The sequence below is a fragment of the Oleispirillum naphthae genome, assembly GCA_027864655.1.
GTDB classification, from domain to species: domain Bacteria; phylum Pseudomonadota; class Alphaproteobacteria; order Rhodospirillales; family Rhodospirillaceae; genus Oleispirillum; species Oleispirillum naphthae.
The window spans coordinates 165,949-221,959 of sequence record JAQAZG010000001.1 but is presented as its reverse complement, the minus strand read 5'-3'; the positions used below and the strand labels follow the sequence as shown (position 1 = coordinate 221,959).

At 67.8% G+C, this 56,011-nt stretch carries 55 protein-coding genes and 1 tRNA gene (2 of these 56 running past the window's edge); 41 read left to right on the top strand and 15 right to left on the bottom strand.

Annotated features, from left to right (window positions below; translation table 11 throughout):
• The 4 genes from secG to eno all read left to right on the top strand — a co-directional run.
• Positions 1–249, top strand: partial view of a preprotein translocase subunit SecG gene (secG, locus tag O7R11_RS01055; protein WP_337995617.1) — the 3' portion only. Its footprint begins 156 nt before the window's first position; only the last 249 of its 405 coding nucleotides appear in the window; its start codon lies beyond the left edge, outside the window; the stop codon is at positions 247–249.
• A 179-nt stretch (positions 250–428) separates the two neighbouring features.
• Entirely contained in the window at positions 429–2,060 is a 1,632-nt protein-coding gene (locus O7R11_RS01050; RefSeq protein WP_337995616.1) for a CTP synthase, read from the top strand.
• A gap of 18 nt (positions 2,061–2,078) precedes the next feature.
• Entirely contained in the window at positions 2,079–2,918 is an 840-nt protein-coding gene (kdsA, locus tag O7R11_RS01045; RefSeq protein ID WP_337995615.1) for a 3-deoxy-8-phosphooctulonate synthase, read from the top strand.
• 281 nt (positions 2,919–3,199) lie between these two features.
• Positions 3,200–4,474, top strand: coding sequence for a phosphopyruvate hydratase (gene eno / locus O7R11_RS01040; RefSeq protein WP_337995614.1), 1,275 nt, complete (start codon positions 3,200–3,202; stop codon positions 4,472–4,474).
• Between the two features lie 367 nt (positions 4,475–4,841).
• Here the strand turns inward: eno and O7R11_RS14940 are convergent, their stop codons facing one another.
• Positions 4,842–5,135, bottom strand: a complete 294-nt coding sequence (locus O7R11_RS14940) for a hypothetical protein (RefSeq protein WP_420792963.1) — start codon at positions 5,133–5,135, stop codon at positions 4,842–4,844.
• 363 nt (positions 5,136–5,498) lie between these two features.
• Here O7R11_RS14940 and O7R11_RS01030 point away from each other — a divergent pair, with 363 nt between their 5' ends.
• From O7R11_RS01030 to O7R11_RS00990, 9 genes are all read left to right on the top strand, one after another.
• Positions 5,499–5,621: a hypothetical protein gene (locus O7R11_RS01030; RefSeq protein ID WP_337995612.1), complete on the top strand. Its 123-nt coding sequence runs from the start codon at positions 5,499–5,501 to the stop codon at positions 5,619–5,621.
• A 209-nt stretch (positions 5,622–5,830) separates the two neighbouring features.
• A complete protein-coding gene (locus tag O7R11_RS01025) occupies positions 5,831–6,148 on the top strand; it encodes an FtsB family cell division protein (RefSeq protein ID WP_337995611.1) in 318 nt (105 codons plus the stop codon).
• Between the two features lie 266 nt (positions 6,149–6,414).
• Positions 6,415–7,431, top strand: coding sequence for a pyruvate dehydrogenase (acetyl-transferring) E1 component subunit alpha (gene pdhA / locus O7R11_RS01020; protein ID WP_337995610.1), 1,017 nt, complete (start codon positions 6,415–6,417; stop codon positions 7,429–7,431).
• Between the two features lie 2 nt (positions 7,432–7,433).
• Complete coding sequence (locus tag O7R11_RS01015) at positions 7,434–8,888, top strand: pyruvate dehydrogenase complex E1 component subunit beta (protein ID WP_337995609.1); 1,455 nt, start codon at positions 7,434–7,436, stop codon at positions 8,886–8,888.
• A gap of 21 nt (positions 8,889–8,909) precedes the next feature.
• The gene (locus tag O7R11_RS01010; RefSeq protein WP_337995608.1) at positions 8,910–10,265 is read left to right on the top strand and encodes a pyruvate dehydrogenase complex dihydrolipoamide acetyltransferase; all 1,356 of its coding nucleotides are present in this window, start codon (positions 8,910–8,912) and stop codon (positions 10,263–10,265) included.
• Positions 10,266–10,309: 44 nt separating this feature from the next.
• Complete coding sequence (gene lpdA, locus O7R11_RS01005) at positions 10,310–11,710, top strand: dihydrolipoyl dehydrogenase (protein ID WP_337995607.1); 1,401 nt, start codon at positions 10,310–10,312, stop codon at positions 11,708–11,710.
• 6 nt (positions 11,711–11,716) lie between these two features.
• The gene (gene lipA, locus O7R11_RS01000; RefSeq protein ID WP_420792962.1) at positions 11,717–12,673 is read left to right on the top strand and encodes a lipoyl synthase; all 957 of its coding nucleotides are present in this window, start codon (positions 11,717–11,719) and stop codon (positions 12,671–12,673) included.
• Between the two features lie 16 nt (positions 12,674–12,689).
• Positions 12,690–13,124, top strand: a complete 435-nt coding sequence (locus tag O7R11_RS00995; protein ID WP_337995605.1) for a type II toxin-antitoxin system RatA family toxin — start codon at positions 12,690–12,692, stop codon at positions 13,122–13,124.
• 20 nt (positions 13,125–13,144) lie between these two features.
• Positions 13,145–13,627 (top strand): YchJ family protein, encoded by a 483-nt coding sequence (locus tag O7R11_RS00990; protein WP_337995604.1) that lies wholly within the window; start codon positions 13,145–13,147, stop codon positions 13,625–13,627.
• 178 nt (positions 13,628–13,805) lie between these two features.
• Here the strand turns inward: O7R11_RS00990 and O7R11_RS00985 are convergent, their stop codons facing one another.
• Complete coding sequence (locus O7R11_RS00985; RefSeq protein ID WP_337995603.1) at positions 13,806–14,297, bottom strand: CinA family protein; 492 nt, start codon at positions 14,295–14,297, stop codon at positions 13,806–13,808.
• A gap of 16 nt (positions 14,298–14,313) precedes the next feature.
• Positions 14,314–14,802, bottom strand: a complete 489-nt coding sequence (locus O7R11_RS00980) for a phosphatidylglycerophosphatase A family protein (RefSeq protein ID WP_337995602.1) — start codon at positions 14,800–14,802, stop codon at positions 14,314–14,316.
• A gap of 415 nt (positions 14,803–15,217) precedes the next feature.
• Here O7R11_RS00980 and O7R11_RS00975 point away from each other — a divergent pair, with 415 nt between their 5' ends.
• Both O7R11_RS00975 and O7R11_RS00970 read left to right on the top strand, forming a co-directional pair.
• Entirely contained in the window at positions 15,218–16,546 is a 1,329-nt protein-coding gene (locus O7R11_RS00975) for a peptidoglycan DD-metalloendopeptidase family protein (RefSeq protein ID WP_337995601.1), read from the top strand.
• A 22-nt stretch (positions 16,547–16,568) separates the two neighbouring features.
• Positions 16,569–17,042, top strand: coding sequence for a bactofilin family protein (locus O7R11_RS00970; RefSeq protein WP_337995600.1), 474 nt, complete (start codon positions 16,569–16,571; stop codon positions 17,040–17,042).
• Between the two features lie 56 nt (positions 17,043–17,098).
• Here O7R11_RS00970 and O7R11_RS00965 read toward each other — a convergent pair whose 3' ends face one another.
• The gene (locus tag O7R11_RS00965; RefSeq protein ID WP_337995599.1) at positions 17,099–19,123 is read right to left on the bottom strand and encodes a lytic transglycosylase domain-containing protein; all 2,025 of its coding nucleotides are present in this window, start codon (positions 19,121–19,123) and stop codon (positions 17,099–17,101) included.
• Between the two features lie 203 nt (positions 19,124–19,326).
• On the opposite strand from O7R11_RS00965, the gene dapA reads away from it, so the two are divergent.
• Complete coding sequence (gene dapA / locus O7R11_RS00960; RefSeq protein WP_337995840.1) at positions 19,327–20,199, top strand: 4-hydroxy-tetrahydrodipicolinate synthase; 873 nt, start codon at positions 19,327–19,329, stop codon at positions 20,197–20,199.
• 15 nt (positions 20,200–20,214) lie between these two features.
• Entirely contained in the window at positions 20,215–20,706 is a 492-nt protein-coding gene (smpB, locus tag O7R11_RS00955) for an SsrA-binding protein SmpB (protein ID WP_337995598.1), read from the top strand.
• A gap of 188 nt (positions 20,707–20,894) precedes the next feature.
• Here the strand turns inward: smpB and O7R11_RS00950 are convergent, their stop codons facing one another.
• Both O7R11_RS00950 and O7R11_RS00945 read right to left on the bottom strand, forming a co-directional pair.
• On the bottom strand, positions 20,895–21,539 hold the full coding sequence (locus O7R11_RS00950) for a uracil-DNA glycosylase (RefSeq protein WP_337995597.1): 645 nt from the start codon (positions 21,537–21,539) through the stop codon (positions 20,895–20,897).
• Positions 21,529–22,164 (bottom strand): LabA-like NYN domain-containing protein, encoded by a 636-nt coding sequence (locus tag O7R11_RS00945; protein WP_337995596.1) that lies wholly within the window; start codon positions 22,162–22,164, stop codon positions 21,529–21,531. The genes O7R11_RS00950 and O7R11_RS00945 overlap by 11 nt, the downstream gene beginning before the upstream one ends.
• A gap of 247 nt (positions 22,165–22,411) precedes the next feature.
• Between O7R11_RS00945 and folK the strand changes: the two genes are divergently transcribed.
• The 12 genes from folK to O7R11_RS00885 all read left to right on the top strand — a co-directional run bounded on the left by folK (position 22,412) and on the right by O7R11_RS00885 (position 36,069).
• Positions 22,412–22,897: a 2-amino-4-hydroxy-6-hydroxymethyldihydropteridine diphosphokinase gene (folK, locus tag O7R11_RS00940; RefSeq protein ID WP_337995595.1), complete on the top strand. Its 486-nt coding sequence runs from the start codon at positions 22,412–22,414 to the stop codon at positions 22,895–22,897.
• A 93-nt stretch (positions 22,898–22,990) separates the two neighbouring features.
• Complete coding sequence (rpoZ, locus tag O7R11_RS00935; RefSeq protein ID WP_337995594.1) at positions 22,991–23,380, top strand: DNA-directed RNA polymerase subunit omega; 390 nt, start codon at positions 22,991–22,993, stop codon at positions 23,378–23,380.
• A 146-nt stretch (positions 23,381–23,526) separates the two neighbouring features.
• A complete protein-coding gene (locus O7R11_RS00930) occupies positions 23,527–25,662 on the top strand; it encodes a RelA/SpoT family protein (RefSeq protein WP_337995839.1) in 2,136 nt (711 codons plus the stop codon).
• 16 nt (positions 25,663–25,678) lie between these two features.
• Positions 25,679–26,422: a pyridoxine 5'-phosphate synthase gene (locus O7R11_RS00925; protein ID WP_337995593.1), complete on the top strand. Its 744-nt coding sequence runs from the start codon at positions 25,679–25,681 to the stop codon at positions 26,420–26,422.
• The gene (acpS, locus tag O7R11_RS00920; protein WP_337995592.1) at positions 26,419–26,847 is read left to right on the top strand and encodes a holo-ACP synthase; all 429 of its coding nucleotides are present in this window, start codon (positions 26,419–26,421) and stop codon (positions 26,845–26,847) included. The genes O7R11_RS00925 and acpS overlap by 4 nt, the downstream gene beginning before the upstream one ends.
• Before the next feature lie 63 nt (positions 26,848–26,910).
• The gene (lepB, locus tag O7R11_RS00915; RefSeq protein ID WP_337995591.1) at positions 26,911–27,684 is read left to right on the top strand and encodes a signal peptidase I; all 774 of its coding nucleotides are present in this window, start codon (positions 26,911–26,913) and stop codon (positions 27,682–27,684) included.
• Positions 27,685–27,712: 28 nt separating this feature from the next.
• Positions 27,713–28,432, top strand: coding sequence for a ribonuclease III (gene rnc, locus O7R11_RS00910; RefSeq protein ID WP_337995590.1), 720 nt, complete (start codon positions 27,713–27,715; stop codon positions 28,430–28,432).
• Positions 28,429–29,340, top strand: coding sequence for a GTPase Era (era, locus tag O7R11_RS00905; protein WP_337995589.1), 912 nt, complete (start codon positions 28,429–28,431; stop codon positions 29,338–29,340). Before rnc ends, era begins: the two co-directional genes overlap by 4 nt.
• A gap of 45 nt (positions 29,341–29,385) precedes the next feature.
• Positions 29,386–30,111, top strand: a complete 726-nt coding sequence (recO, locus tag O7R11_RS00900; RefSeq protein WP_337995588.1) for a DNA repair protein RecO — start codon at positions 29,386–29,388, stop codon at positions 30,109–30,111.
• Between the two features lie 21 nt (positions 30,112–30,132).
• Positions 30,133–32,388 (top strand): DNA topoisomerase IV subunit A, encoded by a 2,256-nt coding sequence (gene parC, locus O7R11_RS00895; RefSeq protein ID WP_337995587.1) that lies wholly within the window; start codon positions 30,133–30,135, stop codon positions 32,386–32,388.
• A gap of 7 nt (positions 32,389–32,395) precedes the next feature.
• Entirely contained in the window at positions 32,396–33,010 is a 615-nt protein-coding gene (locus O7R11_RS00890) for a trimeric intracellular cation channel family protein (RefSeq protein ID WP_337995586.1), read from the top strand.
• A 5-nt stretch (positions 33,011–33,015) separates the two neighbouring features.
• A complete protein-coding gene (locus O7R11_RS00885) occupies positions 33,016–36,069 on the top strand; it encodes a UvrD-helicase domain-containing protein (protein ID WP_337995585.1) in 3,054 nt (1,017 codons plus the stop codon).
• Positions 36,070–36,075: 6 nt separating this feature from the next.
• Here the strand turns inward: O7R11_RS00885 and O7R11_RS00880 are convergent.
• Positions 36,076–36,163 (bottom strand) — tRNA-Ser (locus O7R11_RS00880).
• A 255-nt stretch (positions 36,164–36,418) separates the two neighbouring features.
• Between O7R11_RS00880 and O7R11_RS00875 the strand changes: the two genes are divergently transcribed.
• The 9 genes from O7R11_RS00875 (at position 36,419) to O7R11_RS00835 (ending at position 45,770) form a co-directional block, all read left to right on the top strand.
• On the top strand, positions 36,419–37,387 hold the full coding sequence (locus tag O7R11_RS00875; protein WP_337995584.1) for a glucokinase: 969 nt from the start codon (positions 36,419–36,421) through the stop codon (positions 37,385–37,387).
• 119 nt (positions 37,388–37,506) lie between these two features.
• Positions 37,507–38,634: a lytic murein transglycosylase gene (locus tag O7R11_RS00870; RefSeq protein ID WP_337995583.1), complete on the top strand. Its 1,128-nt coding sequence runs from the start codon at positions 37,507–37,509 to the stop codon at positions 38,632–38,634.
• Positions 38,635–38,658: 24 nt separating this feature from the next.
• A complete protein-coding gene (locus O7R11_RS00865) occupies positions 38,659–39,621 on the top strand; it encodes a septal ring lytic transglycosylase RlpA family protein (RefSeq protein WP_337995582.1) in 963 nt (320 codons plus the stop codon).
• A 61-nt stretch (positions 39,622–39,682) separates the two neighbouring features.
• The gene (locus O7R11_RS00860) at positions 39,683–40,855 is read left to right on the top strand and encodes a D-alanyl-D-alanine carboxypeptidase family protein (RefSeq protein ID WP_337995581.1); all 1,173 of its coding nucleotides are present in this window, start codon (positions 39,683–39,685) and stop codon (positions 40,853–40,855) included.
• Between the two features lies 1 nt (position 40,856).
• A complete protein-coding gene (gene tmk / locus O7R11_RS00855) occupies positions 40,857–41,504 on the top strand; it encodes a dTMP kinase (protein WP_337995580.1) in 648 nt (215 codons plus the stop codon).
• On the top strand, positions 41,501–42,574 hold the full coding sequence (locus O7R11_RS00850) for a DNA polymerase III subunit delta' (RefSeq protein WP_337995579.1): 1,074 nt from the start codon (positions 41,501–41,503) through the stop codon (positions 42,572–42,574). The genes tmk and O7R11_RS00850 overlap by 4 nt, the downstream gene beginning before the upstream one ends.
• Before the next feature lie 51 nt (positions 42,575–42,625).
• Positions 42,626–44,176 (top strand): methionine--tRNA ligase, encoded by a 1,551-nt coding sequence (gene metG / locus O7R11_RS00845; protein ID WP_337995578.1) that lies wholly within the window; start codon positions 42,626–42,628, stop codon positions 44,174–44,176.
• Positions 44,176–44,985 (top strand): TatD family hydrolase, encoded by an 810-nt coding sequence (locus O7R11_RS00840; RefSeq protein ID WP_337995838.1) that lies wholly within the window; start codon positions 44,176–44,178, stop codon positions 44,983–44,985. The genes metG and O7R11_RS00840 overlap by 1 nt, the downstream gene beginning before the upstream one ends.
• Positions 44,982–45,770, top strand: coding sequence for an MBL fold metallo-hydrolase (locus O7R11_RS00835; protein WP_337995577.1), 789 nt, complete (start codon positions 44,982–44,984; stop codon positions 45,768–45,770). Before O7R11_RS00840 ends, O7R11_RS00835 begins: the two co-directional genes overlap by 4 nt.
• A gap of 6 nt (positions 45,771–45,776) precedes the next feature.
• On the opposite strand, the gene O7R11_RS00830 is transcribed toward O7R11_RS00835, so the two are convergent.
• Entirely contained in the window at positions 45,777–46,577 is an 801-nt protein-coding gene (locus O7R11_RS00830) for a cysteine hydrolase family protein (RefSeq protein ID WP_337995576.1), read from the bottom strand.
• 357 nt (positions 46,578–46,934) lie between these two features.
• Here O7R11_RS00830 and O7R11_RS00825 point away from each other — a divergent pair, with 357 nt between their 5' ends.
• Genes O7R11_RS00825 through O7R11_RS00815 form a run of 3 tightly spaced genes read left to right on the top strand, consistent with a single transcriptional unit; the run spans position 46,935 to position 48,975 of the window.
• Entirely contained in the window at positions 46,935–47,495 is a 561-nt protein-coding gene (locus O7R11_RS00825) for a DedA family protein (RefSeq protein WP_337995575.1), read from the top strand.
• 35 nt (positions 47,496–47,530) lie between these two features.
• A complete protein-coding gene (mazG, locus tag O7R11_RS00820; protein ID WP_337995574.1) occupies positions 47,531–48,352 on the top strand; it encodes a nucleoside triphosphate pyrophosphohydrolase in 822 nt (273 codons plus the stop codon).
• Positions 48,349–48,975, top strand: a complete 627-nt coding sequence (locus O7R11_RS00815) for a hypothetical protein (RefSeq protein ID WP_337995573.1) — start codon at positions 48,349–48,351, stop codon at positions 48,973–48,975. Before mazG ends, O7R11_RS00815 begins: the two co-directional genes overlap by 4 nt.
• Before the next feature lie 53 nt (positions 48,976–49,028).
• Here O7R11_RS00815 and O7R11_RS00810 read toward each other — a convergent pair whose 3' ends face one another.
• From O7R11_RS00810 to O7R11_RS00780, 7 genes are all read right to left on the bottom strand, one after another.
• Positions 49,029–49,817 carry an inositol monophosphatase family protein gene (locus O7R11_RS00810; protein ID WP_337995572.1) on the bottom strand — a complete coding sequence of 263 codons (789 nt, stop codon included), beginning with the start codon at positions 49,815–49,817 and terminating at the stop codon, positions 49,029–49,031.
• Complete coding sequence (gene hflX, locus O7R11_RS00805; protein ID WP_337995571.1) at positions 49,807–51,141, bottom strand: GTPase HflX; 1,335 nt, start codon at positions 51,139–51,141, stop codon at positions 49,807–49,809. The genes O7R11_RS00810 and hflX overlap by 11 nt, the downstream gene beginning before the upstream one ends.
• A gap of 21 nt (positions 51,142–51,162) precedes the next feature.
• Entirely contained in the window at positions 51,163–51,414 is a 252-nt protein-coding gene (gene hfq / locus O7R11_RS00800; protein ID WP_337995570.1) for an RNA chaperone Hfq, read from the bottom strand.
• Positions 51,415–51,477: 63 nt separating this feature from the next.
• Positions 51,478–52,170 (bottom strand): HAD family hydrolase, encoded by a 693-nt coding sequence (locus O7R11_RS00795; RefSeq protein ID WP_337995569.1) that lies wholly within the window; start codon positions 52,168–52,170, stop codon positions 51,478–51,480.
• Positions 52,171–52,177: 7 nt separating this feature from the next.
• Entirely contained in the window at positions 52,178–53,554 is a 1,377-nt protein-coding gene (trkA, locus tag O7R11_RS00790) for a Trk system potassium transporter TrkA (protein ID WP_337995568.1), read from the bottom strand.
• Between the two features lie 20 nt (positions 53,555–53,574).
• A complete protein-coding gene (gene ntrX / locus O7R11_RS00785; RefSeq protein WP_337995567.1) occupies positions 53,575–54,969 on the bottom strand; it encodes a nitrogen assimilation response regulator NtrX in 1,395 nt (464 codons plus the stop codon).
• Positions 54,970–54,994: 25 nt separating this feature from the next.
• Positions 54,995–56,011, bottom strand: the 3' portion of a protein-coding gene (locus tag O7R11_RS00780; RefSeq protein ID WP_337995566.1) for a sensor histidine kinase NtrY-like. Its footprint extends 1,230 nt past the window's final position; only the last 1,017 of its 2,247 coding nucleotides appear in the window; its start codon lies off the right edge, out of view; it ends in the stop codon at positions 54,995–54,997.

Here is a 56,011-nt window from a genome sequence, read left to right as displayed (position 1 = left end):
ACCAAGGCCACGGTGGTGCTTGCCGTCTGCTTCATGGTGACGTCGATTCTGCTGGCGGTGATGGCCACGCTGCGCAGCCGCGGCGAGGAGGACCTGCTGAAGGCGCTGATGGCGCCGCAGCCCGCCCAGCCCACGGCCACCGCACCGGCCAAGTCGCCCGCCGCGCCTGCCGCGCCGAGCGCGGACAGTTCGCCGCCGGTGCCCGGCGGCGAGGCGCCGAAGCAGGAGTCGGCTCCGGCCAAGCCGTAAGGCGGCGAAGCGGCTGATCTTCAAAGCGCGCGCCTCCGCCGGGTGCGGAGGCGCGGGTTTCTCGACGAACGTTTTCAGTGGTATCATCCCGCCGGGTATGTCGAGATCGGGCGAGCGTTACGTATGCGTGCAGGCCGCCTTCGCGTCCGGGCGGAATTCAGAAAAAGGGTAGGGTGGCAATGGCCCGCTTCATCTTCATCACAGGCGGTGTGGTCTCCTCTTTGGGGAAGGGCCTGGCCTCCGCAGCGCTCGGCGCACTGTTGCAGGCGCGCGGTTACAAGGTCAGGTTGCGCAAGCTGGACCCCTACATCAACGTCGATCCGGGGACGATGAGTCCCTACCAGCACGGCGAGGTGTTCGTCACCGACGACGGCGCGGAGACCGACCTCGACCTCGGGCATTACGAGCGCTTCACCGGCGTCTCGGCGCGGCGGTCCGACAACATCACCACCGGGCGCATCTATTCCAACGTCATCGCCAAGGAGCGCCGCGGCGACTACCTCGGCGGCACGGTGCAGGTGATCCCGCACGTCACCGACGCGATCAAGGCGTTCATCACCGACGACATCACCAACGAGGACTTCATCCTCTGCGAGATCGGCGGCACCGTGGGCGACATCGAGGGCCTGCCGTTCCTCGAGGCGATCCGCCAGTTGCACAACGAACTGGGGGAGGAGCGGGCGATGTTTATTCACCTCACCCTGCTCCCCTACATTCCCACCGCGGGCGAACTCAAGACCAAGCCGACCCAGCACTCGGTGAAGGAGCTTTTGAGCGTCGGCATCCAGCCCGACGTGCTGCTCTGCCGCTCCGACCGGCCGATCCCCGACGGCGAGCGCCGCAAGATCGCGCTCTTCTGCAACGTGCGGCAGGAGGCGGTGATCTCCGCCCTCGACAGCGAGACGATCTACCGCGTGCCGATCAGCTACCACGAGCAGGGCATGGACGTGCAGGTGTGCCGCCATTTCGGCCTGCCGTGCGACAAGGAGCCGGACCTCTCGGTGTGGCAGAACATCGTGCGCCGCGTGTTGCAGCCCGAGGGCGAGGTGAAGATCGCGGTGGTCGGCAAGTACGTGAAGCTGCTCGACGCCTACAAGTCGCTCTCCGAGGCGCTCACCCACGGCGGCATCGCCAACAACGTGCGGGTGAAGCTGGAGTGGCTGGATTCCGAGATCTTCGAGTCCGAGGATGCGGTGCACCACCTCGCCGACGTGCACGGCATCCTGGTGCCCGGCGGTTTCGGCGAGCGCGGGACCGAGGGCAAGATCCGCGCCGCGCAGTTCGCCCGCGAACACCGGATTCCCTATTTCGGCATCTGCTTCGGCATGCAGATGGCGGTGGTGGAAGGGGCGCGCCACCTCGCGGGGATCGCGGGGGCCAACTCCACGGAGTTCGGCCCGGCGGCGGACCCGGTGATCGGCCTGATGACCGAGTGGGTGAAGGACGGCGAAGTGCAGGAGCGCTCCGCCGACGGCGACCTCGGCGGCACCATGCGGCTCGGCGCGTACGAATGCCTGCTCAAGCCCGGCAGCCGCGTGGCCGAGATCTACGGCGGCGAGGAGCGCATCTGGGAGCGCCACCGCCACCGCTACGAGATGAACGACCGCTACACCGCGCAGCTGGAGCGGGTGGGGTTGACCGTTTCCGGCCGCTCGCCGGACGGCGTGCTGCCGGAGATCGTGGAGATTTCCGACCATCCGTGGTTCATCGGCGTGCAGTTCCATCCGGAGCTGAAGTCCAAGCCGTTCGACCCGCACCCGCTGTTCACCTCGTTCATCGCGGCGGCGATCGCGCAGTCGCGCCTGGTGTGATGGAAACAAAGGTGGCGTATGACCTACACGGTTGAGATCGGCGACCTCAAGCTGGCCAACGACCGGCCCCTCGCGCTGATCGCGGGGCCCTGCCAGATGGAAAGCCGCGAGCACGCGCTCGCCTGCGCCAAGGAGCTTGCGGCGATGGCCGCGGCGGCGGGCGTGCCGTTCATCTTCAAGACCTCGTTCGACAAGGCCAACCGCACCAGTGCGGCGGGGCAGCGTGGCGTCGGCCTGGAGGCGGCGCTGCCGGTGTTCCGCGAGGTGCGCGAGACCGTGGGCTGCCCGGTGCTCACCGACGTGCACGAGCCCTGGCAGTGCGACAAGCTCAAGGACGCGGTGGACGTTCTGCAGATTCCGGCGTTTCTCTGCCGCCAGACCGACCTGCTGGTCGCCGCGGCGATGACCGGCTGCGTCGTCAACGTCAAGAAGGGGCAGTTCCTCGCCCCCTGGGACATGGCCAACGCGGTGGGCAAGGTGGAAAGCGCGGGCAACCGCCGCATCATGCTCACCGAGCGCGGCGCCTCCTTCGGCTACAACACCCTGGTCACCGATTTCCGCGCTCTGCCGATCATGGCGAAGACCGGCTATCCGGTGGTGTTCGACGCCACCCACTCGGTGCAGCAGCCGGGCGGGCAGGGCTCCTCCTCCGGCGGTCAGCGCGAGTTCGCGCCGGTGCTGGCGCGCGCCGCGGTGTCTCTCGGCATCGCCGCAGTGTTCATCGAGGCGCATCCGGACCCGGACCGCGCGCCCTCCGACGGCGCCAACATGATCGCGCTCAAAGACATGCCCGCTCTCATCGCCACCTTGAAGGCGTTCGACGAACTGGCGAAGGCTCACCCCATCCGCATTGGCTAAGGGCCTGTTGAGGGGTATCGGGCAGTCGTGGTTGCGCGGCAAGCCGCGCGAGGTTAGGAGCGAGGACGCAGGACATGCAGCGCATATTCAAGGACGAGCGACGCGGCATCGCGTGGTTTGCCGCGCAATCCCTTCGGGACGGGTCGCTTTTTCCAGCCGGCGGCGTCGCGCGCGGCTTGTGTGGGCCCGCCACACTGCGCCACACGCTCCTGACCGGCTGGAAAAATCGATCCCGCCACGGCTACCCGATACCCCTCAACAGACCCTAAAGCGAGGACATCATGACGTCGATTCTCGACATTACCGCACGCGAAATTCTCGATTCCCGCGGCAATCCCACGGTGGAAGTGGACGTTCTCCTGGAGACCGGCACCCTGGGGCGGGCGGCTGTGCCCTCGGGCGCCTCGACCGGCGTGCACGAGGCGGTGGAACTGCGCGACGGCGACGCCGCGCGCTTCGGCGGCAAGGGCGTGCAGAAGGCCGTGGAGGCGGTGAACAGCGAAATCTTCGACGCCCTGATCGGCATGGACGTGGAAGAGCAGATGCTGATCGACCGCACGATGATCGATCTCGACGGCACCGAGAACAAGGGCCGCCTGGGCGCCAACGCCATCCTCGGGGTGTCTCTCGCCTGCGCCCGCGCCGCGGCGGAGGAAGTCGGCCTGCCGCTCTACAACTACATCGGCGGCGTCTTCGCCCACACCCTGCCGGTGCCGATGATGAACATCGTCAACGGCGGCGCGCATGCCGACAACCCGATCGACATCCAGGAATTCATGATCATGCCGGTGTCCGCGCCCTCCATCGCCGAGGCGGTGCGCGCCGGGTCCGAGGTGTTCCACAGCCTCAAGAAGATCCTCTCCGAGGCCGGGCTCTCCACCGCGGTGGGCGACGAGGGCGGCTTCGCGCCGAACCTCAAGTCCGCCGACGAGGCGCTCTCCTACATCATGAAGGCGATCGAGAAGGCGGGCTACCTGCCGGGCGAGGACATCGTTCTCGCGCTCGACGCCGCGGCGAGCGAGTTCTACAAGGACGGCAAGTACGTGCTGGCGGGCGAAGGCAAGACCCTGGACGCCGACGGCATGATCGCCTACTACGCCGACCTCGCCGACCGCTACCCGATCTTCTCGCTGGAAGACGGCTGCGCCGAGGACGACTGGGAAGGCTGGGAGCGCCTCACCGCGGCGCTCGGCGACCAGTTGCAACTGGTCGGCGACGACATCTTCGTCACCAATTGCGACCGCCTGTCCATGGGCTTCGACCGCGGCATCGCCAACTCCATCCTGGTCAAGGTCAACCAGATCGGCACCCTCTCCGAGACCCTGAAGACCATGGAAATGGCGCACCGCGCGGGCTACACCTGCGTCATCTCGCACCGCTCGGGCGAGACCGAGGACTCCACCATCGCCGACATCGCGGTGGCCACCAACTGCGGTCAGATCAAGACCGGCTCGCTGTCGCGCTCCGACCGCATGGCGAAGTACAACCAGCTCATCCGCATCGAGGAAGAACTGGGCGACACCGCGATGTTCGCGGGCGCCGCGATCTTCGGCTGAGCCGCAAGGACGCCAAGAAAAAGGCCGGGGCGGGGGACCGCTTCGGCCTTTTTCTTGTGGCGAAGGGTGGCTCGTTAGGGCCATGGAACCGGATGAAACCGGCGGCGAGTTCCGCCTGCGCGCTTGCAACGATTGAATCAGCACCGACCGCATGCCGTCAGGTTTTTTTTAGAGGCGTCCGGCGGTTGACGACTATGGACCTCCCCGCTCCGGCGGAGCCGGAATCCCGGTACAACGCATGTTGCGGGACATCCACACACCCCCTCCATCCAGACAGGAATCTTGCGCCACGAAACGGCAACACCAAAACCCGACAACAAAACCGAGAACGAGGGCGATAGCACCGAGAATGAAGACAGTGGTCCGTTTAATCCGATGCATCCCAATACCTCGGGGGAAGTCCCTTGGGACGATAAGGAGCGCACGAGCGCGGACAGGATTGTTCCGGATGCTTTTTTGCCGCTTCGCGTCCATGGCGATTAGCGACTCTATCATCATCGCAATCTTGCCTGGAGTCATGTTTTATATGCTCGTCCGTCAATTCCCGAGCCTCACTTATGCCGATTGCCGTCCATTCCCCAAGTTTTCCACGCTTCGTTGCCTCACAGTTGGCCTTGCAATGGAAGTATTTATCGCTGTTCTTGAAGTTTCCTTCCCTCATGTCGTTGTAGTTTCGCCAAAAATCTCCGATAGCACCACCTTTGCGCCGTTCTTCTGAGTTGCTTTCTTCCGGTTTGGTCCCGCCGTCGCCTCCTCCAGGGGCGGATCGAGTATAAGCCCTAACGGATGTTTCCCCGTCGTCGCGCGTATGGGCCTTGACGTGCACGTCTTCTCCGCTGCCGCTCGTTCCCGCGTTCCGCGGGTCGAAGGGGCGCACGTCCTCGGGCCGGATCGCCGGGGCGGCGGAGGCGCGGCCGGTGGCATCGCGCCCGGTGCCGGGATAGGCGCGCTCGATCTCCTCCGCCACATGGGCGCGGTAGAGGTCGCCCTCGGGGCTCGGGTCTCTATACAGAGGGTGTGTTCTGTGAATGACCGCAACATCCGGTCTACGCTGTCTCCCGAGGGCATGATGGGGAAACTGACGCTCAAGGACGATGCGGCAGAATTTGACGATTTTCGTATTCTCCTGCGCATGGAGTTCTCCTGATCCTGGCTGGGTGAGCAGGCAAGAACACATGAAATTCGTAATAATGCAAGATAAAATATCGAATATCGTTATTATGAGGTATAAATGAAGCGGAGATGGAAAAGTGCGACTCGTTGGAATCTCTGGTGCGAATCGGGATTGACCGCGACTCTCGGCTGTGATTCACTCAAGTCCATGCGGTGGTTCGCAACGGTTCAGGTGCGGCGGTCATGAGCAAGCACGTCAGGCTTTTTTCACGGTTGCGCGTGGTGTTCGCGCCGCTGATGGCCGTGGCGTTGATCGCCTATTTCAGCTACCACCTGGTCAACGGCGACCGCGGTCTGCTCGCCTACCGCGACCTTTCCCTGGCGATCGCCCAGGGGGAGGCGATCAAGTCCGCCACCGGCGCGGAGCGCGAAGTGCTGGAGCGCCGGGTCAGCCTGCTGCGGCCGGAAAGCCTGGACCTCGACATGCTGGAGGAACGCTCCCGCATCATCCTCGATCTCGCGTTGCCGGGCGACATCATCCTCTTCAACAACACCCTTTGAGGTAGCTTGCGCCGTCAAGACGGGCGGGAGCGAGTCGCGCCCCAGGTTCCTGCATTTTCACGAAAAGAACATTAATCGAATTTCGGTTAACAATACTATTACACCGAAAAAACAAGATATTAAACGGTTCGAAGTGAACGCGCCCGCCCTTGAAAGGCGGGGCGCTCCGGGTTACCTCTAGGACGGTCGAACGGGTGGTCTGCCCGGCGTCGCCCCGGTCCGCGGGCGGCGCGACGGTTTCAAGGGACGAAGGAGGGAGAGACATCGTGAGCGCCTCACCGCGAAAAACGACGCGCAAGGCTTCGGCCGAACCTGCGGCGATCCCGCCGGAGGAGCTGCTGCGGCAATACCGGCTGATGCTTCTCATCCGGCGTTTCGAGGAAAAGGCCGGCCAGCTCTACGGCATGGGCCTGATCGGCGGCTTCTGTCACCTCTACATCGGCCAGGAGGCGGTGGTCACCGGCCTCACCGCGCTGTCCCGGCCCGGCGACGCGGTGGTCACCAGCTACCGCGACCACGGCCACATGCTGGCCTGCGGCATGGACCCCAAGGGCGTGATGGCGGAGCTCACCGGCCGCGCCACCGGCTATTCGCGCGGCAAGGGCGGCTCCATGCACATGTTCAGCCGCGAAAAGAACTTCTTCGGCGGCCACGGCATCGTCGGCGCGCAGGTGCCGATCGGCACCGGCCTCGCCTTCGCGCAGAAATACCGCGGCGAGGCGGCGGTGACCTTCTGCTACCTCGGCGACGGCGCGGTGAACCAGGGCCAGGTCTACGAAAGCTTCAACATGGCGGCGTTGTGGAAGCTGCCGGTGGTCTACGTCATCGAGAACAACAAGTACGGCATGGGCACCTCGGTGGAGCGCGCCTCCTCGAACGTCGAGCTTTTCCGCCGCGGCCAGGCCTACGGCATTCCGGGCCTGCAGATCGACGGCATGGACGTGGCGCACGTGCAGCAGCAGGCCGCGGACATCATCGCCGACGTGCGGGCGGGCACTGGCCCCTGCGTGCTGGAGATGCAGACCTACCGCTACCGCGGGCACTCGATGTCGGACCCGGCGAAGTACCGCAGCAAGGAAGAGGTGAGCCGCATGCGGCAGGAGCACGACCCGATCGACCATGCCAAGGGGCTTCTGCTTGCGGGCGGCATCGCCGACGAGGCGGCGCTCAAGGAGATCGACCGCGAGATCAAGGCGGTGATCGGCGAGGCCGCCGACTTCGCCCAGGCGAGCGCCGAACCCGACGCCGCCGAGCTGTTCACCGACGTGCTGCTGGAGGCCTGATCATGCCGATTTCCGTTCTGCTTCCGGCGCTGTCGCCGACGATGACCGAGGGCAAGATCGCGCGCTGGCTGGTCAAGGAGGGCGAAACCGTCTCCTCCGGCACGGTGCTCGCCGAGGTCGAGACCGACAAGGCGACCATGGAGATCGAGTGCGTCGAGGACGGCACGCTCGGCAAGATCCTGGTGCAGGCGGGCGACGCGGCGGTGCCGGTCAACACCCCGATCGCCCTGATCCTGGCGGAAGGCGAGGCCGCCTCCGCGCTCGACGCCGCGCCCGCGCCCGCCGTGGCCGCCGCGCCGCAACCGGCGGAGGCTCCGTCCCCCGCCGCGCCTCCCGCGCCGCAGGCTGCACCCGCGTTCAAGCCGGGGGTGGTGGTCGCCGCCGGGCCGCTGGACGGCAACAATCCGCTCTTCGTCACCGAAACCGCGTTTTCCACTGGCGATCCGGCGCTCGCGCCGGAGCCGCCCGCCGCCAAGACCGTGCACATGACGATGCGCGAGGCGCTGCGCGACGCGATGGCGGAGGAGATGCGACGCGACAAGGACGTCTTCCTGATGGGCGAGGAGGTGGCGCAGTACAACGGCGCCTACAAGGTCTCCCAGGGCCTGCTGGACGAGTTCGGCCCGCAGCGGGTGATCGACACCCCGATCACCGAGATGGGCTTCACCGGCCTCGGCGTCGGCGCGGCGCTGGCGGGGCTGAAGCCGATCGTCGAGTTCATGACCTTCAACTTCTCGATGCAGGCGATCGACCAGATCATCAACTCCGCCGCCAAGACGCTCTACATGTCCGGCGGGCAGATGGGCGCGCCGATCGTCTTCCGCGGCCCCAACGGCGCGGCCTCCCGCGTCGGCGCGCAGCATTCGCAGTGCTACGCCTCGTGGTACGCCCACTGCCCGGGCCTCAAGGTGGTGGCCCCCTATTCGGCGGGCGACGCCAAGGGGCTGCTCAAAGCGGCGATCCGCGACCCGAATCCGGTGATCTTCCTGGAGAACGAACTGCTCTACGGCCAGTCCTTCGACGTGCCGGACGTGCCGGACCATGTGGTGCCGATCGGCCGCGCCGCGATCCGCCGCGCCGGAACCGACGTGACGCTGACCGCGTTCTCGCGCATGGTGGGCGTGGCGCTGGCCGCCGCCGAGGAACTGGCGAAGCTGGGCATCGAGGCGGAGGTCATCGACCTGCGCAGCCTGCGCCCGCTCGACCTGCCGACCATCGTGCATTCGGTGAAGAAGACCAACCGCATCGTTTCCATCGAGGAAGGCTGGCCCTATGCGGGTATCGGTTCGGAGATCATCGCCCTGATCTCCGAATACGCCTTCGACTGGCTGGATGCGCCGCCCTTGCGGGTTACCGGCAAGGACGTGCCGCTGCCCTATGCGGTGAATCTGGAAAAGATGTCGCTGCCGGAAGTCGCCGACATCGTCGCCGCCGTCCAGGCGGTCTGCGCCCGCTAGAGGGGAAGGGGAAAGCAAACCATGCCGATCGAGATTCTGATGCCGGCCCTGTCCCCGACGATGACCGAGGGGACGCTGGCGAAATGGAACGTCAAGGAAGGCGACGCCGTCTCCTCCGGCGACGTGCTTGCGGAGATCGAAACCGATAAGGCGACGATGGAACTGGAAGCGGTGGACGAGGGAGTGATCGGCAAGATTCTCATCCCTGCGGGCACCGCAGGCGTCGCCGTCAACACGCCGATCGCGCTGCTGCTGGAGGAGGGGGAGGACGCTTCCGCCCTCGCCGCCGTCCCGGCGAAACCGGCCCCCGCGCCGCAGCCCGAAGCCGCGGCGAAGCCGCAGGCGGAGGCCAAGCCCGCCGCATCGCCGCTGCCCGATCTCGGCAGCCTCGGCCTCGGCGCTCTCGGCGGCGCGCCCGCCCCGCAGGCGGCAAAGCCCGCAGGCGAGCGGGTGTTCGCCTCGCCGCTCGCCCGCCGCATCGCGGCGGAGGCGAAGCTCGATCTCTCCCGCATCGCCGGGAGCGGCCCGCGCGGCCGCATCGTCAAGGCCGACGTCGAGGCGGCGAAGGCCCGCGGCGGAGAGGAGGAGATCGACGACGATCTCGCCGCCGCCATGGCGTTCGCCCTGGCCGTCAAGGCCCCGGAGCCCGCGGCGAAGCCGCAGGCCGCCGCCGCGCCCGCCGCGGACTACGGCACGCCGTTCACCGAGACGCCGCACTCCACCATCCGCAAGGTGATCGCGCGCCGCCTCAGCGAGTCCAAGCAGACGGTGCCGCACTTCTACATCACCATGGAGGTGATGCTCGACGAACTGCTCGCCCTGCGCAAAAAGATCAACGGCCAGGAAGGCGCGGCGAAGGTCTCGGTCAACGACTTCGTCATCCGCGCCTGCGCCGTGGCGCTCAAGCGCATGCCGGAGGCCAACGTCTCCTGGACCGGCGAGGCGATGCGCGCCTATTCCCGCTCCGACGTCTCGGTGGCGGTGGCCACGCCCACCGGCCTGATCACGCCGATCGTGCGCGGCGCGGAGAGCAAGTCCCTCGGCACGATTTCCGAGGAGATGCGCGGCCTTGCCGCGCGCGCCCGCGAGGGCAAGCTGATGCCCGAGGAATACCAGGGCGGCACCTTCAGCATCTCCAACCTCGGCATGTACGGGGTGCGCGAGTTCGCCGCGATCATCAACCCGCCGCAGTCGATGCTGCTGGCCGTCGGCGCGGGCGAACAGCGCCCGGTGGTGAAGGACGGGGCGCTCGCCGTGGGCACCGTGATGAGCCTGACGCTTTCGGCGGACCACCGCTGCATCGACGGCGCGCTCGGCGCGCAGTTCCTCGGCCTGGTTAAGAACCTGCTTGAAAATCCCCTATCCATACTTCTGTAAAACAGGGATTTTCTTCAATCGTTTCGCATAAGGAGTTTGGGCGCATGGCGGACAACAGCTTCGATCTCGTGGTGATCGGCGCCGGTCCCGGCGGCTATGTGGCGGCGATCCGCGCGGCGCAACTCGGGATGACCGTCGCGGTGGTGGAACGCGCCCACCTCGGCGGCATCTGCCTCAACTGGGGGTGCATCCCGACCAAGGCGCTGCTCCGCTCCGCCGACATCTACCGCGAGATGCGCCACGCCAAGGACTACGGCCTTTCCGCCGGGGATGTCGGCTTCGACCTCCCGGCCATCGTCAAGCGCTCGCGCGGCGTCGCGGCGCAACTCGCGGCCGGGGTGAAGCACCTGCTGAAGAAGAACAAGGTCACGGTGTTCGACGGCCACGGCCGCCTGGCCGGGCCGGGCAAGGTGCATGTGGAAAAGGACGGCAAGCCGGTGGCCGACCTTGCCGCCAAGCACATCGTCATCGCCACCGGCGCGCGCGCCCGCGACCTGCCGGGTCTGGAATCCGACGGCAAGCTGGTGTGGACCTACCGCCAGGCGATGACGCCGGACATCCTGCCGAAGTCGCTCCTGGTCGTCGGCTCGGGCGCCATCGGCATCGAATTCGCCAGCTTCTACAACACCCTCGGCGTCAAGACCACGGTCGTCGAGGTGATGGAGCGGGTGCTCCCGGTGGAGGATGCGGAAATCTCCGCCTTCGCCGCGAAGGCGTTCAAGGTGCAGGGCATGGACATCCGCGTCTCCACCAACGTCAAGGCGCTGAAGAAGGCCGCCAACGCCGTCGCCGTCACCTTGGAAAAAGGCGGCAAGACCGAGGAAATCACCGCCGACCGGGTGATCATGGCGGTCGGCGTGGTGCCGAACCTGGAAGACCTCGGCCTGGAGACCACCAAGGTCGAGATGGAGAAGGGCCGGATCAAGGTGGATGCCTACCTGCGCACCGCCGAACCGGGCGTCTACGCCATCGGCGACGTGGTGGCGCCGCCGTGGCTGGCGCACAAGGCGAGCCACGAGGCGGTGATCTGCGTCGAGAAGATCGCCGGTCTGCCGGATGTCCACCCGCTCGACACCCGCAACATTCCGGGCTGCACCTACTGCACGCCGCAGGTTGCGAGCGTCGGGCTTTCCGAAGCCAAGGCCAAGGAGGCGGGCTATGCGGTCAAGGTCGGGCGCTTCCCCTTCGTCGGCAACGGCAAGGCGATCGCCATGGGCGAATCCGAGGGGATGATCAAGACGGTGTTCGACGCCAAGACCGGAGAACTCCTCGGCGCGCACATGGTCGGCGCGGAAGTCACCGAGCTGATCCAGGGCTACGTCGTCGGCAAGACCCTGGAAACCACCGAGGCCGAACTGATGCATGCCGTGTTCCCGCACCCGACGCTTTCGGAAATGCTGCATGAGTCGGTGCTTGACGCCTACGGCCGGGCCATTCATTTCTAGGGCATGATGGACAACAAGCTCACCGCCGCGGCGCTGCGGCACCCCGAAAAGCGCAACCGTCCGGACAATCCCTCGCCGCGCAAGCCGAAGTGGATCCGCGTCAAGGCCCCCACTTCCGCCGCCTTCGGCGAGGTGAAGGCGATGGTGCGCGACAAGAAGATCTTCACCGTGTGCGAGGAAGCCGCCTGCCCGAACATCGGCGAATGCTGGCAGCGCCGCCACGCCGCGTTCATGATCCTCGGCGACACCTGCACCCGCGCCTGCGCCTTCTGCAACGTCAAGACCGGCCGCCCCGGCGCGGTGGACCCGGGCGAACCCGCCCACATCGCGGAAAGCGTGGTCGCCATGGGGGCGAAGCACATCGTCGTCACCTCGGTGGACCGCGACGACCTGGCCGACGGCGGCGCTGCGCAGTTCGTGGCGGTGATCGCGGCGGTGCGCGAGGCCTCGCCGCAAACCTCGATCGAGGTCCTCACCCCGGACTTCCGCGACAAGCCCGGCGCGCTGGAGGCGGTGGTCGCCGCCCGCCCCGACGTGTTCAACCACAATCTGGAAACCGTGCCGCGGCTCTACCCCTCGATCCGCCCCGGCGCGCGCTATTTCCAGTCGCTGTCCATCCTCGCCCAGGCGAAGCGGATCGACCCCACGATCTTCACCAAGTCGGGCCTGATGGTCGGCCTGGGGGAGACCCGCTCCGAGATCATGCAGGTGATGGACGACCTGCGCGTCGCCGATGTGGACTTCCTCACCATCGGCCAGTACCTGCAACCGACGCTGAAGCACGCCGCGGTCGCCGAGTTCGTCACGCCGGAGGCGTTCGAGGACTACAGGCAGGTCGCGCTGGGCAAGGGCTTTTTGGTGGTCGCGGCCTCGCCGATGACGCGCTCCTCCTATCACGCCGACCGCGACTTCGAAACCCTGCGCGCCGCGCGCCTGGAGAAATTGGGGCGGGCCACCGCCTGACCCCACGGAAAGGACGATGCGGACCTACGCGGAACAACGCTGGCTGAAGCAGACGCCGGAGCAGCTCTATGCCCTGGTCGCAGATATCGGGCGTTATCCCGAGTTTTTGCCGTGGTGCCTGTCCACCCGCATCCTCTCCCGCGAGTCCGGAACCGAGCTGCGCGCCGAGATGGAAATCGGCTTCAAGATGGTGCGGGAACGCTATGTCTCCCGCGTCACGCTGACGCCCCATTCCGCCATCGATGTGGAAAGCCTTGACGGATTGTTCCGGGAATTGCACACCCACTGGCAGTTCGACGCCGCGCCGCAGGGGGGAACCCTGGTGGGCTTCGAAATCCGCTTCGCCTTCCGCTCGCGCCTGTTCCAGACGATGATCGGCGCGGTGTTCAACGAGGCGGCCCGCCTGATGGTGCGCTCCTTCGAAAAACGCGCCACGGCGCTCTACGGCTGACCGGAAAAAAGGAAACCGAGATGACGGCTTGTCCCTGCGGATCGGGGAAATCCCTGGACGATTGCTGCGGCCCGCTGCTCGCCGGGGCGGCGGCGTCCACCGCCGAGGCCCTGATGCGCTCGCGCTACACCGCCTATGCGCTCGGCAACGTCGATTACATCGCCGCCACCCACGCGCCGGAGGCGGCGGAGGACTTCGACCGCGCAGGCGCGGAAGACATGGCGCGCAAGGTGCGCTGGAAGGGCCTGAGAATCGAGGCGACGGAAGCGGGCGGCGCGGACGACGAAACCGGCTCCGTCACCTTCGCCGCGCGCTATTCCATGGGCGCGGGCGAACAGTTCCATCGCGAGATCTCCACCTTCCGCAAGATCGACGGCCGCTGGTTCTACGTCGATGGCGAGGTCAACCCGCCGGTCGAACAGCGCCACGTCGAAAAAATCGGCCGCAACGACCCGTGCCCCTGCGGTTCCGGCAAGAAATACAAGAAGTGCTGCGGCGCGTAAAACCAGGCCGGGGGCGCCGCCCCTGGACCCCGCAAGGGGACTCGGTCCCCTTGACCTCCTGACTTTTTCGCCGCGCAGCGGCCATCGACCGTCATGCCGCGTGATGGCTCTATGGCGCTGCGCGCAAAACCAAAGTTATGGGGAGCGCGAGGGGACCGAGTCCCCTCGTGAAGTTTTTTTATTTCTCTTCCAGCATCCCGCAAAGCAACGTCAACGCGGTTTCCGCGGCGGCGGCGCGCACCTCTTCGCGGTTCCCGGGGAAGGTATGCACGGCGTGGCGGGTCGTGCGGTCACGGCGCGCGGCGGCGAAGTGGACGAGTCCGACGGGTTTTTCCGCGCTGCCGCCGTCCGGTCCGGCGATGCCGGTGACCGCCACGGCGGCGTCGGCGCGGCTGTGGGCGAGCGCGCCCTCGGCCATGGCGCGGGCGGTTTGTTCGCTGACCGCGCCGTGGGCGGCCAGCGTTGCGGCGGGCACGCCGAGGAGTTCGGTTTTCGCCTCGTTGGAATAGGTGACGAAGCCGCGTTCGAACACCGCGGAGGAACCGGGGGTTTCGGTCAGCGCCGCGGCGATCAGGCCGCCGGTGCAGGATTCCGCGGCAGCGACGCGCAGGCCCGCGGCAAGGCCGAGGCGCAGCACGTTGCGGGCGAGGTCGAGGCCGGGCAGGGGCATGAGGGGTCATTCTCCATCAGAAGAAGCGTATCACCGGCGGCAGGAACGGCCCGGCGAGAGCCACCACGGCGGCGGCGAAACCGCCCGCGATGATGTCGTCGGTCATGATGCCGAGGCCGCCCGAGAGGTTTTTGTCAGCCCAGCCGATCGGCCCCGGCTTCCAGATGTCGAAGAGGCGGAAGGCGGCGAAGGCCAGGGCGTAGGAGGCGAGGTCCGGCGCGGCGGGGAGCAGGGCGATCCACTGCCCGGCCACCTCGTCGATGACGATGCATCCCGGGTCCTTGCGGCCCAGCGCCTTTTCCGCCGCGGCGGCGGCGGGAATGCCGAGCAGCGAGACCGCGGCGGCGGCGAAGGCGAGTCCCGGCGTGCCCGCGGCGGCGGCGATGGGCAGGGCGCACAGGCACGCGGCAAGCGAGCCGAAGGTGCCCGGCGCGCCGGGAATCCGCCCGATTCCGAACCATGTGGCCAACGTCACAGACAGCCGCTTTTCGAATGTGTTTAGCATGCATCCTCCGAACGGGAGACTCGGCGGCGGCGGACACCATGGGGGATTGCGCAATCCCGGTGCCGTCAAGCCGCTCCGGGGACTCTCCGTTACCGAGGATTGTGCATACCATACCATGAGTTAGCCCGCGATAGAGAAGCGGACGCACAAGGGAGGTTGCATTCGGCCTTGTCATGCGCCATTGGGCAAGCTAGCTTTTTGGCGGTCGTTCCGGCGGCCAACCCGGTCATGATAACGCCGTAAGGCGGTGGCTCCGTAGGAGGGAGTTGCGGGACGCAGAGGGCGTGCGCACCCCGGTATTGCTTTTGTTGGGGGATATCCGGGTGTCCGTACGGGACTTCCGGGAGTGTGTGGGCCAGAAGTTGGGGGGGAATCCGTGTCGTTCGATCCATCGCACCCAAATGACTCGCGCTTTGTGGCGTGGCTTCGCCGCCGTTTCCCCGAACGGCTGATCTTCATTCGCACCAGCGGGGCGACTCGCACCATCACGCTCACCACCGGCCGTCAGGTCCTGGTGACCACGGTGCTGCTGGGCGTCTTGGGGTGGACCGCCTACGCTTCCGGCATGCAGGTGGCGCACGAGGCGATTCTCGCGCTGAAGCGCGATCAGGTGGAGGCGGCGCGCGCCGCCCACGACGAAATTCTCGCGGAAATCGTGAGCTACCGCGAAAAGATCGCGGCGATCACCGCCGAGATGCAGAAGGGCTATGCCCACCTCAAGGAAATCGCCACCCAGGACGCCGATCTGCAGAGGGAGGCGGCGGTGCTGGAGAAGCGCCTGGGCGCTTCCGGGCGGTCGGACGCGGCGAAGCAGCGCGACCAGAGCCAGCTCGACGGGCTTGCCGCGAAGCAGGAAAAGCTCAACGCCGAGCGCCAGGGGGTCGAGCACGATCGCGACCACCTGCGCACCCAGTTGGCCGAAATCGATGCGCGGATGCGCCGCGTGGCGGATAGCGGCAAGGTCGAGAGCGACACCCTGGAACTGCGCCAGGCGGTGTTGCAGCGCGACCTGGCGATCTCCCAGCGCGACAAGCTGATGTCCGAGAACAAGAACCTCGGCGACCGCCTGCTGAAGATTCAAGGCGCGCAGAGGCAGATTCTCGAGCAGGTTTCCTCCCTTGCCGACGGCGGCATCGCCCAGATCGAAAAAACCCTGAAAAAGACCGGCCTCAACGTCGAGCAGCTGCTCGGCAAGCAGGAAGCCAACCGCGGCGGGCCCTACATCCCCGCGGATCTGCCGGACCTCGGCCGCGAAGACCTCAACACCGCGATGAAGAGCCTGAGCGAGCAGATCGACCGCTGGGATGGCTTGTCGCGCTTGATGGAGGCTTTGCCGCTCGGTTATCCTATCAAGTCTCCGCGCATCACCAGCGGCTTCGGCTATCGCCGCGATCCCTTCACCGGCGATCTGGCGGAGCACTCGGGAATCGACTTCCGGGGTGAGAAGGGCGATGTCGCCCTGGCGACGGCGCCGGGCACCGTGGTTTTCGTCGGAGACCGAGGCAACTACGGCAATGTGGTCGATCTCGATCACGGCATGGGCTTCGTGACCCGCTATGCGCACCTGGAGAAACCCTTGGTGAAGCTCGGCGAGGAAGTCCAGGTGGGGGCGAAGGTAGGTTTGGTCGGGAATTCGGGGCGGAGCACCGGACGGCATCTCCACTACGAAGTGCGTTACAACGGGCAGCCGTACAACCCCAAGGAACTGATCAGGGTCAAACGTTATGTTCAGAAAAACCAGTAAGGAAACGGCGAGCGAGGCAAGCATGGCCGACAAGAAGGTTATTCCCCCCTCGATCATCAGCCGTGGCTTGACGATCACCGGCGACCTCGTCAGCGATGGCGAAATCCAGGTGGACGGCTGTGTGCAGGGCGATATCCGTTGCGCATCCCTGGTCGTCGGCCTGAGCGGCGAGATCATGGGCGAGGTGCGCACCGCCTCCATACGCCTGCACGGCCAACTCACCGGCCAGGTACATGCCGAGAGCGTGTTCCTTGCCTCCACGGCGCGGATGATCGGCGACGTGTACCACCAGAGCCTGGCGATCGAGCCCGGCGCCTTCCTGCAGGGCATGTGCCGCCGCAGCGACGAGGAGCAGGCCGCCGTGCCGCCCGCCATCGCCGCGCCGGTGGTGCGTCCGGCGGAGGAGAAGGCCGACGAATCGGTCTCTTCGGACGAGGTTTCCTCTCTGGCGATGTCGGGCAAGCCGGTGCGCGGCCTGATGGGCGTGGCGTCCTGATCGACCGCTGAGGCGGTAGGCGTTGCGGGCCGGCGGAAACGCCGGCCCGTTGCGTTTTACGGGGTGGACAGCTCGACCAGGCGGATGGAGTCGCCGCCGAGGCGGCGGTGATAGATTTCGGCATTCTCCAGAACCCGCTGCACGTAGTTGCGGGTTTCCTTGAAGGGGATCGACTCCATCCAGGTCAGGGTGTCGATCTCGCCGGAGCGCGGGTCGCCGATATTACGCAGCCACTGGTCCACACGGCGCTCCCCGGCGTTGTAGGCGGCCAGAGCCAGCGCCGGGTGCCCGTCGTAGCGGGCGAGCAGGCGGTCGAGATAGTGGCTGCCGATGGCGACGTTGGTGCTGGGGCGGCGCAGCAGGGTGGCGGGCGCATAGGGCTGCTGCATCATTTTCGCCTCGTGCTCCGCGGTTCGGGGCATCAGCTGCATCAGGCCGCGGGCCCCGGCGGAACTGATGGCGCGGGTGTCGAAGTTGCTCTCCTGGCGGATCACCCCGAGCACCAGGAAGGGGGCGGGGCTCTTCGGCAGGTCGATCCAATCCGGGATCGGGTAGCTCAGTTTGGTTTCCTGCACGTTGTGCTGGCGCAGCAGGCGCGACAGGCGCACCCCCTGGTGCAGCGACAGGGCGGAAACCTCGTTCACCGCGGCAAGACGCTCGTCGTCGTTGTGCGCCGCGTAATAGAAGGCGCGGGCGAAGGCGGCGAAGACGCGGTCCTCCCCGGTCTGGTCGAGATGACGCAGGATCGCAGAGAACTCGTGGCGGTGCGCCCAGGCGAGCGCCTCCTTGCCCGGCGCGCGCTCCGGCAGGGGAACGGGAGATTTTCCGGCGCGCCTGGCGGCGAGCTGGCCGTAGAAGGTGCTGGGCTCGGCCGCGGACTGGGCGAACCACTGGGCGGAGCGTTCCGCATTGCCGCGCGCGGCGAAGGCGCGCGCCAGCCAATAGGCGCCGCGCGCCCGGCTGACCGGGGTTCCCACCACGTCGTAGAGGCGCTGGAAGTGGCGCTCGGCGGCGTCGTTGTCCTTGAGGAACTGGAAGGCGATCCACCCCGCCAGCCATTCGGCGTCGGCGACGCCGGAGGCGGTGGTGAGCGCGTGCTTCGCGGCGAGGCCGTAGGCCTGGCTGATCCGCCCATCGGCCAGCGCATCGCGGGCGAGCGTCGCCTGCTCCGCCCACCACAGGTCGGGGTAGGGGCGCGCGCCGTCGTGGGAGAGCAGAACGGCAGCCGCTTCCTCGTCCTTGTTCTTGCGGCGCAGCCACCGCGCATTCTCATAAACAACTCCAGGATCGTTTCGCAACTCATTGGGAATACGTCTGAGTTCGTTCGCCGCGCCGCTGCTCATCGTGGCCATGGCGATACGTGCCTCGGCCATCGCGCGGGGCGCGCCGGAGACCCGGCGCAACTGGCGGTGCGCCTCGGCGAAGCGGCGCTCCCAGATCAGGCGGTCGAGCCGCGCCAAGTGGTCCTCGTCGCGCAACCAGCCGCCGTGCGCCGCGAGAAAAGCCTTCTCCTGGTCGGCGGTGAACGCCTCGGCGCTCCAGATGCGGCGGTAGAGACGCGCCGCCTCCTCGGTGCGGCCCTGGGCCTCCGCCCGGTCCGCCATCCATACCGCGCCCTCGCGGGTGAGGGCCTTTCCTGCGGCGAACCAGGCGGCGCGGTCGGCGTCCGAGCCGGTGGTCCAGATCGCCTCTTCGGCGCGGCGGCGCAGGCCCGCGCGGTCCGGCCATGCGGGGTTGGCGGTGAGGAAGGCATGGATTTCCGCGAAGCTCGCGCCGCTCTTCGGCGCGCGCAGGTACATCCAGGCGAGCACCTTGGAAAGCGGGGCCTTCGGTGCGGCGGAAATCGCCTTCTTCACCGCGGCCCAGTTTCCCGCCTCCGCCTGGGCAAAGCCGGGGGCACGGGCCTCCGGCTTGCGGGGCGGCGGCGCGGGCGGCTTGTCCTTGCGGACCGAAGGCTTGGCGGATTTCTTGGCGGGGGAGGGCTTCTTCGCCGGTTTGTCGGCCTTGGCGGCGGCAAGGCGAATCTCCCCGCCGGCGGCTTGCGCGGGCGCCGTCGCGGGCAGCGCGAGTCCCACCGCCATGCACCCGACCATGACCGCCGCAATGCGGCGGAGCGCTGCCGGAAGCCTTTGAAAGCCTGCCGATATCATCGCCCTGGACGCCAAACCACGCAATTGCCCGGCGGGCGGCGAATGTGGTTATTCTGTCGCTTCTGCCCGCTAAGTGGTATAAACCCCGGAATCACGGCATTCGCAAGACGGATTTTTGATCGATGGAGATCCCGATGTTCAAAGGCTCGATGACCGCGCTGGTAACCCCGTTCCGCAACGGCAAGGTGGACGAGAAAGCGTTTGCCGATTTCGTCGATTGGCAGATCAAAGAGGGCACGCACGCGCTGATTCCGTGCGGCACCACCGGGGAGTCGCCGACTCTCTCGCATGCGGAACACGACCGCGTGATCGAGATCTGCATCGAGGTGTCCAGAGGCCGCGCGCCGGTGATCGCGGGCGCGGGCTCCAACTCCACGGAAGAGGCGATCCGCCTGTCCAAGCACGCCCAGGCGGCGGGCGCGGACGCCCTGCTGGTGGTCACCCCCTATTACAACAAGCCGAATCCCGAAGGGCAGTACCTGCACTTCAAGGCGGTGGCCGAGGCGGTGAACCTGCCGGTCTTCATCTACAACATCCCCGGACGCAGCGTCATCGACATGTCGGTGGCGACCATGGCCCGCCTTGCGGCGCTGCCCAACATCGTCGGCGTCAAGGACGCCACGGCCGATCTCGTCCGTCCGCTCAAGGTGCGCACCCAGATCGGTCCGGAGTTCATCCAGCTCTCCGGCGAGGACGCGACCGTCACCGCGTTTCTGGCGCAGGGCGGCGTGGGCTGCATCTCGGTGACCGCCAACGTCGCGCCGAATCTGTGCTCGCAGCTCCATACCGCATGGATGGAGGGCGACTTCGCCAAGGTCTGGGAACTGCGCGACCGCCTGATGCCGCTGCACGACGCGATGTTCTGCGAGCCCAACCCCGGCCCGGCGAAATACGCCGCCTCCCTGCTCGGCCGCGTCCTGGCGGATTGCCGCCTGCCGCTCGCGCCGCTGGCGGCGGAGAGCAAGGCCAAGGTCGAGGCCGCAATGCAGAAGGTGGGGTTGCTGTAAGGCGCTTCGATACGCATGAAACAGCCGCGTAAGGCACTCATCTCCACCGGCGTGGTCAGCGAGAACCGCCGGGCGCGCTACAATTACCTCATCGAGGATACGGTCGAGGCCGGTCTCGTGCTGTCCGGCAGCGAGGTGAAATCCCTGCGCCACGGACAGGCCAACCTCAACGACGCCTACGCCGGCGGCATCAAGGGCGGCGGCGAGGCGGAGATCGCCCTCTACAACGCCTACATCCCGGAATACGCCAAGGCGACGATCTTCCAGCACGAGGCGCGGCGGCCGCGCAAGCTCCTCCTCCACAAGCGCGAGGCGCGCAAATGGCTGGGCGCGGTCTCCCGCGAGGGGCGCACCATCGTGCCGCTGAAGCTCTATTTCAACGACAAGGGCGTCGCCAAGGTCCTCCTCGGTCTCGCCACCGGCAAGAAACAGCACGACAAACGCGAAACCGAAAAAGCCCGCGACTGGCAACGCGAAAAATCCCGCATCTTGCGGGACAAGAGCTGAAAACCAGGCATGGTTCCACCCGGACCCGCAAGGGGCCGGAAGGCCCCTTGACCCCATAACTTGTTTTTACCGCGAAGCGGCAGGCAACATGTTCGTTGCCGCCGCCGCAGGATTATGGCGCTTCGCGCAAAAAGCCAAAGTTATGGGGTGTGCGAGGGGACCGAGTCCCCTCGCAAAGTTTTCGTTGTTTACGGCCGCAGCGTCACCGCCTGTGCGAACACGGCGCGGAACATTTCCGGCGTCAGGCGGCGGGTATTGGTGTTGTAGCGGGAGCAGTGATAGCTGTCGAAGAGGGTGAGGCCGCCGAGTTCGTGGACTGCGCCGTGGGCGAAGGGGAAGGCGGCCTTGCGCCGTTCGAGCGCGGAGAGCACCGCATTGTGCGCGATGGCGCCGAGCGCGAGGAGCGCCCGCAAGCTTGGGGTCTCGGCGATTTCCGCGGTGAGGAAGGGCAGGCAGGTCTTGGCCTCCGCCGGGGTGGGTTTGTTCTCCGGCGGCACGCAACGCACCGCGTTGGCGATGCGGCAGCCGCTGAGTTCCAGCCCGTCGTCCGGCGCGCGGCCATAGGCGCCGCGGGCCAATCCGAAGGCGGAGAGGGTTTCGTAGAGCAGGTCCCCGGCATAGTCGCCGGTGAAGGGGCGGCCGGTGCGGTTGGCGCCGTGCAGGCCCGGCGCTAGGCCGACCACCAGGAGCCATGGCTCCGGCGCGCCGAAGGAGGGCACCGGCGCGTTGAAATAGGCGGGGAAGGCGGTGCGGTTGTCTGTACGGAATCCGGCGAGGCGCGGGCAGAGGGCGCAGTCGTGCGCGGGGCCGCCTGCGGCCCGGTCAGGCGTCATCGTCGAGAAGGCCCATCAGCTCGTGTTCCGGGTTTTCCCGGCTCATCGGCATGCGCAGCTCCTCGCGGGCGTTGCTGTTGCTGTTGCTGTTGTTGCCGGTGGAGCGGGCGATCATCGGCTGCAACTCGGACAGTTCGATGAAGTTGTCGGCCTGGCGGCGCAGCTCGTCGGCGACCATCGGCGGCTGCGAGCGCACGGTGGAAACCACGGTGACGCGCACGCCCTTGCGCTGCACCGCCTCGACCAGGCGGCGGAAGTCGCCGTCGCCGGAGAAGAGTACGATGTGCTGCAGGTGCGCGGCCATTTCCATCACGTCGATCGCCAGCTCGATGTCCATGTTGCCCTTGATCTTGCGGCGGCCGGAGGCATCGGTGAACTCTTTGGTCGGCTTGGTGACCATGGTGTAGCCGTTGTAGTCCAGCCAATCGACCAGAGGGCGGATCGGCGAGTATTCCTGGTCTTCGATCAGTGCGGTGTAATAGAAGGCGCGCACCAGAATGCCTTTTTCGGCAAACAGTTCGAGCAGGCGCTTGTAGTCGATATCGAAACCGAGGGCGCGCGCGGCGGCATAGAGATTCGATCCGTCGATGAACAGACCGATTCGTTCCTGGGAATAGAAAATCATCGTCGGCAATTCCGCAATACGGGGCTATGAGTATGGGCGAGACGCTGAAGGCGAAAATGAAGCGGATGAAATGACTTTTAAAAAATCTTCGACAACCGCGCCCGACCGCGAATCCCGGATAAACCGGAACAAATAAATACCAAACCTTCCTTCGTTCAGGTTATGTAAGGTCCGATCCCCGGGCCGGTCAACGGCTTTCACCAAAAGATCGTCCGCTTTTCGCCATTATTTTGGAAAGGATAGGCCGGTGATTCTGATTGCGCTGGGCGGCAACCTGCCCACCGCCTGCGGTTCTCCGCGCCAGACCCTGGAGGCGGCGCTCTTGCGTTTTCCCGCCCATGGGCTCGCCGTGGCGGGGCGGTCGCCATGGTACGAAACCGCGCCGGTGCCGGTTTCCGACCAGCCGTTCTTCGTCAACGGCGTGGTTTGCGTCGAAACCGCGCTCGACGCCGCGGCGGCGATGGCGGCGCTGCACGCCATCGAGGCGGAGTTCGGCCGCGTGCGCAGCGTTCCCAATGCGGCGCGGGGACTGGATCTCGACCTTCTGGACTACCGGGGGGAGGTGCGCGCCGCATCGCCGGTGCTGCCGCATCCGCGGCTTGCGGAGCGCGCCTTCGTGCTTCATCCGCTGCGTGACGTTGCGCCGGACTGGCGGCACCCGGTTTCGGGGGAAAGCGCCGAGGAGCTGATCGCCCGCCTGCCGCCGGGGCAGAAAATCCGCCGCCTCGATTGAGCCGCGGGGGGCTCTTGCCGCGCGCGGGACTTGCCTTTATCTTTGGTAGGGATTAAAAGTGCACTCCCTTTTTTGCGGCAATCAGGATATCCCATGGCGCGCGTCACGGTAGAAGACTGCATTCTCAAGGTTCCGAACCGCTTCGAACTGGTCCTTCTGACCTCCCAACGGGCGCGGGACGTCAGCGCCGGCGCTCAGCTGACGGTGGATCGCGACAACGACAAGACCACTGTGGTCTCGCTGCGCGAGATCGCCGAGGAGTCGGTGGACATCAGCGGCCTGCGCACCGCCCTGATCCAGGGCCTGCAGAAGACCGTGGACTTCGACGAGCCGGAGGACGACGCCGAGATGCAGGCGATCGAGATCGAACTCGCCGAGGTCTCGATGAGTCTGGACCTCTCCCAGGAAATGCGGGAAGATTCCCTCTCCGAACAGGATGAGACGGATTTCATCGCCCCGGACGAGACCGAAGAGGAAGCGTAAACGGTTTCCCGGTCCGCCGGGCCGGGGCGGGGCAGATGCGTGGGGGCGCTTCGTTGGGCGCGCCGTCATCCAAAAGCGGCTGCAATGGCCGCTTTTGTCGTCTGTGGCGTGGCGTACATATGTAGGGAGTGGTGGTCGGCATGGGCATGATGCGCCAGTACGAACTGGTCGAACGGGTGAAGTCCTACGATCCCGCTGCGGACGAGGCGGCGCTCAACCGTGCCTACGTCTACGCGATGAAGATGCACGGCAGCCAGGTGCGGGAAAGCGGCGATCCCTATTTCTCGCACCCCGTCGAGGTCGCGGGCATCCTGACCAAGTACAAGCTCGACACCGCCTCGATCATCACCGGCCTGCTTCACGACACCATCGAGGACACCCCGGCCACCTTCGGCGATATCAAGGAGATGTTCGGCCCGGATGTCGCCAATCTGGTGGACGGCGTCACCAAGCTCACCCGCATCCAGCTTCAGTCCGACCTCTCCAAGCAGGCGGAGAACTTTCGCAAGTTCGTGCTGGCGATGAGCGAGGACATCCGCGTTCTCCTGGTCAAGCTCGCCGACCGCACCCACAACATGCGGACCCTGCACTTCGTCTCCTCGCCGGAGAAGCGCCGCCGCATCGCGCTCGAAACCATGGAGATCTATGCGCCGCTGGCGGAGCGCATCGGCCTGCAGGAGGTCAAGTCGGAGCTCGAGGACCTGGCCTACGCCGAACTGCACCCGGATGCGCGGCAATCGATCATCACGCGGCTTTCCTTCCTGCGGGAGCAGGGCACGGCGCTGATCGACACGATCATCGAGGAACTGCGCGACACCCTCTCCGCGGGCGGGGTGATCGCCAACGTCACCGGGCGCGAAAAGACGCCGTATTCGATCTGGCGCAAGATGCAGCGCAAGGACGTGGGCTTCGAGCAGCTTTCCGATATCATGGCGTTCCGCATCCTGGTGGACAACCTGGAGGACTGCTACCGCTCGCTCGGCATCATCCACAGCCAGTACCCGATGGTTCCCGGCCGCTTCAAGGACTACATCTCGACGCCGAAGCCCAACGGCTATCAATGCCTGCACACCGGGGTGATCGGTCCGCAACGCCACCGCATCGAGGTGCAGATCCGCACCCGCGAGATGCACGCGGTCAACGAACTCGGCGTTGCGGCGCACTGGCAGTACAAACAGGGCGCTTCCCACGACGGCAAGCAGTTCCGCTGGCTGCGCGAGATGCTGGAAATCCTCGAGCACACCTCGAGCCCCGAGGAATTCCTGGAGAACACCCGGCTGGAGATGTACGCCGACCAGGTGTTCTGCTTCACCCCGAAGGGGGATCTGGTGTCCCTGCCCGCCGGTTCGACGCCGGTGGATTTCGCCTATGCGGTGCACACCGCGGTGGGCGATCACTGCGTCGGAGCCAAGGTCAACGGACGCATCGTCACCCTGCGTACCGAGCTGAAGAACGGCGACCAGGTGGAGATCGTCACCTCCAAGACGCAGCACCCCTCGCCGGAATGGGAGCGCTTCGTCGTCACCGCCAAGGCGCGCACCCGCATCCGCCGCTTCGTGCGCACCCAGCAGCGCGAGCAGTACCTGGAGCTCGGCCGCCAGATTATCGAACGCGCCTTCCGCCAGGCGGGGGTGGAGCTTTCCGAAAAGGGCCTGGACGGCTGCTGCAAGCAGTTCAAGGTGGGCAGCGTCGATGACCTGCGCGTCGTGGTGGGAGAGGGCAACGTCTCCGGGCGCGAGGTGGTGCAGGCGGTCTATCCGGAGCTGAAGGACCAGCCCAAGACCGACAAGATCGTGCCGATGACGCGCGCCCGCACCAAGCCGAAGCCGGGCGCGGCGCTGCCGATCAAGGGGCTGATCCCCGGCATGGCGATCCACTTCGCGCAGTGCTGCCACCCGCTGCCGGGCGACCGCATCGTCGGCATCGTCTCCACCGGCAAGGGGGTGACGGTGCACACCATCGACTGCCCGACCCTGGAGCGCCTCGCCGACGAACCGGAACGCTGGCTCGACATCTCCTGGGACGAGGACACCCGCGACGACTCCCACATCGGCCGGGTGAAACTGATCCTCACCAACGAGCCCGCGGCTCTGGCCACCCTGACGACGCTGATCGCGCAGAACAACGGCAACATCGTCAATCTCAAGATCATCAACCGCTCCAAGGCGTTCTTCGAAGTCATCGTCGATATCGAAGTGCGCGACGTGCGGCACCTCACCAACATCATCGCCGCCCTGCGCGCCACCACGGTGATCAGCGCCGTGGAGCGCGCCCGCAACTGACCCCGGGACGAAACCAGTGACTCCAGATAAGACCTTGCGTTTGGGCGTGAACATCGACCACGTGGCGACGCTGCGCAACGCGCGCGGCGGCGGCCTGCCCGACCCGCTGCGCGCCGCGGCGCTGGCGGTCGCGGCGGGGGCGGACGGCATCACCGCGCATCTGCGGGAGGACCGCCGCCACATCAAGGACGCGGACATCGTGCGCCTGAAGGCGGAAATTCCGGCGCCCTTGAACATGGAGATGGCGGCGACGCCGGAGATGGTGGAAATCGCGCTCGCCACGCGGCCGCACGCCTGCTGCCTGGTGCCGGAAAACCGCGCCGAACGCACCACCGAGGGTGGGCTTGCCGTGCTCACCCCCGGACCGTTCCTCGCCGAGGCGGTGGCGGCGCTGGGCAGGGGCGGCATCCGGGTTTCGTTGTTCGTCGAGCCGGACGTGAAGGTGCTGGACGCGTGCAAGGCCCTCGGCGCGCCGGTGGTGGAACTGCACACCGGGGCCTATTGCGAGGCGCAGGGCGCGGCGCGGCAAGCCGAACTGGCGCGCATCGCCGCCGCGGCGGCGCATGCGGCGGCGATCGGGCTGGAATGCCACGCCGGGCACGGCCTGGATTACGAGACGGTGGGCGCGGTGGCGGCGATCCCGACGATCCGCGAACTCAACATCGGCCACTTCCTGATCGGCGAGGCGGTGTTCGTCGGCCTCGCCGAGGCGATCGCCGGGATGCGGCGGCGCATGGATGCGGCGCGGGGCGGCGCATGATCCTCGGCATCGGCAACGACCTCATCGACATCCGCCGCATCGAGGCGACCCTGGAACGTTTCGGCGAGCGTTTCGTGCAGCGCATCTTCACGCCCGCGGAGCAGGCCAAGGCAACGCGCCGCAAGGGCGTGCCGCGGATCTATGCCTCCACCCTGGCCAAGCGTTTCGCCGCCAAGGAGGCGTGCGCCAAGGCGCTCGGCACCGGGCTGCGCAGGGGCGTGTTCTGGCGCGACATGGGGGTGGTCAACGCGCCCTCGGGCCAGCCGACGCTGCTGCTCACCGGCGGCGCGGCGGCGCGCGCGGCGGCGCTCGTTCCGCCCGGGCATGCGGCGCGCCTGCACCTCACCATGACCGACGATTATCCCTGGGCCGAGGCGGTGGTGATTCTCGAAGCGGTGCCGGAAACGCCCGCGCAGGGGGATTGACGACTTGACAGGACCCTGCCGAAACCGCTCTTATCGCCTCGGGCGCACGTCCGGATACCGGCGGTGGGGCAAGAAGAAATCGAGGACGGTGTGAAAACCTACAGCAGCAGTCGCAAGTCCGGGGGCTTCTGGGAGGCCTTTCGCACCGTCGCTTATGCCGTGGTGATCGCGGTGGGGGTGCGCACCTTCGCCTACGAGCCGTTCAACATTCCCTCCGGGTCGATGTTCCCCACGGTGCTGATCGGCGACTACCTGTTCGTTTCCAAGCTGTCCTACGGCTACAGCCGCTATTCCCTGCCGTATTCGCTGCCGCTGTTTTCCGGCCGCATCCTGTTTTCCGAGCCGGAACGCGGCGACGTGGTGGTGTTCCGCCATCCGCGCGAGCCGGACACCAACTACATCAAGCGCCTCGTCGGCCTGCCGGGCGACCGCATCCAGGTGGTGGACGGCATCCTTCAGGTCAACGGCGAGCCGGTGAAGCGCCGCCGCATCGAGGACTTCCTCTACGTCGATTACGAGGGCAATACCCGCCGCACGCCGCAGTATATCGAAACCCTGCCGGGCGGGCGCGAGCACCGCATCCTCGAGGAGGCGGACAACCGTCCCTTCGACAACACCCGGGAATACGCGGTGCCGCCCGGGCACTACTTCATGATGGGCGACAACCGCGACAACTCGGTGGACAGCCGCCGCGGCGTCGGGTTCGTGCCGGAAGAGAATCTGATCGGCCGGGCGACGGTGGTATTCTTCTCTCACGAAGCCGACGTGCACTGGTGGGAGTTCTGGAAATGGCCGACCTCGATCCGCTACCGGCGCCTGTTGCAGTCCGTCGATTGATGCGCAACCGCACGGGGCGGGGCGCGCGATGAGCGGCCCGGCCTCCTCCCAACCCGATTTCGCCGCGCTGGAAAGCCGCCTCGGCCACACCTTCGCCGATGCCGGCCTGTTGCGCGAGGCGCTGACCCACCCCAGCCTGTCGTCCTCGCGGGGCAAGGCGGCGCATGCGCCGTCGCCCTATGAGCGGCTGGAGTTCCTCGGCGACCGGGTGGTCGGCCTGGCTGTGGCGGAAATGCTGTGGCGGCGCTTCCCCGGCGAGCCGGAGGGCGACCTGTCGCGGCGCTTCACCGCGCTGGTCTGCCAGGAGACGATCGCCGAGATCGCCCTGGAGCTCGGCCTCGACCGCGAGATCCTGCTGTGCGAAGGCACGGCGAAGGAGAACGGACGCGCCAATCCCTCGATCCTCTCCGACGCCTGCGAGGCGGTTCTCGGCGCGGTGTTCGCCGATGCCGGGTTCGACGCGGCGCGGGCGATCGCGGAACGCCTGTGGGGCGAACGCATCGCCCGGGTGGCGCGGCCGCCGCGCGACGCCAAGACCGCGCTGCAGGAATGGGCGCAGGGCCGCGGCCTGCCGCTGCCCGCCTATACGGTGGTGGAGCGCACCGGCCCCTCGCACGCACCCGTCTTCCGCGTCCGCGTCGCCGTGGCGGAAACCGGAGAGGCGGAGGGGGAGGGCACCTCCAAACGCATCGCGGAACAAGCCGCCGCCACCGTTCTTCTCGACTTCATCGCGGACATGGACACATGACGAAAGATTCCCTCGCTTCCCGCTGCGGCTTCGTCGCCGTGCTCGGCGCGCCGAATGCAGGCAAATCCACCCTGGTCAACGCCGCGGTCGGCGGCAAGGTTTCCATCGTCACCCACAAGGTGCAGACCACGCGCGCCCGGGTGCGCGGCATCATGCAGCATGGAGACACGCAGATCGCCTTCGTCGATACGCCCGGCATCTTCGCGCCGCGCCGCAGGCTCGACCGCGCCATGGTCGCCGCGGCGTGGAGCGAGGCGCAGGAAGCCGACGTGGTGATGCTGCTGATCGACGCGCACCGCGGGTTGACCTCCGACGTGCGCGCCATCCTCGCCAGGCTCGCGGAACCGCGGCCGCGGAAGCTCTTTTTGGTGCTCAACAAGATCGACCTGGTGCGGCGCGATGCGCTGCTCGGTCTGGCGCAACAGGTCAACGACACGCTCGCCTTCGACCGCACCTTCATGGTCGCGGCGGCGGGCGGCGACGGCGTCGCCGATATCCTCGATGCGGTGGCGGCGGAAATGCCCGCCGGGCCGTGGCTGTTCGACCCCGAGCATCTCTCCGACATGCCCAACCGCCTGCTCGCGGCGGAGATCACCCGCGAACAGGTGTTCCTGCAGCTGCACCAGGAACTGCCCTATGCGATGACCGTGGAAACCGAGTCCTGGGAGGACAAGGAGGACGGCAGCGTGCGCATCGAGCAGACGATCTACGTGCAGCGCGACGGCCAGAAATCCATCGTCCTCGGCAAGGGCGGCACGCGCATCAAGGGGATCGGCGCGGCGGCGCGCAAGGAGTTGGAGGCGTTGCTGGAAACCCGGGTGCACCTCTTCCTGTTCGTCAAGGTGCGCGACAACTGGCTGGACGATCCGGAACGCTACCGGGATTGGGGATTGGATTTCAACGCGTAATGGTCCATTCTTCATGCGCTGCATGATATTTGGAATGTGATCCGGATGGTCGAGTGGGAGGACGCGGGCATCGTTCTGGGGCGGCGCAGGCACGGCGAGGCCGATGTGGTGCTCACCGCGCTGACGCGCTGCCACGGCCGCCATGCCGGTCTGGTCAAGGGCGGGCAGTCGCGGCGGATGCGCGGCGGCCTGGAACCCGGCTCCCAGGTCTCCCTGCGCTGGCGCGCGCGCCTGGAGGAGCATCTGGGCGGCTTCACCTGCGAGGCCGGGGCCGCGGTGCCGCCGGAGGTGATGGAGGACGCGGGCCGTCTCGCCGCACTGGTCTCCACCTGCGGCCTGCTCGATGCGGTGCTGCCGGAGCGGGAGCCGCACCCCGACCTTTTCGACCTGTGCACCGGCCTGCTGGCGCGGCTTCCCGAGGCCGAGTGGGCGGCGGCCTATGCGGATTTCGAGCGCGGCCTGCTGGAAGCCATGGGCTTCGGCCTGCACCTGGAAGACTGCGCCGCCACCGGGACCACCGAGGATTTGCGCTACGTCTCTCCGAAGAGCGGCGGCGCGGTGTGCGGCGCGGCGGGAGAGGGCTACCGCGACCGCCTGCTGCCGTTCCCGGAAGTCTTCCGCCGCACCGGTCCCGCGCCGGATGCGGATGTGGTGGCGGGATTGGCGGTGACCGGCTATTTTTTGCGGCGGCACGTCCTCGACGTTCTCGGGCGGCCGTTCCCCGAGGCGCGGGAACGGCTGATCGAGCGCCTGGGGCGCACGCGTGCGTAGACAAGGAGTGGTGAAGGGCCGATGACGACATCCGAACCCGTGCAGAACGTCCTGGACGTTCCGTTGAGCGAGGCCCTGGGCGACCGCTACCTCGCCTATGCGCTCTCAACCATCGTGTCGCGATCCCTGCCGGATGTGCGCGACGGGCTGAAGCCGGTGCACCGCCGCCTGCTCTACGCGATGCGGCAGCTCAAGCTGGACCCGGCGTCCGGCTTCAAGAAGTGCGCCCGCGTCGTCGGCGACGTCATCGGCAAATACCACCCGCACGGCGATTCCGCGGTGTACGAGGCGTTGGTGCGCCTCGCCCAGGACTTCGCGGTGCGCTATCCGCTGATCGAGGGGCAGGGCAACTTCGGCAACATCGACGGCGATAACGCGGCGGCGATGCGTTACACCGAGTCCCGCCTCACCGAGGTGGCGCAGGCCCTGATGGAAGGCCTGGACGAGGACACAGTGGACTTCCGCGCCACCTACGACGGCGAGGACGAGGAACCCACGGTTCTCCCCGCCGCCTTTCCCAACCTGCTCGCCAACGGCGCGGCGGGCATCGCGGTAGGCATGGCCACCAACATTCCGCCGCACAACGCCGCCGAACTGTGCGCCGCGCTGCGCCACCTCATCGCCCATCCGGAGGCGACGGCGGGCGAACTCACGCGCTTCGTTCCGGGGCCGGACTTTCCCACCGGCGGCCTTCTGGTGGACGACCCGGCGACGATCCGCGAGGCCTACGAGACCGGGCGCGGCGGCTTCCGCCTGCGGGCGCGCTGGGAAGTGGAGAAGCTGAGCCACGGCCTCTACCAGGTGGTGATCACCGAGATTCCCTATCAGGTGCAGAAGTCCAAGCTGGTGGAGCGCATCGCCGAACTGATGTCGATGCGCAAGCTGCCGCTCCTCGCCGACATCCGCGACGAATCCACCGAGGACGTGCGCCTCGTCCTCGAGCCGAAGACCCGCTCGGTGGATGCGGAACTGCTGATGGAACAGCTGTTCAAGACCACCGACCTGGAAACCCGTTTCTCGCTCAACATGAACGTGCTGGACGCCGCGGGCGTGCCCGCGGTGATGAACCTGCGCGAGGTGCTGAAGCAGTTCCTCGACCACCGCCACGTGGTGCTGGAGCGGCGCTCGCGTCACCGCCTGGCGCACATCCGGCACCGGCTCGAAGTTCTCGACGGTTTCCTCATCTGCTTCCTCAACCTCGACGAGGTGATCCGCATCATCCGCGAAGAGGACGAGCCCAAGGTGGCGCTGGCCGAGGCCTTCGGCCTCACCGAGGTGCAGGCGGAGGCGATCCTCAACATGCGCCTGCGCTCCCTGCGCCGCCTCGAGGAAATGGCGATCCGCAAGGAACACAAGGCCCTCTCCGCCGAGGCGAAGGAACTGACCGCGCTGCTCGCCGATCCGGCGCTGCGCTGGCGGCGCCTGGACGAGGAGGTCGCGGAGACCGGCCGCAAGTTCGGCCAGGATACGCCGCTCGGAAAGCGCCGCACCGGCTTCGGCGCCGCCGCCGACCTGCCCGACGTGCCGGAAGACGCCTTCATCGAGAAGGAGCCGATCACCGTCGTGCTGTCGCAGAAGGGCTGGATCCGCGCGCTCAAGGGCCATGCGGAGGTCAACGGCGAGACCAAGTTCAAGGACGGCGACGCGCTTGCGCTCACCCTTGCGGCGCAGACCACCGACAAGATCCTCTTCTTCGCCAGCAACGGGCGGTTCTACACCCTGCTGGGCGACAGGATTCCGCGCGGCCGCGGCTTCGGCGAGCCGCTGCGCCTGCACCTCGACATGCCCAACGATGCGGAGATCGTCTGCATGCGCATCTACCGCGGCGGCGGCAAGCTGCTGGTCGCCTCCACGGCGGGGTACGGCTTCATCGTCGCCGAGGATTCGGTGGTGGCGCAAACCCGCACCGGCAAGCAGATTCTCAACCTCAACGACGGCGAGGCCGCGGCCTTCTGCCGCACCGCGGATAGCGGCGACAGCGTCGCCTCGGTCGGCCGCAACCGCCGCCTCCTGGTGTTCCCGCTTGCGGAGATTCCGGAAATGGCGCGCGGCCGCGGCGTGATTTTGCAACGCTTCGGCAAGGGGGCCGATCTCTTCAAGGGCGGCGACCTCGCCGACCTGCGGGTGTTCTCCGCCGCCGACGGCCTGCAATGGAAGACCGAAGCCGGGGTGCGCACCATCGCGGAGTTCGAGGAATGGCGGGGCAAGCGCGCCCAGGTCGGCCGCCTGCCGCCGCCCGGCTTCCCGCGCAACAACCGTTTCGGCTTCGAAGCATAGGTTCGTCATGTCGCTGCTCTACGCCATGGATCTGTTCGGCACCGCGGTGTTTGCGGTTTCCGGCGGATTGATGGCGGCGCGCAAGCGGTACGACATCTTCGGCTTCGTGGTGGTGGCGCTTGCGCCCGCGGTCGGTGGCGGCACCCTGCGCGACATCGCGCTCGGCGCGTTGCCGGTGTTCTGGGTGCAGGATGTCGCCTATCTGTGGGTCACCACGCTGGCCGCAGTGGCGACGTTCTTCCTGGCGAAGCGCATCGCGCGCTACATGGGCGCTCTGCTGGTTGCCGATGCGGTGGGGCTGGCGCTTTTCGCCGTGGTCGGCGCGGATAAGGCGCTGCTGTTCGGCACGCGGCCGGAGATCGCGGTGGCGATGGGGGTGGTGACGGCCAGCTTCGGCGGCATGATGCGCGACGTGCTGTGCCGCGAGGAACCCCTGATCCTGCGCCGAGAAATCTACGCCACCGCCGCGATCCTCGGCGCAGTGCTGTTCGTCGCGGTCGATATCCTGACCCTCAACCGCGCCGCGGCGATGGTGATGGGCTTCGCCGCCGCCTTGGCGCTGCGCCTCTTCGCGGTGTGGCGCAAGCTGTCGCTTCCGGTCTATTCCGAGGAGGAGGGCTGACCCGAATGCCCTTCCGCGCCGACCTGCACGTCCACTCCAAGTATTCCCGCGCCACCAGCCGCGACCTCGATCTGGAGCATCTGGCCTTCTGGGCGGCGCGCAAGGGCATCGGCGTGGTCGGCACCGGCGACTGCGTGCATCCGCTGTGGTTGGCGGAAATCCGCGAAAAGCTGGTCCCCGAGGGCAACGGCCTCTTCCGCCTGCGTCCGGAGATCGCGGCGGCGGTGGAAAGCACCCTGCCGCCCGCCTGCCGCGCTCCGGTGCGCTTCATGCTCACCACCGAGATTTCCACGATCTACAAGAAGGGCGAAAAGACCCGCAAGGTCCACCACCTGATCCTGCTGCCGGATTTCGCCGCCGCCGACAGGCTGGCCGCGGCGCTGGCGCGGGTGGGCAACATCGCCTCCGACGGGCGGCCGATCCTCGGCCTGGATTCCCGCGACCTGCTGGAGATCGCGCTGTCCTCCGGCCCGGACTCCTACCTCATCCCGGCGCACATCTGGACGCCGTGGTTCTCCGCGCTCGGCGCGCAGTCCGGCTTCGAGTCCGTCGCCGCGTGCTACGGCGACCTCGCGGGGCACATCTTCGCGGTGGAAACCGGGCTTTCTTCCGACCCGGAAATGAACTGGCGGGTCTCCTCGCTCGACCGCTACCGCCTGGTCTCCAACTCCGACGCCCATTCCGCCCCCAAGCTGGGGCGGGAGGCGACGGTCTTTTCCTGCGAACCCGGCTTCCTTTCCATCCGCCGCGCCCTGGAAAACGGGGAGGGCTACGGCGGTACCGTGGAGTTCTTTCCCGAGGAGGGCAAATACCACATGGACGGCCACCGCGCCTGCGATGTGCGGCTTTCGCCCCGGGAAACCCTGGAACTCGGGGGGAGCTGCCCGGTGTGCGGCAAGCCGCTGACCATCGGCGTGGCGCACCGCGTGGAGCTGCTCGCCGACCGCGGCGAGGGCGCGCCGCCGCCGCCCACCGCCGGGCGCGTGGAAAGCCTGGTGCCGCTGCCGGAAATCCTTTCCGAGCTGCTGGGCAGCGGTGCGGCCTCCAAATCGGTGGCGCAGGCCTACGGCCGGATTTCCGCGCGCCTGGGGCCGGAGTTGGACATCCTCGGCGCGGTGCCGGTGGAGGATATCGCCGCCGCCGACCCGCTGCTCGGCGAGGCGGTCGCCCGCCTGCGCGCGGGCCGGGTGATCCGCCAGGCGGGCTACGACGGCGAATACGGCGTGATCCGCCTGTTCGAGGACGGCGAGCTGGACCGCCGCGGCAAGGGCGAACTGCTGTTCGACGCGCCGCTGGTGCATGCGCCGCGCAAGCCGCGCGCCGCGGCGAAACCGGCGGAAACGGAGGAAACCGCGCCTACGCCGCGCGCAACCGGCTTCTCGGGCCGAAGCGGCGTTCTCGCGGCGCTGGATGCGGACCAGGCCGCGGCGGCGGAAGCGACGGAAGGGCCGCTCGCGGTGATCGCCGGACCCGGCTCCGGCAAGACGCGGATGCTGGTGCACCGCCTCGCCCACCTCGTCGCGGAGCGCGGCGTGGCGGCGGAAGCCTGCCTCGCCGTCACCTTCACCCGCCGCGCCACCGGGGAACTGCGGGCGCGGCTTGCCGCCCTGCTGCCCGCGGCGGCGGGCTGCGCGGTGGAAAGCTTCCATTCCCTCGGCCTCGCCATCCTGCGCGATGCGGGCGCGGCGCTGGGCTTGCCGCCGGACTTCCGCATCGCGGCGGAGGCGGAGCGCAAAACCGCGCTCGCCGCCGCACTCGGCGTTTCCGAGAGCCATGCGGGCAAGCTGCTCCGTGCGGTCTCGGTGCTGAAGCGCACCGGCGCATCCGGTGAGGGCGAGGAACGTCTGGCCCTGGAAACCCTGGCGCTCCTGGGGCGGCGGAACGGCTGGGTGGATTTCGACGATCTCGTCGTCCTCGCCGCCGACCTGCTGGAGCGCGACCCCGCCGCCGCGGCGCGCTGGCGCGGGCGCTTCGCCCACATCTGCGTCGATGAGTTCCAGGACATCGACGAGCGGCAATACCGCCTGATCCGCCTGCTCGCCGCGCCGGGCTGCGCGCTGTGCGTCATCGGCGACCCGGACCAGGCGATCTATGGCTTCCGCGGCGCGGAGGCCGCCTGTTTCGCGCGCTTCCATGCCGATTTCCCGCAGGCGCGCACCCTGCGCCTGGAGCGCAACTACCGCTCTTCCGGCGCCATCGCCGCCGCCGCCGCCGCCGTGGTGGGGCGGGCCGCTCCGGGCGCGGCGATGCGCCCGCAGGGCGAGCCGGTGGCGCTGCATGCCGCGGCGGACGAAGCGGCGGAGGCCGCCTTCGTCGCGGAGAGCATCGCCGGGATGATGGGCGGGCACGATATGCTGGCCGCCGCGCACAAGGCGGGCCTGGGCTTCGCCGATTTCGCCGTGCTCTACCGCACCGATGCGCAATCCGCCGCCCTGCGCGAGGCGTTCGACCGCGCGGGCATTCCCTTCCGCAAGAGCACGCCGATGCCGATCGCCGCGCACCCGGGCGTCGCCGCGATCCTCGCGGAATTCGGCGAAGGAGAGTCGCTTGCCGTCCGCCTCGGCGCGGCGGCGGAGGCGGCAACGCGGCGGGAAGGGGCGGACATCGCGCATATTTCCGAGGCGCGGCCCTGGCTCGCCGCTCTGGCGGAAAGGGCGGCGGACGAAGCCGCCTTCCGCGAGGCGGCGGCGCTTTCCATCGAGACCGACTTCCAGGATGCGCGGGGCGACCGCGTCTCCCTGCTCACCATGCACGCCGCCAAGGGGCTGGAGTTCCCCGTGGTCTTCGTCGTCGGGGTGGAGGAGGGACTGATGCCGTTCGCCTTCCCCGATGCGGCGGAGAACGCGGAGGCAGAGGCGGAGGAGGCGCGCCTGCTCTACGTCGCGATGACCCGCGCCGGGGACCGCCTGGTCCTTGCCCGCGCGGCGCGGCGCACCCGCCACGGCACGGCGTTCTCTCCGCCGCCGTCGCGCTTCCTCGCCCGCATCCCGGAAAGGCTCGTCGAGCGCTCTTCCGAACTTACGCGCAGGCGCAAGCCGAAGCAGTTGAGTTTGTTTTGATGGGGATGGCGGAAGGGGTGGGATTCGAACCCACGGATGGTTGCCCATCTCCGGTTTTCAAGACCGGTGCAATCGACCACTCTGCCACCCTTCCAGAGACTGACCGGAATACCCGAACGCAGGGATTTTGGGAAGGTGTTTGGGCGATGCGCCCATCCCCGGTTTGTAAAAATCCGTACAGGTCCGGATTTTCATCCCCGGGCGCTTCGCGCCGCTTGCCAGGACCTGGGCGATCGCGTGCCCGTCTTCCCTTGCGGGTTTCTTGAAACCGCCATCTTCCGCGCCCTTGGCAAAGGCCGGGGCGGGAGCCTAGGATGAGCCGTCAGATCGCGAGAAAGGGGAGGGCATCATGCCTCATCGTCCGGCGCCCTGGGTTCTCATCGCCGACATCGGCGGCACCAACGCGCGTTTCGCCGCGGTGCCGCGCGCCAGCGGCGCGGCGGGGCCTCCGGTGCTTCTGGGAACGCGGCAATACGCCACCTTCGAGGAGGCTCTGGCCCGCGCGCTGGCCGATCTCGGCGGTGCGGCGGGGCTGGTGGGGGTGGTTCTCGCCGTGGCCGGGCCGGTGGATTGCGGCGTGGTCAAGCTCACCAACGGCGACTGGCGCATCGACGCAGCGGCCATCGCCCATGCCCATGGCCTGGACGTGGTGGAGGTGCTCAACGATTTTTCCGCACTCGCCCTGGCGTTGCCGCATCTGGCGGAGGCCGAACTGCGGGTGTTGCAGGCGGGCCGCCATGTGCCGCGCAAGTGCCTGGCGGTGGTCGGCCCGGGCACCGGGCTCGGCGCTTCCGGCCTGATCGCTGCGCCGGGCGGCGCGTGGCTGCCGCTGCGGGGCGAGGGCGGGCACGCCACCTATGCCCCGGAGACGGAAATCGAGTGGCGCATCGCCCGGGCGCTGAAGGCGCGCTTCGGCCGCGTCTCCGCCGAGCGCGTGGTCAGTGGCCAGGGGCTGGTGGACTGCGCCTCGATCCTCGGCGCGGCGGCGGAGATCGACACTCCGGCGCGCGTCGTCGCCGCGGCCCGCGGCGGCAAGTGCCCGGCCTGCGCGGCGGCGGTGGGGGTGTTCCTCGCCGGTTTGGGGCGCATTGCGGGCGACCTGGCGCTCACTCTCGGCGCGGATGAGGTGTTCATCGGCGGCGGCATCGTGCCCCGCATGGCCGCGGACTGCGACCTTGCGCCGATCGTCGCCGCCTTCGCCGACAAGGGCCGCAACACGCCGCGGATGTCGGATATTCCGCTCTCCCTGATCGTTGCCGAGAATCCGGCGCTGACCGGCCTCGCGGCGCGGGCGCGGGTGCTGCTGGGCGGTCGGTGAACAAGGGGGCGTTGCGCCGCGGTGCCGGGTATGGCACAACCTCTGTGGTATTCCAGTCGAAACAGGCCGTAGATGTTGGGGGTCCCCGCATCCGCGGCGAACCTTGTGGAGCGTGTGCGATGGGTTTGGCGTGGCTGCGTGGACGCGGCGGAGACAATTCGGCAAGGTGGGTGCGCCTGCCGGTTCTGGCCGCGGCGTTGCTGGTTGCCGCCTGTGCCGCGCCGCAGCAGGATCGGCCCGCGGCGGAAGCCGCCGCTCCCGGGGCCGAGGACGAAGCGCCGATCCACGCGCCGCCGCCGCCGGTTCCGGTGACGGCGGAGACCCTGGCTCCGCTGGAGCCGCCGCCCAACCCGAACTTCACCCTCTGGCTGAAGGATTTGCGCGCCGAGGCGCGCGGCAAGGGGATCAAGGAAAGCACCCTGGACGCCGCGTTCAGGGGGGTGCGTCCGATCCCGCGGGTGATCGAACTCGACCGCAACCAGCCGGAATTCAAGCTCACCTACCGCCAATACATGGAGCGGGTGGTGCCGATGTCGCGCGTCCTCAAGGGCCGCCGCATGCTGGCGGAGAACAAGGCCCTGCTGGAGCGGATCGCCGGAAAGTACGGCGTGCAGCCGCGTTTCCTCGTCGCCTTTTGGGGCGTGGAGACGGACTTCGGGCGCGTCACCGGCGGTTTTCCGGTGATTCCGGCGCTCGCCACCCTGGCGCACGACGGACGGAGGAGTTCTTTCTTTCGCAATGAGCTGATGAACGCTCTTAAGATCATAGACGAAGGAAACGTGACGCCCGAGCGGATGGTCGGCTCGTGGGCCGGGGCGATGGGGCAGTGCCAGTTCATGCCGTCGAGCTTCGTGCGCTTCGCCGTGGACGAGGACGGCGACGGCCGCAAGGACCTGTGGGCCAGCAAGGCCGACGTCTTCGCTTCCGCCGCCAATTATCTGAAGCGTTCCGGCTGGAAGGGCGGCCAGGGCTGGGGGCGGGCGGTGAGCCTGCCCAAGCGCTTCGACCGCAAGCTCGCCGGGCAGGAGCGGCGCAGCCTCAAGACCTGGGCGGCGCTCGGGGTGCGCGACGGCAACGGCAAGCCGCTGCCGCAGAGCGACGCCACCGCCGCGCTGATGCTGCCGGAGGCGGACGGCGGTCCGGCGTTCCTGGTGTCCGACAACTTTTTCACCATCTTGAAGTGGAACCGATCCAACTACTACGCCCTGGCGGTGGGCCAGCTTGCGGATGCCCTGGCGACGCGTTAGGGTCTGGACAGGCGAGGAGGAGACATGGCGACAGCGCGCAACATCCCTGCATCCGGCGTCGCGGCACTGTTGATCACCGGCGCCGTGGCTCTGATGCTGTCCGGCTGCGCCGAGAGCACCCTCGTCGCCCACACCGCCAAGACCTTCGGCGGCGCGATGGAGGAGGAACCCTCCGGCGGCGGCTACAAGGTCGGCAACCCCTACCAGATCGACGGCATCTGGTACACGCCGAAGGAGGACTACCGCTATGTCGAGGAAGGCGTGGCCTCGTGGTACGGGCCGGACTTCCACGGCAAGCGCACCGCCAACGGCGAACGTTACGACATGCACGCGCTCACCGCGGCGCATCGCACCCTGCCCATGCCCTCCCTGGTGCGGGTGACCAACCTGGAGAACCGGCGCTCGGCGATCCTGCGGATCAACGACCGCGGGCCCTTCGCCCGCAACCGCATTCTCGACGTCTCCAAGCGCGCCGCCGATGCGCTCGGCTTCATCGGCCAGGGCACGGCGCGGGTGCGCGTGGAGATTCTCGCCGAGGAGAGCATCGCCCTGAAGGAGCGGCTACAGCGCGGCGACAGCGATTTCGCCTCCGCGCCGGTGCAGGTGGCCTCGCTTGCGCCCGCAGGCGGCGGTTCGGTGCAGAGGAGCGAACTGCTGCCGCCGGTTTCCGCCGCGCCGGTGGCGCGGGCGGCGCCCGCCGTGGCGACCCAGCCGATGGTCGCGCAGCCGGTGGCGCAGACCGTCACCGCCGCCGTGGCGCAATCCTATGTTCAGGTCGGCGCCTTCGGCGACCCGGCCAATGCGGCGCGCCTCAAGGACCGCCTGGCCGCGCTCGGCCAGGTGGAGGTCGTTCCGGTCTCCACCTCGTCCGGCGCGGTGCTGCACCGGGTGCGCCTCGGCCCGTTCGCCGACGCGCGCGACGCGGAAACCGCGCTCACCCGGGCGCGGGACAACGGCTTTCCGGATGCGCGTCTGGTTCTTCCCTGATGCCTCCGCACGCGGCGCCGATGGGCGGCGCCGTTTCCCCTGCTGAACGATTGTTGTGGACATGACCTCTTTACTCTCCTCGTCGAAATGGTTGCGCGCCGCCGCGGGCGGCGCAGCCTTGCTGCTGGCTGCCGCGTCTTCGGCCGCCGCCGCGATGCCGACCAAGGCGCCGCACGCCTTCCTGATGGATGCCGACACCGGCGCCGTCCTCCTCGACAAGGCCGGCGACAAGCCGATGCCGCCGGCCTCGATGAGCAAGCTGATGACGGTGTTCCTGCTGCTCGAAGCGCTGGAGGAGGGCCGCGTCTCGCTCGATTCGATGTTCTCGGTGAGCGAGAACGCCTGGTCCAAGGGCGGCGCCGCCAGCGGCAGTTCGACGATGTTCCTGCACCCCCATTCGCAGGTGCGGGTGGAGGACCTGTTGCGCGGCATCGTGGTGCAGTCGGGCAACGACGCCTGCATCGTCGTGGCGGAGAACCTGGACGTGACCGAGGCGGCCTTCGCCGAACACATGACGCGGCGCGCCCGCGAACTCGGCCTCAAGGACAGCCATTTCGCCAACGCCACCGGCTGGCCCGACCCGAACCAGCTGATGTCGGCGCACGATCTCGCCTTCCTCTCCCGCGAGATCGTCCGCCGCTTCCCCGAATACTATGAAGTGTTCAGCGAAAAGACCTTCACCTACAACGACATCAAGCAGGGCAACCGCAACCCTCTGCTCTACCGCTTCCCCGGCGCGGACGGTCTCAAGACCGGCCACACCGACTCCTCGGGCTATGGGCTCACCGCCTCGGCGAAGGTGGGCGGACGCCGCCTCATCCTGGTGGTCAACGGTCTCGACTCCAACAAGGACCGCTCGGAGGAATCGGCGCGCCTGCTCAACTGGGGCTTCAGCGAGTTCACCAACGTCACCCTGTTCAAGCAGGGCGAGACCGTGGACAGCGCCGACGTGTGGCTGGGCGACAAACCCACCGTCGCCATGCAGGCGCCGGAGGCGATCACCGTCACCATGCCGCGCGCGTCGCGCCGCGAGATGAAGGTGAGCGTGGTGCTGGACCAGCCGATTCCGGCGCCGGTGGCGGCAGGGGCGAAGATCGGCATGCTGAAGATCTCCGCGCCGGGCATCGAGCCGATCGAGAGGCCGCTGGTGGCTGCGGAATCGGTGGACCGCCTGGGCCTCGCCGGGCGCATCGCGGCGGCGGCGAAATACCTGTTCTGGGGGTTCGCGAAATAGGATGACGGTGGCGCGGGGGGGCTTTCTCACCATCGAGGGCGGCGAGGGCGGCGGCAAATCGACGCAGGTCGGCCTTCTCTGCGCGGCGCTGCGCCGCGTCGGAAAGACCGTGCTCGCCACCCGCGAGCCCGGCGGCTCCGAGGGGGCGGAGGCGATCCGCGGCCTTCTGGTGCGCGGCGCGACCGGGCGCTGGGACGCGATGAGCGAGGCGCTGCTGCTGTTCGCGGCGCGGCGCGACCATGTCAACCGCCTGATCCGCCCGGCTCTGGCGGAAGGGACCTGGGTGGTGTGCGACCGCTTCGGCGATTCCACCATGGCCTACCAGGGCTATGCCCACGGCCTCGGGCGGGAGGCGGTGGAGACCCTGGCGCAGATCGCCATCGACGGCTTCTCCCCGGACATCACCTTCATCCTCGATTTGCCGGTGGAGCAGGGGCTCGCCCGCACGCGGAGCCGAGGCGCCAACGGCGAGGACCGCTTCGAACGCATGGACGTCGCCTTCCACGAGCGCCTGCGCGCGGGCTTCCTCGACATCGCGCGGCGGGAGCCAGCGCGTTGCCGCGTCATCGACGCCGCCGCCCCGGTGGAAGCGGTGCACGCCGCGATCCTCGCGCATCTTGCCGCGCGCTGGCCGGATCTCGCGCCATGAGCGAGGACTCCGGCACGCCGCCCCGCCTCGTCCGCCGCCTCATCGGCCACGACGCGGCGTGGAACGAAGTGGCGGACGCCTGGGCCTCCGGCCGCTTCGCCCATGCCTGGATGATCTCCGGACCGCGCGGCATCGGCAAGGCGAGCTTCGCCTATCTGCTCGCCAAGGCGATCCTCACCGCGCCGCCGGTGGAGGCGGGGGGACTGTTCGGCCCCGCCGCGCCGCGGCCGCTGGCGCGCGATCTCGACCTCGCGCATCCGGCCCTGCCGCGCATCGAGAGCGGCGCGCACCCCGACCTGATTGCCGTCGAGATCGGCTGGACCGACGACAAGATGACGAAGCGCCGCACCGAGATCGTGGTGGACGACGTGCGCGCCGTCGCCGCCTTTTTGTCCAAGACCCCGGCGGAAGGCGGCTGGCGCGTCGTCGTCGTGGACGCCGCCGACGAGATGAACCGCAGCGCCGCCAACGCGCTCTTGAAGAGCCTGGAGGAACCGCCGAAGCGCTCCGTGCTGCTGCTGGTGGCGCACAATCCCGGCTCCCTGCTGCCGACCATCCGCTCGCGCTGCCGCCGCCTGACCCTCGCCCCGCTCGGCGAGGCGGAAATGACCGAGGGCCTGGCGGGCCTGCTGCCGGAGGAGGGCGCGGAGCGCCGCGCCCGCCTGGCGCGCATGGCCGACGGCAGCCTGGGCGAGGCGCTGATGCTGGCGCGCGGCGACGGCGACGCCCTGGCGGCGGAGATTGCGGCCCTGTTGCGCGCCTGGCCGCGCCTGGAACTGGCTGCCGTGTCCGCCTTCGCGGCGCGCGTCGCGGCGGACGAGGAGCGCTACCGCCTGTGCGCGCGGCTGCTTCCCGGCTGGGTCGCCGCGACCCTGCGGCGCGGCGCGGGAGCCCCGGCCATGGGTGGGGCGGAGGGAGCGGCACTGGCGGTGCCCCTTGAACAATGGGTCGAGGTGTGGGAAAAGGTCAGCGATCTGTTCCGCCGCGCCGAAGCCGTCAACCTGGATCGCCGGCACGTCGTGCTCGCGGCCTTCCACGCCCTGGTTTCCCCCGCCGCGACGCTGCCGTAAGGCGGGGCCGGGATCGCGGCTGCTCCGTACGCGGCCGCCTGGAGAGTTTGAATGTCCGAGAAACCAACCTTCTACATCACCACGCCGATCTATTACGTGAACGACAAGCCGCACATCGGGCATGCCTACACCACGGTGGCGTGCGACACGCTGGCGCGCTTCAAGCGCCTCGACGGCTACGACGTGCGCTTCCTCACCGGCACCGATGAGCACGGCCAGAAGGTGGAAAAGACCGCCCAGGCGGCGGGCATCGACCCCCAGGCGTTCACCGACAGGGTGTCGCAGAACTTCCGCGACCTCGCGGCGCGCATGAAGTTCACCAACGACGACTTCATCCGCACCACCGAGCCGCGCCACGCCGCCGCGGTGCAGGCGCTGTGGAAGCGCCTGGAGGAGCGGGGGCACATCTACCTCGGCGGCTACCAGGGCTGGTATTCGGTGCGCGACGAGGCGTTCTTCACCGAGACCGAACTGACCAAGGGTCCGAACGGCGAGAAGCTCGCGCCCACCGGCGCGCCGGTGGAATGGGTGGAGGAGCCGAGCTACTTCTTCCGCCTGTCCGCCTGGCAGGAGCCGCTTCTGAAGTTCTATGAGGATAACCCGGGCTTCATCATGCCCGCGGCGCGGCGCAACGAGGTGCTGAGCTTCGTCAAGGGCGGGCTGCAGGACCTCTCGATTTCGCGCACCAGCTTCTCCTGGGGCATCCCGGTGCCGGGCGACGACGCGCACATCATGTACGTGTGGCTGGACGCGCTCACCAACTACATCACCGCCCTCGGCTTCCCGGATACGGACGCGCCGCTCTACAAGACCTTCTGGCCCGCCGACCTGCACATGGTGGGCAAGGACATCCTGCGCTTCCACACCGTCTATTGGCCCGCCTTCCTGATGGCCGCGGGCCTGGAACCGCCGAAGCGGGTGTTCGCCCACGGCTGGTGGACCAACGAAGGGCAGAAGATCTCCAAGTCGGTCGGCAACGTCATCGACCCCTACGAGTTGATCGACACCTACGGCCTCGACCAGACGCGCTACTTCCTGCTGCGCGAGGTGCCGTTCGGCTCCGACGGCGATTTCTCCCGCCGCGCGATGATCCAGCGCAAGAACAGCGAGCTCGCCAACGACTACGGCAATCTCTGCCAGCGCGTGCTGTCGATGATCGCCAAGAACTGCGGCGGCGCGGTGCCGGAGCCGGAGGACATCACCGCCGACGACAACGCGCTCCTGGACCAGGCGGGCTACCTGCTGGACGGGGTGCGCGCGGCGCTCGACGAGCAGGCCTTCCACGACGCGCTGGAGCGCATCTGGGCGGTGATCCGCGCCGCCAACGCCTACATCGACCGCCAGGCCCCCTGGGCGCTGCGCAAGACCGACCCGATGCGCATGGCCACCGTGCTCTACGTGTTGGCGGAGACGATCCGCCGCCTCGCCATTCTGACCCAGCCGTTCATGCCCGACGCCTCCGCGGCGATTCTCGACCAGGTGGCGGTTCCGGCCGCGGCGCGCGGTTTCGCGGCGCTCGCCACCTCTCTGGTGCCCGGCACGCCGCTGCCGCCGCCGGTGGGGGTGTTCCCGCGCCATGTGGAGGAGGAGCCGTCCGCGTGATGCTGGTGGACAGCCACTGCCATCTCGACTTTCCGGACTTCGCCGCCGAACTCGACGACGTTCTCCTGCGCGCCCGCGACGCCGGGGTGGGGCTGATGCTTTCCATCGGCACCCACGCGTCGAAGGCCGCGGGCGTGCTGGCGATCGCCGAGCGCCATCCGCAGGTGTTCGCCACCGTCGGCGTGCATCCGCACCACGTGGCGGAACCGGCGGAAGAGGGGGTCACCGTCGAAACCCTGTGCGCGCTCGCCGCGCACCCGCGCGTCGCGGGCATCGGCGAGAGCGGCCTCGACTATTTCTACGATTTCGCGCCGCGCCCGGCGCAGGAGGCGGCCTTCCGCCTGCACATCGCCGCGGCGCGCGAGCTCGGCATTCCCCTGGTCATCCACTCCCGCGATGCGGATGCCGACATGCTGCGCATCCTGCGCGACGAAATGGCCGCCGGAACCTTCTCCGCGCTGATGCACTGCTTCAGCTCCGGCCGCGAACTGGCGGAAGGGGCGCTGGAACTGGGGCTCTATCTCTCGGCTTCCGGCGTCGTCACCTTCAAGCGCAACGAGGACCTGCGCGCGATCTTCCGCGATGCGCCGCTGGAGCGCCTTCTGGTGGAGACCGACAGCCCCTATCTCGCGCCGGTGCCGAAGCGCGGCAAGCGCAACGAGCCCGCCTATGTCGCCTACACCGCGGCGGTGCTGGCGGAAGTGAAGGGGATTTCGCCGGAGGCGTTGGCGCGCGCCACCACGCAGAACTTCCTGCGCCTGTTTTCCCGCATTCCGGCCTCGGCCGTGGGCGGGGGAGGCGCGGCATGAAGATCACCGTCCTCGGCTCCGGCAGCGCGGCGGGGGTGCCGATGATCTCCGCCGGGTGGGGGCGTTGCGACCCGGAAGAACCGAGGAACCGCCGCCTGCGCGCCTCCATTCTGGTGGAGGAGGCGGGCGCCGCGATCCTGGTGGATACCGGGCCGGACCTGCGCCAGCAGCTGCTCAACGCCAAGGTGCGCCGCCTCGACGGCATCCTCTACACCCATGCCCACGCCGACCACACCCACGGCATCGACGAACTCCGCGAGATCAACCGGGCGATGCGCACGGCGATTCCGATCTGGGGCATGGATTCCACCCTGATGTCGCTGCAAAACCGCTTCGATTATGCCTTTAACGGCTTTGAAAACATTGCATCTCCGGATGTCATCATCTACCACCCATGGCTGACCCCGCACGTCATCGACACCGCCGACCCGCAGCCGTTCGGCGTCGGCAAGATGGAGGTGACGCCGTTCCTCCAGGATCACGGGTGGGAAAGCTCGCTCGGCTTCCGGTTCGGCGATTTCGCCTATTCGACAGATGTCAATGCGTTGAGTGATAAGGCATTTTCCGTTCTGGAGGGGGTCGATACGTGGATCGTCGGCTGCCTGACCGAGCGGCCGCACACCACGCATGCCGATCTGCAAACGGTGGTGCAGTGGGCGAAGCGCCTGCAACCGCGCCGCACCATCCTGACGCACATGGGCATCGGCCTGGATTACGCCACGCTGAAGACCTCCCTGCCGCGGGGCGTGGAGCCCGGCTATGACGGTCAGATTATTGAAATATAACGTTTTTTAGGCAAGGAGCGCCTCCGTGGTGGAGGTGCGCATGCCGCGCTTGCGCATCTCGGCGAGGAAGGCGTCGCCATAGGCCTCGAATCCCGGCACGTTGGAACTCGCGTCGGTGAGGAAGACGAAGCGCCTCAGGCAGTCGAAGCCGAGCGCGCGGGCGATGTCGGTCACCGTGGCGCGCACGCAATGGCTCAGGGCTTCTCCGGCGACGACCACGGTATCCGCCGTGTCGAGGGCGCGCAGCAGCTCGACGTTGGGCATGGTCTTGGCGTCCTCGGGGTCGAGAACCTCGGCGCGGATGGCGCTGTAGTGCTCGGTCCAGGGGTTGCTGCCCTTGATCGAATAGTCCACATGTCTCAGGCGGCTGCGCTCCCAGCCGCACAGCGCGGAAAACAGCTCCGGATGCAGGGACTGGCCGGACGAGGCGATCAGGCAGTGCGGCGGCCAGATGCACAGCGGGTAGTTGCCCTGGGCCTCCAACTGCCGCACGTAGCGCAGAGAGCGCTCGCGGCAGGCCGGGTCGCTCGGCGTCCACGCGCCGAGTTCGATCTCCGTGGCGGTGATGACGGTGAACGGGGCGGGCGCATCGCCCGCGGCGTCGCGCCACCAGGCGGGGTGCGCGATATCCACGGTGTGGTGCGCATCCATGGTGGCGTGGATCACGTCGATGCGCGGCGCGAGGCGGTGCACCATTCGCGCGAGGCGGCACATGTCGTCGTATGCGCCGGGGATGGCGAGAGCGCCGTTGCACGGGCCGTCGCAGAAATCCTGCTGGGCATCGACGATGAGAAGGTGCAGCGTCATGGCGCGCGCTCCGTTGGTTACGCATTTCCAAATATATAGGGTGAGGCAGAGTGCGTCCGTATGCAAGTAGGGACGCAGGCTTTTGCGGAAGAGAAAAGTATCATTTGCAATCAACGTGTTGCGCCCCTACGCGAATCCCCGGTATGAGGCGTCTCTTTCTATTCATAATATAAATTATGCGACAAATTGGGGTGAAGGTTCGGAGTGGTCCCCGCCGCCGTGCGCCGCGGCCCGCACTCCCCTCGATCCGCCTCTTCCTCTTCCTCTTCCTCCGCCGCGGGCTTGATGCGGCGCGGCGCGTATCCGATATCCCTACGCGGGTGCGGCAAGGCGGCGCGCACGCAGGATGCATCGTTCATGACCTTCGCTCAGGCTCTGTCGGATTACGGATACGCGGCGGTTCTCGTCGGCACGCTGCTCGAAGGCGAATCGATTCTTCTGCTCGCCGGATTCGCCGCGCACATGGGCTATCTCTCCCTGCCCCTGGTGCTCGTCTGCGCCTTCTGCGGCGGCACGCTCGGCGACCAGATCGCGTTTTTCGTCGGCCGACGCTACGGACGGCTTCTCCTCGCGCGTTGGCCTTCCCTCGCCAGGCACCGGCGGCGCATCACCCGCCTGATCTTCCGTCACCAGATTCCCCTCATCCTCGGCATCCGCTTCCTCTACGGCATGCGCATCGCGGGCCCCATCCTGATCGGCAGCAGCCGCGTGCCGCCGCTGCGCTTCGCCGCCTTCAACATGCTCGGCGCGGCGATCTGGGCGGCGGCGATCGGCGGCGCGGGCTACCTCTTCGGCCGGACGCTGGAGGTTTTCTTCGCCGATGCGAAATCCTACGAGCAGGCGGCTTTTCTTGTGCTGATCGGCGCGGTATTGCTTTTTGCGGCGGGCCGATGGCTGTACGGTCGTTGGCACGCCTGAACCGTTTTCGTGCGTCGCTTGCCAGGACCGTTGCCATGCCCGTTTCCGTCCGTCCCGCCTCCCTTCTGCATCTTGCCGATATCATGGCGCTTTTGCGCGATCCCGCGCGCGGCTGTCCGTGGGATGTGGAGCAGAGCTTCGCCACCATCGCGCCGCACACCGTGGAGGAGGCCTACGAGGTGCTGGACGCCATCGAGGATGGCGACATGGAGGCCTTGAAGGACGAGCTGGGCGACCTTCTGTTGCAGGTGGTGTTCCACGCCCGCATCGCCGAGGAGTCCGGGATTTTCGTCCTGGAAGACGTGATCGCGGCGATCTGCGACAAGCTGGTGCGCCGCCACCCCCACGTCTTCGGCGAAGTGGTGGTGGCCGATTCCCGCGACCAGATCGTCAACTGGGAAAACGTCAAGGCCGGGGAGCGCGGCGCGGAGGCCGCCGCACCGCCCTCCGCGCTGGACGGCGTGGCGCGCGCCCTGCCCGCGCTGCTGCGCGCCGCGAAGCTGCAAAAGCGCGCCGCGCGCGTCGGCTTCGACTGGGCGGAGGCGCGCCAGGTGCTGGCGAAAATCCGCGAGGAGATCGGCGAGGTGGAGGCGGAAATCGATGCCGCCGCGCCGCAGGACCGCCTGGAAGACGAGATCGGCGACGTGCTGTTCGCCGTGGCCAACCTCGCCCGCAAGCTCGACATCGACCCCGAAGGCGCGCTGCGCCACACCAACGAGAAATTCGCGCGGCGCTTCCGTTTCATCGAGCAAGCCCTTGAACGACAGGGAAAGAGCCCGGCGCAATCGTCTCTGGACGAAATGGAGACTCTGTGGCAAAAGGCGAAAAGCGAGGACCTTGCGGAGACACCCCGATGAATCGCCTGCTGCGATGGATGCGTCCCCTTGCCCTGCTGCTGGTGCTGGCCGCGGCGCCGGTTCTGTCGTCGTGCTACGTGCCCGACCAGTTCCGCGCGGAGATCCGCATCGCCCGCAACGGCGATTTCTCCCTTTCCTACGACGGCGTGCTCACCTGGGCGCAGATCTACATCGACATCCGCAACGGCAAGCTCAAGGGCCCGGAAATCCAGGAGAAGATCGAGGCGGTGCGCCGCGACCTGAAGCGCGACACGCAGTTCACCGAAGTGCGTTCCCTCGGCGCCGGGCAGTTCGCGGTGAAATACCGCCGCACCGGCAACCTCGCCGCCAACACTGGGATGATGACCTTCATCCGCCGCAACGCGCGCATCCTCGACATCATCAGCGAGACCAACGGCCGCGTCACCGTGGCGGCGCAGACCCCCAACCGGGACAAGCTCCAGCCGCTGGCCGAGGCGGGCCTGATGGTGCGCGGCTCGCTGCGGCTGGCCACCGATATGCGTGTGGTGGCGAAACCCAACGCCACCGCGGCCTACGAGGACAAGGAAAGCGGCTGGACGGTCTATGATTGGATCATCGACGGCACCAAGCCGGTCTATCCCTTCGCGGTGTTCCAGAGGTAAGGAAAATCAAGACGTTACGAGGGGTCGTGGACCCTCTGCAAGGTTTTGGTTTTTCAGGCCAGGATCGTCTTCAGGTCGTCCCAGGTTTCCGCGTCCGGGGCGATCAGCAGGCCGTCGGCGTTGAGGAACAGCGGCGCGTAGGTCTCGCCGGAGAGCAGGCGCACGCATCCCCCCGCCTCCTGCACCATCAGCACGCCTGCGGCGTGGTCCCACGGCATCAGCAGGCGGAACAGGCGGAAGTCCAGCTTGCCCTGGCTCAGCGCCATATAGTCGTGCGCGGCGCTGCCGCTTTGCGTGACCGAACCGAACAGGTGGCCCAGGCGCTCGGCGCTGCGCCGGCCGAGGCAACCGTCCAGGCCCGCGAGCCGGCGGCCGCCGCGCGCGCGGACGGAAAGGCGTTCGCCGCCGCACCAGGCTCCGCCGCCCCGCTCGGCCGTGAACAGGCGGCGCGTCATCGGGTCGTAGATCCACCCGGCGAGGGTCTTGCGGTGCCGCACCAGCGCCACGATGATGCCGAAGGCCGGGTTGCCGCGGGCGAAATTGGCGGTGCCGTCCACCGGGTCGATGATCCACACCGGGGCGTCGCCGTGCAGGCAGGCGCGGTTGGCCGGGTCCTGGTAGACCGCCTCCTCCCCCATCGCCAGCGAGCCGGGCAGAAGTTCGGTGAGGCGGCGGGTGAGGAAGACCTCGGTTTCCAGGTCGGCGACGGTGACGAGATCGCCCTCGTGGCTCTTGGTGCCGATCGCATCGGCGTCGAGATGGCGGAAGCGCGGACACACCAGGGTGTCGGCAGCCTCGCGCAGCAGGTCGCCGACGGCGTCGAAGTCGAGGTCAATCGCCATTGCGGCCGCCGTTCTTCGCCACCAGGGCGTCCCAGCGCGCCAGGTCGTCCGGCGAGAGCCGTACGCGCAGGCGCACCTCGTCGTCGGCGTCCTCGCGCTCCGTCACCTCGCCGTGCTCGTAGAGCCAGGAGAGCAGCTTCCCATCGCGGTGCGCCAGGGAGACGGAAATCTCGCGGTGCTGTGCGCTCAAGGCCGCGTCGATGCGGCCGAGCAGTTCGCCGATGCCGTCGCCGCGCGCCGCGGAAACCGCAACCACGCCGTTTTTGCGCGCCGTGCGCTCCTGCCAGTAGTCCGCCGCTTCGCCGTCCAGGCGGTCGATCTTGTTGGCCACCTCCAGGCCGTCTTCGCCGGTGTGCAGTTCGATGCCGAGGTCGGCGAGCACCGCTGTGACGTCGGCCTTCTGCGCCTCGGCATCGGGGTGCGAGACATCGCGCACGTGGAGGATCAGGTCGGCCTCCAGCACCTCTTCCAGGGTGGCGCGGAAGGCGGCGATCAACTCGGTCGGCAGGTCGGAGATGAAGCCCACGGTGTCGGAGAGGATGATGTCGCGCCCCGAGGGCAGGCGCACGCGCCGCATCGTCGGGTCCAGGGTGGCGAACAGCATGTCCTGGGCGAACACGTCCGCCCGTGTCAGCTTATTGAAAAGCGTGGACTTTCCGGCGTTGGTGTAGCCCACCAGGGCGACCACCGGGAAAGGCACGCGCTTGCGCGCCGCGCGGTGCAGATGGCGGGTGCGCTTCACCTCTTCCAATTCGCTCTTCAGGCGGGCGATGCGCTCGCCGATCAGGCGGCGGTCGAGTTCGATCTGGGTTTCGCCCGGGCCGCCGACGAACCCCAGGCCGCCGCGCTGACGTTCCAGATGGGTCCAACTGCGCACCAGGCGGCTGCGCTGATACGACAGGTGGGCGAGTTCCACCTGCAGCGTGCCCTCACGGGTGCGCGCCCGCTCGCCGAAGATTTCGAGGATCAGCGCGGTGCGGTCGATCACCTTGCAGTTCAGGGCCTTTTCCAGGTTGCGCTGCTGGATCGGCGTGAGGTGGCAGTCGAACACCGCGAGGGTGATCTCTTCCGCCTCGATGCGGATCTTCAGCGTCTCGATCGCCCCTTGCCCGATCAGCGTGGCGGGCCGCGGCCGCGTCACCGGCAGGACCTCCGCAAAGACCACCTCCACGGAGATCGCCTGGGTCAGGCTCACCGCCTCTTCCAGCCGCGCCTCCGGCGAGCGCACGGAGGCAACCTCGCGCGGCGCGGCGCGCCCGGCCTTGAGGAGCGGGAAAACGACGACGGTGCGCGCGGCAGCGGCAGCCTGGGGGATTTGGTTCATGCTCGCGCGAGCACGGCGCTATCAGACGCCGTCCTCATCCTTGCCCGGTTCGAACAGCTGAATCGGCTGGGACGGCATGACCGTGGAGATCGCATGTTTGTAGACCAGTTGGGTATGGCCGTCGCGGCGCAACAGCATGGAGAAGTTATCGAACCAGGTGACGATCCCCTGCAGTTTGACGCCGTTGACCAGGAACACCGTGACCGGGGCCTTGTTCTTGCGGATGTGATTGAGGAAGACGTCCTGTACGTTCTGGCTACGTTCCGACGACATTTTTTTTTGGTCCCCTTGTTGTTATTATGCGGGCTGCGGAGGCCGTCCGACCCGCCCTTGGACTTAGTGTTTCCATGCCGGTCCGTCCATATGCCGCACCAAATTCGCAAGTTCGCGACAGTCACCGATGGTCGCGTGCGGCGCGCGCTCCGGAGGAAACGCCGGTTTTTCTCCGCCTCTGACGAATACGGCACAACACCCGGCGGCGTGGGCGGCTTCGACGTCCACCGGGCTGTCACCAACAAACCAGATATCCTTGCCCGGAGCAAGACCAACCCGATCCAGGAAGGCGAAAACCGCGTCCGGCGCGGGCTTGTCGCGGGAGAGGTCTCCCGCCCCGAACACCGCGGCGAAGCGCGCCCCCCAGCCGAGATGGGCGATCTCCTTGCGCAGGTAGTCTCCGGTCTTGTTGCTCACCACCGCCATCGGCATGCCCGTTCCGGCGAACCCTGCGAGCGCCGCATCGGCGCCGGGAAGCGGCGTCAGCATGGCGAGGTGGCTGCGCTCCAGTTCGGCATAGAAGATGCCCCGCGCCTCTTCCCAGCGGTCGCCGAAGAGCTCGGGAAAGCTGTCGCGCAGCGAGCGCGCGATGCGCTTGCGCGCCTCCGCCGGGGTCCAGGCCGCCTGCCCCATGGCGGTCAGCGTCAGGTTCATCGTATGGATGATGTTGGGCCAGGTATCGACCAGGGTGTTGTCCCAGTCGAAGACGATGGCCTTCGGCGGGCGAAGCGCCCCCTCCTCCGCTTTTTCGCTCATGCGGTCCTCAGATGTAGGTCAGGCGCACGGCGAACAGCTTCTCCACCTTGCGGATCGAATCCGCATCGGCGAACAGCACCACACGGTCCCCGGCCTGCACCGTGGTGTTGCCGCGCGGGATGATCACCGCGCCGTCGCGCACGATCGCGCCGAGCAGCACGCCGTGCGGCAGGCTGGCGCTCTTGATCGACTTGCCCACCAGTTCCGAGGTCTCCAGCGCATCGGCCTCGATCAGTTCGCCGAAGCCTTCGTGCAGGGCGTGCACCGAGTGGATGCGGCCGCGGCGCACGTGCTGCAGGATGGTGGAAACCGTGATGTCGCGCGGGTTGATCGCGGTGTCGATGCCGAGGTGGCTGACCAGGCGGCTGTAGTCCGGCTTGTTGGTCAGGGTGATCGCCCGCTTCACCCCGTGGCGCTTGGCGAGCAGCGAGGCGAGGATGTTGGTCTCGTCGGAATCGGTGATCGCCACCACGGTGTCGGTGGTCTTGATCCCCGCCTCTTCCAGGATGTCGGCATCCAGCGCGTCGCCGTGGATGACCACGGTGGAGGAGAGCGTCTTCGCGGCGTATTCGGCGCGGTCCTCGTCCATCTCGATGAGCTTGCTGTTGAAGCTGAGCGGGTGGTCTTCGAGGTTTTTCGCCAACGCGAGGCCGATGTTGCCGCCGCCGAAGATCACCACGCGGCTGGAAAGCTGGTCCTCGTGGCCGAACACCGCGAGCGCGCGCTGCGTCTTGGCCGTCTCGGTGATGAAATAGACGTCGTCGCCCGGCTGCATGATGTCGTCGCCGGTGGGCACCCACGCCTTGTCGTCGCGGATGATGCCGAGGATGACGATGGACAGCTCGGGGAAGAGCTGTGAGAGCTGGCGCAGCGGCGTGTTGAGGATCGGGCACTTCGAGGAGGCGCGCGCGCCGACCAGGCGCACCTTGTCGTCGCACAGCGGGATGACGTCCAGCGCGCCCGGCACTTCCAGCAGGCGCGTCACCGACTGCGCCACCTCGTACTCCGGCGAGATGATCACGTCGATCGGCACGTTCTCGCGGGAATAGAGATCGGCCCAGATCGGCGAGAGATAGCTCTGCGAACGCACGCGGGCGATCTTGGTGGGCACCTTGAACAGCGAGTGCGCCACCTGGCAGGCCACCATGTTGACCTCGTCGGTGGGGGTCACCGCGATCAGCATGTCGGCGGTGTTGGCGCCGGCCTGCTCCAGCGTCGCCGGATGCGCCGCATGGCCGACCACGGCCTGCACGTCGAGCTGGTCCTGAATCTTGCGGATGAGGTCCGGGCGGCGGTCCACCACGGTGATGTCCGCATCCTCGGCGGCGAGGTAGCGCGCGATGTTGAATCCCACCTGGCCGGCGCCGCAAATCAGAACGCGCATGGCGGTTTGTCCTTATCGTTTCAACGCGAGTGGTCGTCGGCGAAGAGGCCGAGGGACTTGAGCTTGCGGTGCAGGGCGGAACGCTCCATGCCGACGAAGCCCGCAGTCTTGGAGATGTTGCCGCCGAAGCGGGCGAGCTGGCTGGAGAGGTAGTCGCGCTCGAACAGTTCGCGCGCCTCGCGCAGCGGCAGGCCCATGATCTCGGCGGAATACTGGCTGTGCAGCGTCACCGGCGCGGTGGCGCCGATCTCCGGCGGCAGCATGTCGGCGGTGATCGTCACCTTGGGGTCGTGGGGGGCCATGATCGTCGCCCAGTCCATGGCGTTGCGCAGTTGGCGCACGTTGCCCGGCCATTCGTAGGCGCGCAGCGCGGCGAGCGCATCCTCGCCGAGCGCCCGCGCCGCGGCGCCCGCGGCGGCGGCGGCATTGCGCAGGAACACCACGGCGAGGTCGGCGATGTCCTCGCGGCGGTCGCGCAAGGGCGGCATGGCGATCGGCACCACGGCGAGGCGGTAGTAGAGGTCTTCGCGGAATGCGCCCTCGGCGATGGCGTGGGAGAGGTCCTTGTTGGTGGTGGAGATCACCCGCACGTCCACCTTCACCCGGCCGTGGCCGCCCAGGCGCTCGAAGCTCTGGTCCTGCAGCACGCGGACGATCTTGCCCTGGGTCTCCATGGGCATGTCCGCCACTTCGTCGAGCAGCAGCGTGCCGCCGTGGGCGCGCTCGAACACGCCGGGGTGGCCGGGCGCGTCGGGCGCGGTGTAGCCCGGTTCCATGCCGAAGAGCTCGCGCTCCATGCGGTCGGGGTGCATCGCGGCGCAGTTGACCACCACGAAGGGCCCGTCGGCGCGTTTCGACTGTAGGTGAATCTGCCGCGCCGCCACCTCCTTGCCGGACCCGGCGGGGCCGGTGATGAGAACCCGCGAGCCGGTCGGCGCCACCCGCTCGATCACCTGGCGGATGTGCTGGATCGCCGGCGACGCGCCGATCAGGTCGGCGGCGGCGCCCGCCGCGGCGCGCAGGTTGCGGTTTTCCATGCGCAGGGAGTTGGCCTCCAGCGCGCGTTCCACCACCAGCAGCAGGCGCTGCATCTTGAACGGCTTCTCGATGAAGTCGTAGGCGCCTTCCTTCAGCGAGGCGACGGCGGTCTCGATGGTGCCGTGGCCGGAGATCATCACCACCGGCAGGTCGGGGTCGCGGCGGCGGATTTCGCGCAGCACGCCCAGGCCGTCGAGGCGGCTGCCCTCCAGCCACACGTCGAGAACCACCAGGTGCGGCCGCCGCTCCTTCATCGCCGCAAGGGCGCTGTCGGCGTCGAAGGCCTGGCGCGGCGCGTAGCCCTCGTCCTCCAGGATACCGGACACCAGCGTCCGGATATCGGCCTCGTCATCGACTATCAGGATATCCATCGACATAAGAACTCTTCTCGCACGTTCGGTTTCAGGCGTCCCGCGACGGCAGGATACCCGTTTCCGCCGATTCCGGAAGCGGGAATTCCAGCACGATGCGCGCGCCCTCCCCCTCCCGGTCCAGCAGCAGCAGGCGGCCGCGGTGATCTTCCATGATCTTCTTGACGATGGCCAGCCCCAGCCCGGTCCCCTTCTCCCGCGTGGTGATGTAGGGGTTGGTCAGGTTCTGGCGGTCGGCCTTGGGCAGACCCATGCCGTTGTCGCAGATTTCCACACGAATCCGTCCGCCCTCCGCGGTCAGCGCGATGCCCACCCTGCCCGGCGGTTCGTGGCGGGTTTTCTGCCTGTCTTCAATGGATTCTATGGCGTTCTTCAGAAGATTCGTGAACGCCTGGGCAATCAGCCCGCGGTCGCATTCGAAGAAAACCGGCGCTTCCGGCAATTTCAGGCCGATGGCGATCTGCGGATAGGCGCTGCGCTGCAACTCCGCCGCCTGCTGCACCAGGAGGCCCAGGTTCTCACGCACGAATTCCGGCGTCGGCATGCGTGCGAACGAGGAGAACTCGTCCACCAGACGGCGGATGTCCGCCACCTGGCGAACGATCGTGTCGGTGCAGGCGCGGAAGGTCTCCTGCCCCTCGGTGATCTGCGGCTCGTACTTGTGGCGCAGGCGTTCCGCCGAAAGCTGAATCGGCGTCAGCGGGTTCTTGATCTCGTGGGCGATGCGGCGCGCCACGTCGGACCACGCGGCGGCGCGCTGCGCCGCCTGCAACTCGGTCACGTCGTCGAAGGTGAGCACATAGCCGATCACGTCCAGGCCGGAGAGTTCGGCGCTGACGCGCACCAGAAGCACCCGCTCGTGGCCGCCGCGGCGGATCGTCACCGGCTTCTGCATCGAACGGCCGGAGGCGTGGCGCATCTCGGTGAAGGCGGAGTCCAGGTCGGGGGCGAGGTCCGAGAGACTGCGGCCCACCGCGCCCGCGGTGTCCAGGCTGAGGAGTTCCGCGGCGGAGGGGTTGATCGCGCTCACCCGCCCCAGCGCGTCGAG

Bases quoted from the DNA above. Each gene is read 5' to 3' on its own strand.
- O7R11_RS01050 (WP_337995616.1), top strand. From the start codon at position 429: ATGGCCCGCTTCATCTTCATCACAGGCGGTGTGGTCTCCTCTTTGGGG.
- kdsA (WP_337995615.1), top strand. From the start codon at position 2,079: ATGACCTACACGGTTGAGATCGGCGACCTCAAGCTGGCCAACGACCGG.
- eno (WP_337995614.1), top strand. From the start codon at position 3,200: ATGACGTCGATTCTCGACATTACCGCACGCGAAATTCTCGATTCCCGC.
- O7R11_RS14940 (WP_420792963.1), bottom strand. From the start codon at position 5,135: ATGAGGGAAGGAAACTTCAAGAACAGCGATAAATACTTCCATTGCAAG.
- O7R11_RS01025 (WP_337995611.1), top strand. From the start codon at position 5,831: ATGAGCAAGCACGTCAGGCTTTTTTCACGGTTGCGCGTGGTGTTCGCG.
- O7R11_RS01015 (WP_337995609.1), top strand. From the start codon at position 7,434: ATGCCGATTTCCGTTCTGCTTCCGGCGCTGTCGCCGACGATGACCGAG.
- O7R11_RS01010 (WP_337995608.1), top strand. From the start codon at position 8,910: ATGCCGATCGAGATTCTGATGCCGGCCCTGTCCCCGACGATGACCGAG.
- lpdA (WP_337995607.1), top strand. From the start codon at position 10,310: ATGGCGGACAACAGCTTCGATCTCGTGGTGATCGGCGCCGGTCCCGGC.
- lipA (WP_420792962.1), top strand. From the start codon at position 11,717: ATGGACAACAAGCTCACCGCCGCGGCGCTGCGGCACCCCGAAAAGCGC.
- O7R11_RS00995 (WP_337995605.1), top strand. From the start codon at position 12,690: ATGCGGACCTACGCGGAACAACGCTGGCTGAAGCAGACGCCGGAGCAG.
- O7R11_RS00990 (WP_337995604.1), top strand. From the start codon at position 13,145: ATGACGGCTTGTCCCTGCGGATCGGGGAAATCCCTGGACGATTGCTGC.
- O7R11_RS00985 (WP_337995603.1), bottom strand. From the start codon at position 14,297: ATGCCCCTGCCCGGCCTCGACCTCGCCCGCAACGTGCTGCGCCTCGGC.
- O7R11_RS00980 (WP_337995602.1), bottom strand. From the start codon at position 14,802: ATGCTAAACACATTCGAAAAGCGGCTGTCTGTGACGTTGGCCACATGG.
- O7R11_RS00970 (WP_337995600.1), top strand. From the start codon at position 16,569: ATGGCCGACAAGAAGGTTATTCCCCCCTCGATCATCAGCCGTGGCTTG.
- O7R11_RS00965 (WP_337995599.1), bottom strand. From the start codon at position 19,123: ATGGCGGTGGGACTCGCGCTGCCCGCGACGGCGCCCGCGCAAGCCGCC.
- dapA (WP_337995840.1), top strand. From the start codon at position 19,327: ATGTTCAAAGGCTCGATGACCGCGCTGGTAACCCCGTTCCGCAACGGC.
- smpB (WP_337995598.1), top strand. From the start codon at position 20,215: ATGAAACAGCCGCGTAAGGCACTCATCTCCACCGGCGTGGTCAGCGAG.
- O7R11_RS00950 (WP_337995597.1), bottom strand. From the start codon at position 21,539: ATGACGCCTGACCGGGCCGCAGGCGGCCCCGCGCACGACTGCGCCCTC.
- O7R11_RS00945 (WP_337995596.1), bottom strand. From the start codon at position 22,164: ATGATTTTCTATTCCCAGGAACGAATCGGTCTGTTCATCGACGGATCG.
- rpoZ (WP_337995594.1), top strand. From the start codon at position 22,991: ATGGCGCGCGTCACGGTAGAAGACTGCATTCTCAAGGTTCCGAACCGC.
- O7R11_RS00930 (WP_337995839.1), top strand. From the start codon at position 23,527: ATGATGCGCCAGTACGAACTGGTCGAACGGGTGAAGTCCTACGATCCC.
- acpS (WP_337995592.1), top strand. From the start codon at position 26,419: ATGATCCTCGGCATCGGCAACGACCTCATCGACATCCGCCGCATCGAG.
- rnc (WP_337995590.1), top strand. From the start codon at position 27,713: ATGAGCGGCCCGGCCTCCTCCCAACCCGATTTCGCCGCGCTGGAAAGC.
- era (WP_337995589.1), top strand. From the start codon at position 28,429: ATGACGAAAGATTCCCTCGCTTCCCGCTGCGGCTTCGTCGCCGTGCTC.
- recO (WP_337995588.1), top strand. From the start codon at position 29,386: ATGGTCGAGTGGGAGGACGCGGGCATCGTTCTGGGGCGGCGCAGGCAC.
- parC (WP_337995587.1), top strand. From the start codon at position 30,133: ATGACGACATCCGAACCCGTGCAGAACGTCCTGGACGTTCCGTTGAGC.
- O7R11_RS00890 (WP_337995586.1), top strand. From the start codon at position 32,396: ATGTCGCTGCTCTACGCCATGGATCTGTTCGGCACCGCGGTGTTTGCG.
- O7R11_RS00885 (WP_337995585.1), top strand. From the start codon at position 33,016: ATGCCCTTCCGCGCCGACCTGCACGTCCACTCCAAGTATTCCCGCGCC.
- O7R11_RS00875 (WP_337995584.1), top strand. From the start codon at position 36,419: ATGCCTCATCGTCCGGCGCCCTGGGTTCTCATCGCCGACATCGGCGGC.
- O7R11_RS00870 (WP_337995583.1), top strand. From the start codon at position 37,507: ATGGGTTTGGCGTGGCTGCGTGGACGCGGCGGAGACAATTCGGCAAGG.
- O7R11_RS00865 (WP_337995582.1), top strand. From the start codon at position 38,659: ATGGCGACAGCGCGCAACATCCCTGCATCCGGCGTCGCGGCACTGTTG.
- O7R11_RS00860 (WP_337995581.1), top strand. From the start codon at position 39,683: ATGACCTCTTTACTCTCCTCGTCGAAATGGTTGCGCGCCGCCGCGGGC.
- tmk (WP_337995580.1), top strand. From the start codon at position 40,857: ATGACGGTGGCGCGGGGGGGCTTTCTCACCATCGAGGGCGGCGAGGGC.
- O7R11_RS00850 (WP_337995579.1), top strand. From the start codon at position 41,501: ATGAGCGAGGACTCCGGCACGCCGCCCCGCCTCGTCCGCCGCCTCATC.
- metG (WP_337995578.1), top strand. From the start codon at position 42,626: ATGTCCGAGAAACCAACCTTCTACATCACCACGCCGATCTATTACGTG.
- O7R11_RS00840 (WP_337995838.1), top strand. From the start codon at position 44,176: ATGCTGGTGGACAGCCACTGCCATCTCGACTTTCCGGACTTCGCCGCC.
- O7R11_RS00835 (WP_337995577.1), top strand. From the start codon at position 44,982: ATGAAGATCACCGTCCTCGGCTCCGGCAGCGCGGCGGGGGTGCCGATG.
- O7R11_RS00830 (WP_337995576.1), bottom strand. From the start codon at position 46,577: ATGACGCTGCACCTTCTCATCGTCGATGCCCAGCAGGATTTCTGCGAC.
- O7R11_RS00825 (WP_337995575.1), top strand. From the start codon at position 46,935: ATGACCTTCGCTCAGGCTCTGTCGGATTACGGATACGCGGCGGTTCTC.
- mazG (WP_337995574.1), top strand. From the start codon at position 47,531: ATGCCCGTTTCCGTCCGTCCCGCCTCCCTTCTGCATCTTGCCGATATC.
- O7R11_RS00815 (WP_337995573.1), top strand. From the start codon at position 48,349: ATGAATCGCCTGCTGCGATGGATGCGTCCCCTTGCCCTGCTGCTGGTG.
- O7R11_RS00810 (WP_337995572.1), bottom strand. From the start codon at position 49,817: ATGGCGATTGACCTCGACTTCGACGCCGTCGGCGACCTGCTGCGCGAG.
- hflX (WP_337995571.1), bottom strand. From the start codon at position 51,141: ATGAACCAAATCCCCCAGGCTGCCGCTGCCGCGCGCACCGTCGTCGTT.
- hfq (WP_337995570.1), bottom strand. From the start codon at position 51,414: ATGTCGTCGGAACGTAGCCAGAACGTACAGGACGTCTTCCTCAATCAC.
- O7R11_RS00795 (WP_337995569.1), bottom strand. From the start codon at position 52,170: ATGAGCGAAAAAGCGGAGGAGGGGGCGCTTCGCCCGCCGAAGGCCATC.
- trkA (WP_337995568.1), bottom strand. From the start codon at position 53,554: ATGCGCGTTCTGATTTGCGGCGCCGGCCAGGTGGGATTCAACATCGCG.
- ntrX (WP_337995567.1), bottom strand. From the start codon at position 54,969: ATGTCGATGGATATCCTGATAGTCGATGACGAGGCCGATATCCGGACG.